The organism is Nissabacter archeti (assembly GCF_018257325.1).
Lineage (GTDB): Bacteria > Pseudomonadota > Gammaproteobacteria > Enterobacterales > Enterobacteriaceae > Chimaeribacter > Chimaeribacter arupi.
This window is the reverse complement of sequence record NZ_JAERKB010000003.1, coordinates 227,644-284,593: the sequence shown is the minus strand read 5'-3', so window position 1 is coordinate 284,593 and position 56,950 is coordinate 227,644. Positions and strand designations below refer to the sequence as shown.

56 protein-coding genes and 5 tRNA genes (1 of these 61 cut by a window edge) are annotated in these 56,950 nt (G+C 56.4%); 50 read left to right on the top strand and 11 right to left on the bottom strand.

Annotated features, from left to right (window positions below; translation table 11 throughout):
• The 9 genes from nagA to JK232_RS05730 form a co-directional block, all read left to right on the top strand.
• Positions 1-853, top strand: the 3' portion of a protein-coding gene (nagA, locus tag JK232_RS05770) for an N-acetylglucosamine-6-phosphate deacetylase (protein WP_101827860.1). 287 nt of this gene lie to the left of the window's left edge; the window shows 853 of its 1,140 coding nt (coding positions 288-1,140); its start codon lies off the left edge, out of view; its stop codon occupies positions 851-853.
• Positions 854-874: 21 nt separating this feature from the next.
• Complete coding sequence (gene nagC, locus JK232_RS05765) at positions 875-2,095, top strand: DNA-binding transcriptional regulator NagC (protein ID WP_072926300.1); 1,221 nt, start codon at positions 875-877, stop codon at positions 2,093-2,095.
• 165 nt (positions 2,096-2,260) lie between these two features.
• Positions 2,261-3,013 carry an HAD-IIA family hydrolase gene (locus JK232_RS05760; RefSeq protein WP_072926301.1) on the top strand — a complete coding sequence of 251 codons (753 nt, stop codon included), beginning with the start codon at positions 2,261-2,263 and terminating at the stop codon, positions 3,011-3,013.
• Between the two features lie 308 nt (positions 3,014-3,321).
• Positions 3,322-4,983, top strand: a complete 1,662-nt coding sequence (gene asnB / locus JK232_RS05755; RefSeq protein WP_072926303.1) for an asparagine synthase B — start codon at positions 3,322-3,324, stop codon at positions 4,981-4,983.
• Positions 4,984-5,209: 226 nt separating this feature from the next.
• A tRNA-Met gene (locus tag JK232_RS05750) sits at positions 5,210-5,286 on the top strand.
• Between the two features lie 8 nt (positions 5,287-5,294).
• Positions 5,295-5,379: transfer RNA gene (locus JK232_RS05745), tRNA-Leu, on the top strand.
• Positions 5,380-5,403: 24 nt separating this feature from the next.
• Positions 5,404-5,478: transfer RNA gene (locus tag JK232_RS05740), tRNA-Gln, on the top strand.
• A 111-nt stretch (positions 5,479-5,589) separates the two neighbouring features.
• Positions 5,590-5,666 (top strand) — tRNA-Met (locus JK232_RS05735).
• Between the two features lie 6 nt (positions 5,667-5,672).
• Positions 5,673-5,747, top strand: a tRNA-Gln gene (locus JK232_RS05730).
• Positions 5,748-5,849: 102 nt separating this feature from the next.
• On the opposite strand, the gene ubiF is transcribed toward JK232_RS05730, so the two are convergent.
• Entirely contained in the window at positions 5,850-7,031 is a 1,182-nt protein-coding gene (ubiF, locus tag JK232_RS05725) for a 3-demethoxyubiquinol 3-hydroxylase (protein ID WP_072926305.1), read from the bottom strand.
• Positions 7,032-7,212: 181 nt separating this feature from the next.
• Between ubiF and miaB the strand changes: the two genes are divergently transcribed.
• From miaB to JK232_RS05680, 9 genes are all read left to right on the top strand, one after another.
• Positions 7,213-8,637 carry a tRNA (N6-isopentenyl adenosine(37)-C2)-methylthiotransferase MiaB gene (gene miaB, locus JK232_RS05720; RefSeq protein WP_072926306.1) on the top strand — a complete coding sequence of 475 codons (1,425 nt, stop codon included), beginning with the start codon at positions 7,213-7,215 and terminating at the stop codon, positions 8,635-8,637.
• A 248-nt stretch (positions 8,638-8,885) separates the two neighbouring features.
• Positions 8,886-9,968, top strand: coding sequence for a PhoH family protein (locus tag JK232_RS05715; RefSeq protein ID WP_175558122.1), 1,083 nt, complete (start codon positions 8,886-8,888; stop codon positions 9,966-9,968).
• Positions 9,965-10,438 carry an rRNA maturation RNase YbeY gene (gene ybeY, locus JK232_RS05710; RefSeq protein WP_072926310.1) on the top strand — a complete coding sequence of 158 codons (474 nt, stop codon included), beginning with the start codon at positions 9,965-9,967 and terminating at the stop codon, positions 10,436-10,438. Before JK232_RS05715 ends, ybeY begins: the two co-directional genes overlap by 4 nt.
• Before the next feature lie 122 nt (positions 10,439-10,560).
• Positions 10,561-11,445 carry a CNNM family magnesium/cobalt transport protein CorC gene (gene corC, locus JK232_RS05705; RefSeq protein ID WP_072926312.1) on the top strand — a complete coding sequence of 295 codons (885 nt, stop codon included), beginning with the start codon at positions 10,561-10,563 and terminating at the stop codon, positions 11,443-11,445.
• Between the two features lie 7 nt (positions 11,446-11,452).
• On the top strand, positions 11,453-12,991 hold the full coding sequence (gene lnt / locus JK232_RS05700) for an apolipoprotein N-acyltransferase (RefSeq protein WP_072926313.1): 1,539 nt from the start codon (positions 11,453-11,455) through the stop codon (positions 12,989-12,991).
• A 360-nt stretch (positions 12,992-13,351) separates the two neighbouring features.
• Entirely contained in the window at positions 13,352-14,269 is a 918-nt protein-coding gene (locus JK232_RS05695; RefSeq protein WP_072926315.1) for an amino acid ABC transporter substrate-binding protein, read from the top strand.
• Between the two features lie 135 nt (positions 14,270-14,404).
• On the top strand, positions 14,405-15,145 hold the full coding sequence (locus JK232_RS05690) for an amino acid ABC transporter permease (RefSeq protein ID WP_072926317.1): 741 nt from the start codon (positions 14,405-14,407) through the stop codon (positions 15,143-15,145).
• Positions 15,145-15,822: a glutamate/aspartate ABC transporter permease GltK gene (gltK, locus tag JK232_RS05685; protein ID WP_072926318.1), complete on the top strand. Its 678-nt coding sequence runs from the start codon at positions 15,145-15,147 to the stop codon at positions 15,820-15,822. Before JK232_RS05690 ends, gltK begins: the two co-directional genes overlap by 1 nt.
• Entirely contained in the window at positions 15,819-16,544 is a 726-nt protein-coding gene (locus JK232_RS05680) for an amino acid ABC transporter ATP-binding protein (protein WP_072926320.1), read from the top strand. The genes gltK and JK232_RS05680 overlap by 4 nt, the downstream gene beginning before the upstream one ends.
• A 58-nt stretch (positions 16,545-16,602) precedes the next feature.
• Here JK232_RS05680 and JK232_RS05675 read toward each other — a convergent pair whose 3' ends face one another.
• Complete coding sequence (locus tag JK232_RS05675) at positions 16,603-17,082, bottom strand: zinc ribbon-containing protein (protein ID WP_072926321.1); 480 nt, start codon at positions 17,080-17,082, stop codon at positions 16,603-16,605.
• Positions 17,083-17,384: 302 nt separating this feature from the next.
• Between JK232_RS05675 and leuS the strand changes: the two genes are divergently transcribed.
• The 14 genes from leuS to lipA all read left to right on the top strand — a co-directional run bounded on the left by leuS (position 17,385) and on the right by lipA (position 32,429).
• Complete coding sequence (gene leuS, locus JK232_RS05670; RefSeq protein WP_072926323.1) at positions 17,385-19,967, top strand: leucine--tRNA ligase; 2,583 nt, start codon at positions 17,385-17,387, stop codon at positions 19,965-19,967.
• Positions 19,968-19,981: 14 nt separating this feature from the next.
• Entirely contained in the window at positions 19,982-20,584 is a 603-nt protein-coding gene (gene lptE, locus JK232_RS05665; protein ID WP_072926325.1) for an LPS assembly lipoprotein LptE, read from the top strand.
• Positions 20,581-21,606 (top strand): DNA polymerase III subunit delta, encoded by a 1,026-nt coding sequence (gene holA / locus JK232_RS05660; protein WP_072926326.1) that lies wholly within the window; start codon positions 20,581-20,583, stop codon positions 21,604-21,606. The genes lptE and holA overlap by 4 nt, the downstream gene beginning before the upstream one ends.
• 29 nt (positions 21,607-21,635) lie before the next feature.
• Positions 21,636-22,307, top strand: coding sequence for a nicotinate-nucleotide adenylyltransferase (gene nadD, locus JK232_RS05655; RefSeq protein WP_101827864.1), 672 nt, complete (start codon positions 21,636-21,638; stop codon positions 22,305-22,307).
• A 210-nt stretch (positions 22,308-22,517) separates the two neighbouring features.
• Positions 22,518-22,835, top strand: a complete 318-nt coding sequence (gene rsfS, locus JK232_RS05650; RefSeq protein ID WP_072926330.1) for a ribosome silencing factor — start codon at positions 22,518-22,520, stop codon at positions 22,833-22,835.
• 3 nt (positions 22,836-22,838) lie between these two features.
• A complete protein-coding gene (rlmH, locus tag JK232_RS05645; RefSeq protein WP_072926332.1) occupies positions 22,839-23,309 on the top strand; it encodes a 23S rRNA (pseudouridine(1915)-N(3))-methyltransferase RlmH in 471 nt (156 codons plus the stop codon).
• Between the two features lie 41 nt (positions 23,310-23,350).
• A complete protein-coding gene (gene mrdA / locus JK232_RS05640) occupies positions 23,351-25,255 on the top strand; it encodes a peptidoglycan DD-transpeptidase MrdA (protein WP_072926333.1) in 1,905 nt (634 codons plus the stop codon).
• Between the two features lie 8 nt (positions 25,256-25,263).
• Complete coding sequence (gene mrdB, locus JK232_RS05635) at positions 25,264-26,376, top strand: peptidoglycan glycosyltransferase MrdB (protein WP_072926335.1); 1,113 nt, start codon at positions 25,264-25,266, stop codon at positions 26,374-26,376.
• A gap of 11 nt (positions 26,377-26,387) precedes the next feature.
• The gene (rlpA, locus tag JK232_RS05630; RefSeq protein ID WP_072926336.1) at positions 26,388-27,479 is read left to right on the top strand and encodes an endolytic peptidoglycan transglycosylase RlpA; all 1,092 of its coding nucleotides are present in this window, start codon (positions 26,388-26,390) and stop codon (positions 27,477-27,479) included.
• A 174-nt stretch (positions 27,480-27,653) separates the two neighbouring features.
• Positions 27,654-28,865: a D-alanyl-D-alanine carboxypeptidase DacA gene (gene dacA / locus JK232_RS05625; RefSeq protein ID WP_072926338.1), complete on the top strand. Its 1,212-nt coding sequence runs from the start codon at positions 27,654-27,656 to the stop codon at positions 28,863-28,865.
• 104 nt (positions 28,866-28,969) lie between these two features.
• Positions 28,970-29,233 (top strand): DUF493 family protein YbeD, encoded by a 264-nt coding sequence (gene ybeD, locus JK232_RS05620; RefSeq protein ID WP_072926340.1) that lies wholly within the window; start codon positions 28,970-28,972, stop codon positions 29,231-29,233.
• Between the two features lie 84 nt (positions 29,234-29,317).
• Positions 29,318-29,986, top strand: coding sequence for a lipoyl(octanoyl) transferase LipB (gene lipB, locus JK232_RS05615; RefSeq protein WP_072926342.1), 669 nt, complete (start codon positions 29,318-29,320; stop codon positions 29,984-29,986).
• 182 nt (positions 29,987-30,168) lie between these two features.
• A complete protein-coding gene (locus JK232_RS05610; protein ID WP_212588923.1) occupies positions 30,169-31,128 on the top strand; it encodes a YbeF family transcriptional regulator in 960 nt (319 codons plus the stop codon).
• Positions 31,129-31,463: 335 nt separating this feature from the next.
• Entirely contained in the window at positions 31,464-32,429 is a 966-nt protein-coding gene (gene lipA / locus JK232_RS05605) for a lipoyl synthase (RefSeq protein ID WP_072926346.1), read from the top strand.
• A 144-nt stretch (positions 32,430-32,573) separates the two neighbouring features.
• Here lipA and tatE read toward each other — a convergent pair whose 3' ends face one another.
• Both tatE and JK232_RS05595 read right to left on the bottom strand, forming a co-directional pair.
• Entirely contained in the window at positions 32,574-32,777 is a 204-nt protein-coding gene (gene tatE / locus JK232_RS05600; protein WP_072926348.1) for a twin-arginine translocase subunit TatE, read from the bottom strand.
• 115 nt (positions 32,778-32,892) lie between these two features.
• Positions 32,893-33,696: a deaminated glutathione amidase gene (locus JK232_RS05595; protein WP_072926349.1), complete on the bottom strand. Its 804-nt coding sequence runs from the start codon at positions 33,694-33,696 to the stop codon at positions 32,893-32,895.
• Positions 33,697-33,947: 251 nt separating this feature from the next.
• Between JK232_RS05595 and crcB the strand changes: the two genes are divergently transcribed.
• Positions 33,948-34,331 carry a fluoride efflux transporter CrcB gene (gene crcB / locus JK232_RS05590; RefSeq protein ID WP_072926351.1) on the top strand — a complete coding sequence of 128 codons (384 nt, stop codon included), beginning with the start codon at positions 33,948-33,950 and terminating at the stop codon, positions 34,329-34,331.
• Here crcB and JK232_RS05585 read toward each other — a convergent pair.
• On the bottom strand, positions 34,309-34,506 hold the full coding sequence (locus tag JK232_RS05585; protein WP_072926352.1) for a hypothetical protein: 198 nt from the start codon (positions 34,504-34,506) through the stop codon (positions 34,309-34,311). The two genes, crcB and JK232_RS05585, sit on opposite strands and share 23 nt — an antisense overlap.
• Before the next feature lie 210 nt (positions 34,507-34,716).
• On the opposite strand from JK232_RS05585, the gene JK232_RS05580 reads away from it, so the two are divergent.
• Together JK232_RS05580 and JK232_RS05575 are read left to right on the top strand one after the other, a co-directional pair.
• Positions 34,717-35,319, top strand: coding sequence for a TetR/AcrR family transcriptional regulator (locus JK232_RS05580; protein WP_072926354.1), 603 nt, complete (start codon positions 34,717-34,719; stop codon positions 35,317-35,319).
• Entirely contained in the window at positions 35,316-36,506 is a 1,191-nt protein-coding gene (locus tag JK232_RS05575; RefSeq protein ID WP_072926355.1) for a multidrug effflux MFS transporter, read from the top strand. The genes JK232_RS05580 and JK232_RS05575 overlap by 4 nt, the downstream gene beginning before the upstream one ends.
• A 67-nt stretch (positions 36,507-36,573) precedes the next feature.
• Here JK232_RS05575 and cspE read toward each other — a convergent pair whose 3' ends face one another.
• The gene (cspE, locus tag JK232_RS05570) at positions 36,574-36,783 is read right to left on the bottom strand and encodes a transcription antiterminator/RNA stability regulator CspE (RefSeq protein ID WP_139300255.1); all 210 of its coding nucleotides are present in this window, start codon (positions 36,781-36,783) and stop codon (positions 36,574-36,576) included.
• A 78-nt stretch (positions 36,784-36,861) separates the two neighbouring features.
• On the opposite strand from cspE, the gene JK232_RS05565 reads away from it, so the two are divergent.
• A complete protein-coding gene (locus tag JK232_RS05565) occupies positions 36,862-37,143 on the top strand; it encodes a hypothetical protein (RefSeq protein ID WP_212588922.1) in 282 nt (93 codons plus the stop codon).
• A 553-nt stretch (positions 37,144-37,696) separates the two neighbouring features.
• Here the strand turns inward: JK232_RS05565 and JK232_RS05560 are convergent.
• Positions 37,697-37,852 carry a hypothetical protein gene (locus tag JK232_RS05560; protein ID WP_212588921.1) on the bottom strand — a complete coding sequence of 52 codons (156 nt, stop codon included), beginning with the start codon at positions 37,850-37,852 and terminating at the stop codon, positions 37,697-37,699.
• 288 nt (positions 37,853-38,140) lie between these two features.
• On the opposite strand from JK232_RS05560, the gene JK232_RS05555 reads away from it, so the two are divergent.
• The gene (locus tag JK232_RS05555; protein ID WP_072926357.1) at positions 38,141-38,464 is read left to right on the top strand and encodes a hypothetical protein; all 324 of its coding nucleotides are present in this window, start codon (positions 38,141-38,143) and stop codon (positions 38,462-38,464) included.
• A gap of 42 nt (positions 38,465-38,506) precedes the next feature.
• Here the strand turns inward: JK232_RS05555 and JK232_RS05550 are convergent, their stop codons facing one another.
• A complete protein-coding gene (locus JK232_RS05550) occupies positions 38,507-39,298 on the bottom strand; it encodes a DeoR/GlpR family DNA-binding transcription regulator (RefSeq protein WP_072926359.1) in 792 nt (263 codons plus the stop codon).
• Between the two features lie 382 nt (positions 39,299-39,680).
• Here JK232_RS05550 and gatZ point away from each other — a divergent pair, with 382 nt between their 5' ends.
• The 11 genes from gatZ (at position 39,681) to JK232_RS05495 (ending at position 51,092) form a co-directional block, all read left to right on the top strand.
• Positions 39,681-40,982 carry a tagatose-bisphosphate aldolase subunit GatZ gene (gatZ, locus tag JK232_RS05545; protein WP_212588920.1) on the top strand — a complete coding sequence of 434 codons (1,302 nt, stop codon included), beginning with the start codon at positions 39,681-39,683 and terminating at the stop codon, positions 40,980-40,982.
• Positions 40,969-41,469, top strand: a complete 501-nt coding sequence (gatA, locus tag JK232_RS05540) for a PTS galactitol transporter subunit IIA (protein WP_072926362.1) — start codon at positions 40,969-40,971, stop codon at positions 41,467-41,469. Before gatZ ends, gatA begins: the two co-directional genes overlap by 14 nt.
• Positions 41,466-41,750, top strand: coding sequence for a PTS galactitol transporter subunit IIB (gene gatB / locus JK232_RS05535; protein WP_072926364.1), 285 nt, complete (start codon positions 41,466-41,468; stop codon positions 41,748-41,750). Before gatA ends, gatB begins: the two co-directional genes overlap by 4 nt.
• A gap of 5 nt (positions 41,751-41,755) precedes the next feature.
• Positions 41,756-43,132 (top strand): PTS galactitol transporter subunit IIC, encoded by a 1,377-nt coding sequence (locus JK232_RS05530; RefSeq protein WP_072926366.1) that lies wholly within the window; start codon positions 41,756-41,758, stop codon positions 43,130-43,132.
• A gap of 47 nt (positions 43,133-43,179) precedes the next feature.
• Positions 43,180-44,229: a galactitol-1-phosphate 5-dehydrogenase gene (gene gatD / locus JK232_RS05525; RefSeq protein ID WP_212588919.1), complete on the top strand. Its 1,050-nt coding sequence runs from the start codon at positions 43,180-43,182 to the stop codon at positions 44,227-44,229.
• A gap of 60 nt (positions 44,230-44,289) precedes the next feature.
• Positions 44,290-45,144, top strand: a complete 855-nt coding sequence (locus tag JK232_RS05520) for a tagatose bisphosphate family class II aldolase (protein ID WP_101834232.1) — start codon at positions 44,290-44,292, stop codon at positions 45,142-45,144.
• 753 nt (positions 45,145-45,897) lie between these two features.
• Positions 45,898-46,776, top strand: coding sequence for a LysR family transcriptional regulator (locus tag JK232_RS05515; protein WP_072926371.1), 879 nt, complete (start codon positions 45,898-45,900; stop codon positions 46,774-46,776).
• Between the two features lie 418 nt (positions 46,777-47,194).
• Positions 47,195-48,619 (top strand): cytochrome ubiquinol oxidase subunit I, encoded by a 1,425-nt coding sequence (locus JK232_RS05510; RefSeq protein WP_072926373.1) that lies wholly within the window; start codon positions 47,195-47,197, stop codon positions 48,617-48,619.
• A gap of 1 nt (position 48,620) precedes the next feature.
• Positions 48,621-49,628 (top strand): cytochrome d ubiquinol oxidase subunit II, encoded by a 1,008-nt coding sequence (gene cydB, locus JK232_RS05505; protein ID WP_072926374.1) that lies wholly within the window; start codon positions 48,621-48,623, stop codon positions 49,626-49,628.
• A 34-nt stretch (positions 49,629-49,662) separates the two neighbouring features.
• Positions 49,663-49,815, top strand: coding sequence for a DUF2474 domain-containing protein (locus tag JK232_RS05500; RefSeq protein WP_072926376.1), 153 nt, complete (start codon positions 49,663-49,665; stop codon positions 49,813-49,815).
• Positions 49,816-49,994: 179 nt separating this feature from the next.
• Complete coding sequence (locus JK232_RS05495) at positions 49,995-51,092, top strand: NADH:flavin oxidoreductase/NADH oxidase (protein WP_072926377.1); 1,098 nt, start codon at positions 49,995-49,997, stop codon at positions 51,090-51,092.
• Positions 51,093-51,157: 65 nt separating this feature from the next.
• On the opposite strand, the gene JK232_RS05490 is transcribed toward JK232_RS05495, so the two are convergent.
• The 3 genes from JK232_RS05490 to manD form a co-directional block, all read right to left on the bottom strand.
• Positions 51,158-52,444 (bottom strand): MFS transporter, encoded by a 1,287-nt coding sequence (locus tag JK232_RS05490; protein WP_212588918.1) that lies wholly within the window; start codon positions 52,442-52,444, stop codon positions 51,158-51,160.
• Between the two features lie 128 nt (positions 52,445-52,572).
• Positions 52,573-53,592, bottom strand: coding sequence for a Zn-dependent oxidoreductase (locus tag JK232_RS05485; protein ID WP_212588917.1), 1,020 nt, complete (start codon positions 53,590-53,592; stop codon positions 52,573-52,575).
• 14 nt (positions 53,593-53,606) lie between these two features.
• A complete protein-coding gene (manD, locus tag JK232_RS05480) occupies positions 53,607-54,821 on the bottom strand; it encodes a D-mannonate dehydratase ManD (protein WP_072926381.1) in 1,215 nt (404 codons plus the stop codon).
• A gap of 292 nt (positions 54,822-55,113) precedes the next feature.
• On the opposite strand from manD, the gene JK232_RS05475 reads away from it, so the two are divergent.
• Entirely contained in the window at positions 55,114-55,677 is a 564-nt protein-coding gene (locus tag JK232_RS05475; protein ID WP_072926382.1) for a YtfJ family protein, read from the top strand.
• Positions 55,678-55,969: 292 nt separating this feature from the next.
• Positions 55,970-56,875 carry a polyprenyl synthetase family protein gene (locus JK232_RS05470; RefSeq protein ID WP_072926384.1) on the top strand — a complete coding sequence of 302 codons (906 nt, stop codon included), beginning with the start codon at positions 55,970-55,972 and terminating at the stop codon, positions 56,873-56,875.
• Positions 56,876-56,950 lie beyond the last annotated feature (75 nt).

Here is a 56,950-nt window from a genome sequence, read left to right as displayed (position 1 = left end):
GCCGACCCTCATCACCTGCAGTGATGACTATATGAAGCATGGTATCGCCGTGATGCGCGCTTACCTGCAAACCCACCAGAATCAGGCGCTGGGCCTGCATCTGGAAGGGCCGTACCTTAACCCGCTGAAAAAAGGCACCCACAACCCGGATTTCATCCGCACCCCGGATGACGCGATGATCGACTACCTGTGTGACAACGCCGATGTGATAACCAAAGTCACGCTGGCACCGGAACGGGTTGATGATGCGGTGATCCGCCGCCTCTCCGCGGCCGGTATTGTGGTGTCTGCCGGGCACTCCAATGCGACGTACGATGAGGCGCGCAAAGGCTTTGCCGCGGGGGTGACGTTCTCCACCCACCTGTATAACGCCATGCCATACCTGACCGGCCGTGAGCCGGGCCTGATGGGGGCGATTTTTGATACCCCGGACGTTTACAGCGGCATTATTGCTGATGGGTTACATGTGGCGTGGGCCAGTATCCGTAATGCCAAACGGCTGAAAGGTGACAAACTGGTGCTGGTCACAGATGCCACCGCCCCGGCGGGCGGCAATATTGATCAGTTCATTTTTGCCGGTAAAACAATATACTATCGCGACGGGCTGTGCGTGGATGACAACGGCACGCTGAGCGGTTCTGCATTGACCATGATTGAAGCCGTGCAGAACAGCGTTGAACATGCAGGCATCGCCCTGGATGAGGCCCTGCGAATGGCCACGCTGTATCCGGCGCGGGCGATTGGCATGGACTCTGCGTTAGGCACGCTGGAGGCGGGCAAGGTCGCTAACCTCACCGCATTCGATCGTGATTTCCATATCACCAAGACCTTCGTCAACGGCAACGAAGTGTAACCATGAGCGGGTAATGTGTAGATGACCACCGGCGGACAGACACAAATCGGAAATGTTGATCTGGTTAAGCAATTAAATGGCGCCGCGGTCTACCGCCTGATCGATCAGCAAGGGCCCATTTCACGCATCCAGATTGCGGAGCTGAGCCAGCTGGCCCCGGCCAGTGTCACGAAAATTACCCGCCAGCTGCTGGAGCGCGGGCTGATCCGCGAAGTGGATCAGCAAGCCTCCACCGGCGGCCGCCGCGCTATCTCCATCATCACTGAAACCCGCCATTTCCACACCCTGGCCGTCCGGCTGGGCCGCCACGACGCCACCCTGACCCTGTATGACATGAGCGGCAAGGCGCTGGGCGAAACGCACTCTGCCCTGCCCCAACGCACACAGGAAACGCTGGAAGAGGCGCTGTGTGAGGCGATTGCCGCCTTTATCGACCAGTACCAGCGCAAAATGCGTGAGCTGATTGCGATTGCGGTGATCCTGCCCGGCCTGGTGGACCCGGAAAAAGGTGTGGTGCGCTATATGCCGCACATCAGCGTCCATAACTGGCGGCTGGTGGACACCCTGCAACAGCGCTTCAACGTGACCAGCTTTGTGGGCCATGACATCCGCAGCCTGGCACTGGCCGAGCACTACTTTGGTGCAACGCGCGACTGCGAGGACTCCCTGCTGGTCCGGCTGCATCGCGGCACCGGCGCAGGCATTCTGGTCAATGGCCAGATTTTCCTCGGCAGTAACGGTAACGTAGGGGAAATCGGCCATATTCAGGTTGACCCGCTGGGTGAGCGCTGCCATTGCGGCAATTTTGGCTGCCTGGAAACCATCGCAGCCAACGCCGCGATTGAGAACCGGGTGCGCAACCTGCTGACCCAGGGCTACCCCAGCAAACTGACGCTGGACGATTACAGCATCAGCGCCATCTGCAAAGCCGCCAACCGCGGCGATCCGCTGGCTACTGAAGTGATTGAAAATGTGGGCCGTTATCTGGGCAAAGCGATCGCGATTGCCATCAACTTATTCAACCCGCAAAAAGTGGTGATTGCCGGGGAGATTACCGAGGCACAGAAGGTGTTGCTGCCGGCGATTCAGGCGTGCATCAATACCCAGGTGTTGAAAGATTTCCGCAAGAATCTCCCGATTGTCACCTCTGAGCTTAACCACCGTTCCTCTATTGGTGCCTTTGCGCTGGCAAAGCGCGCCATGCTGAATGGGGTGCTGCTGCAACGTCTGCTGGAGTCCTGATGCTCCCAGAACGCCACGCTGGCCTATACTGTTGACCTTCACGCCTGAATACGACCCGCCGTGTGCGGGCCGTTTTTTTCAGGCCGGGCACGTTTGACCGTATCGCGGTTAACCCTGGAGCTTTCAACCCGTATTGCCTTCAACTTCCTATGAGTACGCAAGCCTATGACGATAAAAAATGTGATTTGTGATATTGACGGCGTGTTGATGCACGACAATACCGCCGTACCCGGTGCAGATATTTTTCTGGCGCGCATACAGGAACAGGGAATGCCGCTGGTGATCCTGACCAACTACCCGTCACAGACAGCGCAGGATTTGTCGAACCGCTTTCTGGCTGCCGGCATTGAAGTGCCTGACACCGCCTTTTTCACCTCGGCTATGGCCACCGCTGATTTTCTGCGCCGCCAGGAGGGGAAAAAAGCCTTCGTTATTGGGGAAGGCGCCTTAATTCATGAGCTGTATAAAGCCGGTTTCACCATCACTGACATCAACCCCGATTTCGTCATCGTGGGGGAAACCCGCTCCTATAACTTCGATATGATCCATAAAGCCGCCTACTTCATTTCGAATGGGGCACGTTTTATCGCCACCAACCCGGATACCCACGGGCGCGGCTTTTTCCCGGCGTGTGGGGCGCTGTGCGCGCCGATTGAAAAAATCACCGGCCGCCAGCCTTTTTATGTGGGGAAACCCAGCCCGTGGATTATCCGCTCGGCCCTGAACCAGATGCAGGCGCACTCTGAGGAAACGGTGATTGTCGGCGATAACCTGCGTACCGATATTCTGGCCGGTTTTCAGGCCGGGCTGGAAACCATTTTGGTGCTTTCCGGCGTTTCCACCCTGAGTGATATTGATGCCATGCCCTTCCGGCCAACCTGGATCTACCCGTCTGTCGCAGAGATTGATGTGATTTAACCGCTGGGTCTGGCCCGCCGGCCAGGCCGCACTTTTTCTTTTCCCCCTTTTTTGCCGCTTCCCGCCTTGCCCTGCCGAAAATTGCATAATCGATAATTTATCTGCCTTAAAAATCATAATCCGCTAAAAATTTAGGGTGGCCGGTGAACTATTTTTCCCTCTGACGCTAAATCTCTTGCATACCCTGCGGGTTTTGGCGCATGTTCTTTATCAGACCCGCAGCCAGGGTGTCTGCCACGCAACACCCCCCTGATAACCGGCTGCCTCACAACATCATTACCGCCCGAGAAATGCGTTAGGAGAGTTATATGTGTTCTATTTTTGGTGTGCTCGATATCAAAACTGACGCGGCTGAACTGCGTAAAAAAGCGCTGGAGCTGTCCCGTCTGATGCGTCACCGTGGCCCGGATTGGTCCGGCGTCTATGCAGGTGAAAAAGCCATTCTGGCGCATGAGCGTCTCTCTATTGTGGACGTCAACACCGGCGCACAACCTCTCTATAACGCAGCACACACCCATGTTCTGGCGGTAAACGGTGAGATCTATAACCATCAGGCATTGCGTCAGGAGCTGGGCGACCGTTACGCCTTCCAGACCGGTTCTGACTGCGAAGTGATCCTGGCGCTGTATCAGGAAAAAGGGCCGGCATTCCTCGACGAATTGCAGGGGATGTTCGCCTTCATTCTGTATGACACCGAAAAAGAAGCTTATCTGGTGGGCCGTGACCACCTCGGCATCATCCCGCTCTATATGGGCCATGATGAGCACGGCAACCTGTTTGTTGCCTCTGAGATGAAATCTCTGGTGCCGGTCTGCAAAACCATCCAGGAGTTCCCGGCGGGCAGCTACCTGTGGAGCCAGGACGGGAAAGTGCAGGAGTATTACCGTCGCGACTGGTTCGAGTTCGACAACGTCAAAGACAACACCACCGATGCCGCTGCCCTGCGTAACGCACTGGAAGAATCGGTGAAAAGCCACCTGATGTCTGATGTGCCGTACGGCGTGCTGCTCTCCGGCGGGCTGGACTCGTCCATTATTTCGGCGATTACCAAGAAATTCGCCGGCCGCCGGGTAGAAGATGACAACCGCAGTGAGGCCTGGTGGCCCCAGCTCCACTCCTTCGCCGTCGGCCTGGAAGGATCGCCGGATCTGCGCGCAGCCAAAGACGTGGCCCGCCACCTCGGCACCGTGCACCATGAAATCCATTTCACCGTGCAGGAAGGGCTGGATGCGATCCGCGATGTTATCTACCACATCGAAACCTATGACGTCACCACCATCCGCGCTTCCACGCCGATGTACCTGATGTCACGTAAAATCAAGGCGATGGGCATCAAAATGGTGCTCTCCGGCGAAGGGGCTGATGAAGTCTTCGGCGGCTACCTCTACTTCCATAAAGCGCCGGACGCCAAAGAGTTCCATGAAGAGACCGTGCGCAAACTGCTGGCGCTGCATATGTATGACTGCGCGCGCGCCAACAAAGCGATGTCTGCCTGGGGCGTTGAAGCCCGCGTGCCGTTCCTGGACAAGAAATTCCTGGACGTGGCGATGCGCATCAACCCGAAAGACAAAATGTGCGGCAACGGCAAGATGGAGAAGCATATCCTGCGGGAGTGTTTCGAATCTTACCTGCCGGAAAGCGTTGCCTGGCGGCAAAAAGAGCAGTTCTCCGACGGCGTGGGTTACAGCTGGATCGACACACTGAAAGAAGTGGCGGCGCAACAGGTCACGGACCAACAGCTGGAAACCGCCCGCTTCCGCTTCCCGTACAACACGCCGGTGTCCAAAGAGGCTTACCTGTACCGTACGGTCTTTGAAGAGCTGTTCCCGGTGCCGAGCGCCGCGGAATGTGTGCCGGGCGGCCCGTCGGTGGCCTGTTCGTCTGCCAAGGCGATTGAATGGGATGAGTCCTTCAAAAAGATGGACGATCCTTCCGGCCGTGCAGTAGGTGTTCACCAGTCAGCCTATTAAGGGGTAAACCCGCCGGGAATTTCCAATAACGGGCCGCTTACGGCCCGTTTTTTATGGCACAATTGCGTGATAAATGACACTTTTTGCCGATTTTCTCCGCAGACTGTTCATAAGCCAGACAAACAGAAGCGGGATGCCGTTTTTCGTTAAAAAACTTGTTGACGCAATTCGGTCATATCCGCATAATGCGCCCCGCAACGCCGACGAAGGTAACGCGAAAAAAGATGGCTACGTAGCTCAGCTGGTTAGAGCACAGCACTCATAATGCTGGGGTCACAGGTTCGAATCCCGTCGTAGCCACCATCTTTTTTGCGGGAGTGGCGAAATTGGTAGACGCACCAGATTTAGGTTCTGGCGCCGCAAGGTGTGCGAGTTCAAGTCTCGCCTCCCGCACCATTTCTATCCAGGCGTTGTAACGGATGGGGTATCGCCAAGCGGTAAGGCACCGGTTTTTGATACCGGCATTCCCTGGTTCGAATCCAGGTACCCCAGCCATACAACACTTGCAATTATGTTGTGATTATGAAATAGTAAGTCATTGTTATAGTAGAAGTTGTTTTTATCTGAAACAGTTTCAACGCAGTAACAGAACACGCAATACAATTTGGCTACGTAGCTCAGCTGGTTAGAGCACAGCACTCATAATGCTGGGGTCACAGGTTCGATTCCCGTCGTAGCCACCAAATTTTTGGGGTATCGCCAAGCGGTAAGGCACCGGATTCTGATTCCGGCATTCCCAGGTTCGAATCCTGGTACCCCAGCCAAAAAAAGTAAAAAGCTCGCTTCGGCGGGCTTTTTGCTTTTCTGCGCTCAGCAAGGAAATGGCTCAGGCAGAAAGCCGGGACGCTTCCCGGCCTGCCCTGCTGTCAGAGTCCCAGCGCGTAACGCAAGGCGCGATTTTTCAGGCTGCCGCCACGCTGCGCCGCCATCAGCGCAGCGTTACGCAGCATCCGCACCGGGGCCAGATCGTTACTGAAGGCGGTATAGAACAGATCCATACCGCTTTGCATCATCAGGTTATCGACTTTGCGGCGGCGCTGATAGCGCATCAACACCGGCTCACCGGCCCACGCTTCGCCCCGTTCACGCGCTGCCGCCAGCACGTCAATCAATGCCTCCACATCGCGGTAACCGAGATTCACGCCCTGCCCGGCCAGCGGATTAATGGTATGCGCTGCATCCCCAATCAGGGCGACGCCGGGGCGGACATAGTGTTGGGCGTGGCGGCGGACCAGCGGGAACGCACCGGCCGCCAGCGCAGTGACATTGCCGACCCTCTCCGGGAAGGCCTGCTGGATCTCCCGGCTGAGCTGGGCCATCGGCAGCGATTGTAAATACCGGATGCGGGCCGGGCTGTCGTACCAGACCAATGACGCATAGTGGCCGGACAGCGGCAGAAAGGCGCGTGGGCCGCTGGGGAAAAACTGCTGCCAGGTGACATCCTGATCCGGCGCGGCGGTTTTCACACTGATCAACATACAGGACTGGCGATACTGCCAGCCGTTAATGCCGATACCGGCCAGTTGCCGCACCTGTGAATTCGCGCCGTCCGCGCCGATGACCAGCTGCGTCGTCAGCGTCTGGCCATCCTGTAGCGTCAGCTGCCAGCCGTGCGGGGTTTTCTCCATGCTTTTTAAGCTGGCCGGGCAATGCAACCGGATAGCCGGCTGCTGTTCCACCTGCTGCCAGAGCGCCCGCTGGAGCACCGTGTTTTCCACCATATACCCCAGCTCCGGCAAGCCCAGCGCCGCGGCATCGAAAATCACCTCTGACCCCGGCATCTCCCAGGTTTCCAGCCGGCGGTAAGGCGCACTGCGCATCTGTGCCACGTTTTGCCAGGCACCCAGCCGGGTCAGGAGCGCGACCGAGGTGCAGCCCAGCGCGGAGATGCGCAAATCAGGGGCGCTCTGCGGGTCAAACTCAGGCGGGGCTGCGTGTTCCAGCAATGCCACGCTAAACCCCTGCTCAGCCAGCCCAAGGGCCGCCGCGGCGCCGACCATGCCGCCACCGACAACGGTAATGTCGGAATGCTTATCTGAATTGTTCATAAAGGCCAAATACCCGTTTGTGATCGCGTCTGCACGAAGTGTACCGGATTTTTCTGTTAGCATCAGGCGCAAGGCGGTTTTCCTCTGCTGGTCACCACCGCAGTGAGCGATTACACTAGGCGCCCTGCACACCGAGCTTATTCGGGAAGCTTTTTCTTCTGCATTGAGTAATGGCAAGTCAATGACAAAAAAACTGCATATTAAAACCTGGGGCTGTCAGATGAATGAGTACGATTCATCCAAGATGGCTGACCTGTTGGGAAGCACTCATGGTTATGAGCTGACAGAACATGCCGAAGAGGCCGATCTTCTGTTGCTGAATACCTGTTCCATCCGTGAAAAGGCGCAGGAAAAAGTCTTCAACCTTCTCGGCCGTTGGAAATTACTGAAAGAAACCAACCCCAACCTGATTATCGGGGTGGGTGGCTGTGTGGCATCGCAGGAAGGGAAACATCTCCGCCAGCGTGCGCCCTGTGTTGATATCGTGTTCGGCCCGCAAACCCTGCACCGTTTACCGGAAATGATCAACCAGGTCAGCGGCACCCGCAGCCCGGTGGTGGACGTCAGCTTCCCGGAAATCGAGAAGTTTGACCGCCTGCCGGAACCGCGGGCCGATGGCCCCACCGCCTTTGTCTCCATCATGGAAGGGTGCAACAAATATTGCAGCTTCTGTGTGGTGCCTTACACCCGTGGTGAAGAGGTCAGCCGCCCGAGTGACGACGTCCTGTTTGAAGTGGCACAGCTGGCAGCGCAGGGCGTACGTGAAGTCAACCTGCTGGGGCAGAATGTCAATGCTTACCGCGGGCTGAATTATGACGGTTCGGTCTGTAGCTTTGCCGAGCTGCTGCGCCTGGTCGCTGCCATTGACGGCATTGACCGGCTGCGTTTCACCACCAGCCACCCGATTGAATTCACCGATGACATCATCGATGTGTACCGCGACACGCCGGAGCTGGTCAGCTTCCTGCACCTGCCGGTGCAGTGCGGCTCTGACCGCGTGCTGATGATGATGAAACGCGCGCATACGGTGCTGGAGTATAAGGCGATCATCCGTAAGCTGCGCCAGGCGCGGCCGGACATCCACCTCAGCTCCGACTTTATTGTGGGCTTCCCGGGGGAAACCGCCGCTGACTTTGAACAGACCATGAAGCTGATTGCTGAAGTCAATTTTGATGTGAGCTACAGCTTTATCTACTCTGCCCGCCCCGGCACACCGGCGGCAGACATGGTGGACGATGTCAGTGAAGACGAGAAAAAACAGCGCCTCCATATTCTGCAGGAGCGCATCAACCAGCAGGTGATGCAGTTCAGCCGCCAGATGGTCGGCACCGTGCAGCGTATTCTGGTTGAAGGCACGTCACGCAAGAGCCTGATGGAGCTGAGCGGCCGCACAGAAAATAACCGTGTGGTTAACTTCGAAGGCACCCCGGATATGATCGGCAAATTCGTGGATGTTGAGATTGTCGATGTGTATGCCAACTCACTGCGCGGCGTGGTGGTACGCACCGAAGCGCAGATGGATCTGCGCATTCACGAGTCACCGTCAGCGGTGATTGCCCGTACCCGTAAGGAAAATGCGCTGGGCGTCGGGATCTACCAGCCCTGATAAGGCGCTGGCCAGGCTGCAGGGCGCCTGAGGCGCCCTTTATTTTTTTAGCGATTTGCCGCACTTCTTCCCCGCAACTGAAACTATCTTGCAGCAGGCCATTTAATTTTTCGATTTGTGCCGCATATTCATACTTCGGGTCCGCAGCATCTCTTGCCAGAAAGAGGAAGAAGCGGACAATGGCATGTATGCTTACGGTATGCTGCCTTCCCGGCAGAACAGACCTTATCGCTATCAACAGGCCCTATGTGACCCAGAGGAACAGTTTGAACGTCGAGACACAAGAACTCCTGCTAGAACCCGCCGATAACCAGCGCTTACTGAGCCTGTGCGGGCCGTTTGATGACAATATCAAACATCTTGAACGCCGGTTAGGCATCGAGATTAACCGCCGCGACAACCACTTTAAGCTGGTCGGCAAGAGCCTGGTTGTTCAGGCTGCTGCTGACATCCTGCGCCATCTCTATGTAGAAACGGCGCCGCTGCGCGGTGAAATCGCCGATATCGATCCGGAGCAAATCCATCTCGCTATCAAAGAGAGCCATGTGCTGGAGCAGACCGCCGAAAGCGTGCCCGACTATGGCAAAGCCGTGACCATCCGCACCAAACGCGGCATGGTGAAACCCCGTACCCCTAATCAGGCCCAGTATATTGCCAATATTCTGGACAACGACATTACCTTCGGTATCGGCCCTGCCGGGACCGGGAAAACGTACCTGGCCGTGGCAACGGCCGTAGATGCCCTGGAGCGCCAGGAAGTCCGCCGCATCATGCTCACCCGCCCTGCGGTAGAGGCGGGTGAAAAACTGGGCTTCCTACCGGGTGACCTCAGCCAGAAAGTCGACCCGTACCTGCGCCCGCTGTATGACGCCCTGTTTGAAATGCTGGGCTTTGAGCGGGTGGAAAAACTGATTGAGCGCAATGTGATTGAGGTGGCCCCGCTGGCCTATATGCGTGGCCGTACCCTGAATGACGCGTTCATCATTCTGGATGAGAGCCAGAACACCACCATCGAACAGATGAAGATGTTCCTGACCCGTATCGGCTTTAACTCCAAGGCGGTGATTACCGGCGACGTCACGCAGATTGACCTGCCGCGTAACCAGAAATCGGGCCTGCGGCACGCCATTGAGGTGCTGTCAGATGTGGAAGAGATAAGCTTTAACTTCTTCCACAGCGAAGACGTGGTGCGCCACCCGGTGGTCGCCCGTATCGTGGTGGCCTATGAGGCCTGGGAAGCCGAAGAGCAGAAACGCAAAGATGCCGCCGCGGAACAGCGTAAGCGTGACGCGCTGCAACATGCCGCCTCTGCCCCGCAGGAGGCGCCGTGAGCAACGTGATCCTTGATTTGCAGATCGCCTGTGAAGCGCCGTCCGGCCTGCCGGCTGAGGCGGACTTCCAGCGCTGGCTCGACCATGTGTTGCCGCAGTTTCAGGAAGAGTCGGAAGTGACCATCCGACTGGTGGATGAAGCCGAAAGCCATGACCTGAACCTGACCTACCGGGGCATGGACAAACCGACCAACGTGCTCTCTTTCCCGTTTGAGGCACCGCCGGGTATGGAGATGCCGCTGCTGGGTGATTTGATCATCTGCCGCCAGGTCGTGGAGCGCGAAGCCGGCGAGCAAGGCAAACCGTTGATGGCGCACTGGGCACATATGGTTGTTCACGGCAGCCTCCATCTGCTAGGGTACGATCATATTGTTGACGAAGAAGCCGAAGAGATGGAATCTTTGGAAACAGACATCATGCAGGGTATGGGTTATCCTGACCCCTATCTTTCTGAAAAAGATGACCTCTGATATTAGTTGATGATCTGCGGTGTTTTTTTGTGGCCGGACTGAAAAAGAAGGCCGCGACAAATGCCGCAGCATCACTAATAATAACCTTTCCTCCCAATACGAGTAATATTAACCAGACCGCCATGAGCGACGACCATTCACAGAGCAATGACAGCCCCAGTCCCAAGAAGGGCTTTTTCTCCCTTATCCTCAGCCAGTTATTCCACGGCGAGCCTAAAAACCGTGGCGACCTGGTCGAGCTGATCCGCGACTCCGAACAGAACGACCTGATTGACCCTGATACCCGTGACATGCTGGAAGGCGTGATGGATATCGCCGATCAGCGCGTGCGTGACATCATGATCCCGCGTTCGCAGATGGTGACCCTGAAACGGAACCAGCCGCTGGAAGAGTGCCTGGATGTGATCATTGAATCCGCCCACTCCCGCTTCCCGGTGATCAGCGAAGACAAGGATCATATTGAAGGCATCCTGATGGCCAAAGACCTGCTGCCGTTTATGCGCACCACGTCCGAGCCGTTCAGCATCGACAAAGTGCTGCGCCCTGCGGTGGTGGTGCCGGAAAGCAAACGGGTTGACCGGATGCTGAAGGAGTTCCGCTCCCAGCGGTACCACATGGCGATTGTCATTGATGAGTTTGGCGGTGTCTCCGGCCTGGTCACCATTGAGGATATTCTGGAGCTGATTGTGGGTGAAATTGAGGACGAATATGACGATGAAGAAGATCGTGACGTCCGTCAGCTCAGCCGCCATACCTACACTGTCCGGGCGCTGACACCGATTGAAGATTTCAATGAGGTGTTCCAGACGCACTACAGTGATGAAGAGGTGGATACCATTGGCGGCCTGGTGATGCAGGCATTTGGTCACCTCCCGGCCAGGGGTGAAACCATCGAAATTGACGGTTACGTATTTAAAGTTGCGATGGCCGACAGCCGACGTATTATCCAGGTTCATGTCAAAATTCCGGACGACGCACCGCAACCCAAACTGGAACTGGAAGAATAAAACATCCATGACCCTTGCCTTACTTTTGCAACGCCAGCGGCTACGCCTGCCGCTGGCGCTCTTGTTTGGTGCCTGCGGCACCCTGGCGTTTTCCCCGTATGATATCTGGCCCGCAGCCATTGTCTCGCTGTGTGGCCTGCAGGCGCTGACGCTCAACCGCACCGCCAGCCAGTCCGCCTGGGTAGGGTTCTTCTGGGGGCTGGGTTTGTTCGGCAGCGGGGTCAACTGGGTGTACGTCAGTATTGCCCAGTTCGGCGGGATGCCGGAGCCTGTTAACCTGTTTTTAGTGGTACTGCTGGCCGCCTATCTCTCGCTCTATACCTCATTGTTCGCCGGTGTACTGACGCGCCTGTGGCCGCGCCTGACGGTGTGGCGGGTGGCGCTGGCTGCGCCTGCGCTGTGGCAGGTCACGGAGTTCCTGCGCGGCTGGGTGCTGACCGGCTTCCCCTGGCTGCAATTTGGCTATAGCCAGATTGACGGCCCGTTGAAAGGCATCGCGCCGCTGCTGGGCGTTGAAACCATCACCTTTATGTTGATGTCGCTGAGCGGGCTGCTGGTGTATGCGCTGTTCCAGCGCAAGCCCCTGCCGGCCGTGGTGGCGCTGGCGATGCTGCTGCTGCCGTGGCCGTTGCGCCAGTTGACCTGGTTCACCCCGGAGCCGCAAAAAACAGCCAATGTGGCGATGGTACAGGGCAATATTCCGCAGTCCATGAAGTGGGACCCGAAAGTCCTTGAGCAGACACTGCAAATTTATCTGGATGCGAGCCGCCCTTATGCCGGCAAGGCTTCGCTGATCATCTGGCCGGAATCCGCGATTCCGGATATCGAGCGCGATCAGCAGCCTTTCCTCGGTATGATGGATGACCTGATGCGTTCGCACCACAGCAGCCTGATCACCGGCATCGTGGACGCGCGCCAGACTCAGCAGGGTTATGACTACTACAACAGCATGATTGTGCTGGGTGAACAAACGCCCTACCACTACCTGAATCAGGACCGCTTTAATAAGCACCATCTGGTGCCGTTTGGCGAGTTTGTGCCGCTGGAAAGTTTGCTGCGCCCGCTGGCCCCCTTCTTTGATTTGCCGATGTCCTCCTTTAGCCGCGGCGGCTATGTGCAGCCACCGTTACAGGCGGCGGGCTTTAACCTCACGGCAGCCATCTGCTATGAGATTGTGCTCGGTGAACAGGTGCGGGCCAATTTGCGGCCGGATACGGACTTTTTGCTGACCATCTCTAACGATGCCTGGTTCGGCCACTCAATTGGGCCGTGGCAGCATTTCCAAATGGCCCGTATGCGCGCGCTGGAATTAGGGCGCCCCTTGTTGCGCAGCACCAATAATGGCGTGACGGCCGCGGTAGACGCGAAAGGCAACGTGATTAAGCAGATCCCGCAATTTACCCGTCAGGTGCTGGAGGTACAGGTGACCCCGACCACCGGGCTGACCCCTTATGCCCGTCTCGGCGCCCTGCCGGTTTGGCTCCTCACCCTGCTGGCCGGCGGTGCCGCCCTTATCGCCACGTTGCGCCGCTCACGCGCAGTGTAAACAGCCGCATCATGGCCTGAAGCCGGGAGATTTCTCCCGGCTTTTTTATTTCCTCTTCCCCGTTTTGGCACAGCGTTTGCTTGATATTGCTGGGATTTAGCTGAAAACGTCACCCATCCGGACATTTCGCATTAACCTGCACCGCCTTTGCGCGCCTGCTGCACAACAAACGTGCAGGGCAGATTTTTTGCCTCTATTTGGTGCGGCGTTGGTCGCAAAAAAGAAACGTTCTGGTATCAATATATTTACATTCAGCTATGTTCAGACAGGCCTCCCGGCCTCTTGCCGCGTTCCGATGCGGTCTCTTTTTTGATTTCGACGTCACACGTCAGAATCATAACAACAGCAAGGAGTAGGACCATGCAAATGCGCAAACTGGCGTTATCGCTGCTGCTCGCCGGCATTGCCACAGGCGCCGCCCATGCGGCCCAGCCCACCGCCGCTGCCGGTAATCAGGCTGCCCCCGACACGTTGCAAAAAATCAAACAAAACGGCGTGATTGTCGTGGGCCACCGTGAATCTTCGGTGCCGTTCTCCTATTACGATAATACTCAGAAAGTCGTGGGTTACTCCCAGGACTATTCCAACCTGATTGTTGAGGCGATTAAAAAACAACTGAATGCGCCGGACCTGAAGGTAAAACTGCTGCCGATCACCTCACAGAACCGCATCCCGCTGCTGCAAAACGGCACCTTTGATTTCGAATGTGGTTCCACCACCAATAACCTTGAGCGCCAGCAACAGGCTGCCTTCTCCAACAGTATTTTTGTGGTAGGTACCCGCCTGCTGGTGAAAAAAGGCTCGCCGATAAAAGATTTCCCGGACCTGAAAGGCAAGACGGTGGTCGTCACCTCCGGCACCACCTCTGAAGTGCTGCTTAATAAGCTCAATGAAGAGAAAAAGATGGAGATGCGCATCATCAGCGCCAAAGACCACGGGGACTCTTTCCGTACGCTGGAAAGCGGCCGCGCCGTGGCCTTTATGATGGATGACGCCCTGCTGGCCGGCGAACGCGCCAAAGCGAAAAAACCGGATCAATGGGACATCGTCGGCACGCCGCAATCCCATGAAGCTTACGGCTGTATGCTGCCGCGAGGCGACGCCAGCTTTAAGAAACTGATGGATGACACCATCGCCCAGGCCCAGACGTCAGGCGAAGCGGCGAAATGGTATGAGACCTGGTTCCAGAAGCCAATTCCGCCAAAAAACCTCAACATGAACTTTGCCCTGTCAGACGACATGAAAGCCCTGTTTAAAGCACCAAACGATAAGCCGTAACCTGCCCGGATAACGGCAACATGCAGGACAGACAGGAAGCGGGGTGGCCGTTCCCCACCCCGCTTTTTTCATGGTGTGCCGCGCCTGTCAGGCGTTCTCTCCCGGATCACTGCGATCCGTTGTATGGAGTTGTTTATGTCAACCAACTGGAACTGGGGCATTTTCCTGCAAGAAGCCCCGTTTGGTAATACCACCTATCTTGGCTGGATCTGGTCTGGTTTTCAGGTCACGATTGCACTTTCATTCTGTGCCTGGATTATCGCGTTTTTTGTCGGCTCGCTGTTTGGCATTCTGCGTACGGTACCTAACCGGTTACTCGCCGGGCTCGGTACCTGCTACGTGGAATTGTTCCGGAACGTGCCGCTGATTGTTCAGTTTTTCATCTGGTATCTGGTGGTGCCGGAATTGTTACCGCCGGATCTCGGCATGTGGTTCAAATCCGAGCTGGACCCGAACATTCAGTTTTTCCTCTCCTCCATGATCTGCCTGGGGCTGTTTACCGCGGCCCGCGTGTGTGAGCAGGTACGGGCGGCCATTCAGTCCCTGCCGCGCGGCCAGAAAGCCGCCGGGCTGGCGATGGGGCTGACCCTGCCGCAAACCTACCGCTATGTGCTGCTGCCGAATGCCTACCGGGTGATTGTGCCGCCGATGACATCAGAGATGCTGAACCTGGTGAAAAACTCGGCTATCGCCTCCACCATCGGCCTGGTGGATATGGCTGCGCAGGCCGGCAAACTGCTCGACTATTCGGCCCATGCGTATGAGTCATTCACCGCCATCACGCTGGCCTACATCCTGATTAACGCAGTGATTATGGTGTTTATGCGGCTGGTCGAATCCAAAGTCAGGCTGCCGGGCCATACGGGGGGTAAATAATGTACGAATTTGACTGGAGTTCAATCCCGCCCAGTTTCCCTTACCTGCTGGACGGCATGGTGATCACGCTCAAAATCACCCTGACGGCGATTGTGTTCGGCATCCTGTGGGGCACGCTGCTGGCGGTGATGCGTTTGTCGAGCATCAAGGTGATCAGCTGGTTTGCCACGCTGTATGTCAACCTGTTCCGCTCGGTGCCGCTGGTGATGGTGTTGCTGTGGTTCTATCTGGTGGTGCCGGGCCTGCTGCAAAAAGGGCTGGGCCTCTCCCCACATGCTGATATCCGCCTGATTTCGGCGATGGTGGCGTTTGCGCTGTTTGAAGCGGCCTATTACTCCGAGATTATCCGCGCCGGTATTCTCAGCGTCGCCCGCGGCCAGGGTGCCGCTGCACTGGCGCTGGGCATGACGCCGTGGCAATCCATGAAGCTGGTGATCCTGCCGCAGGCGTTCCGGGCGATGATCCCACTGCTGCTGACCCAGGGCATTGTGTTGTTCCAGGATACGTCCCTGGTGTATGTGCTGAGCCTGGCGGACTTTTTCCGCACCGCCACCACGATTGGCGAGCGCGACGGCACCCAGGTGGAAATGGTGCTGTTTGCCGGGCTGGTTTACTTTGTTATTAGCATCGCGGCCTCGTTGGTGGTCAGCGTATTGAAGAAAAGGACCGTTTCATGATCTCCCTGAAGAGTATTTCCAAGTGGTATGGGCATTTCCAGGTATTAACGGAGTGCAGCACTGAAGTGAAAAAAGGGGAAGTTGTGGTGGTATGCGGCCCCTCAGGCTCCGGCAAATCCACCCTGATTAAAACCGTTAACGGCCTGGAGCCGGTTCAGAAAGGCCAGATCGTGGTGAACGGTATTCCGGTGAATGACCGGAAAACCAATCTGGCGCAACTGCGCGCCAAGGTAGGGATGGTGTTCCAGCATTTTGAGCTGTTCCCGCATCTCTCCATCATCGATAACCTGACGCTGGCCCAGATCAAGGTGCTGAAACGGGACAAAGCCGCCGCGCGGGACAAGGGGCTGAAATTGCTGGATCGGGTCGGCCTTGCGGCCCACGCCAATAAATTCCCCGGCCAGCTCTCCGGCGGCCAGCAGCAGCGCGTCGCCATCGCCCGTGCGCTTTGCATGGACCCGGTCGCCATGTTGTTTGATGAACCGACCTCCGCGCTGGACCCGGAAATGATCAATGAAGTGCTGGACGTGATGGTAGAGCTGGCGCAGGAAGGCATGACAATGATGGTCGTCACCCATGAGATGGGCTTTGCCCGCAAAGTGGCCAACCGCGTGATCTTTATGGACGAGGGCAAAATAGTGGAAGACCGCGAGAAGAACGCGTTTTTCGACAATCCACAATCCGATCGCGCACGCGATTTTTTGGCAAAAATCCTGCACTGACCGGCAAAAGGAAATGCGCCGCCCCACAGGCGGCGCGTTTGCCTTTCCTGCCTGTGCGTTAAGGCTGGAAAGGCTGGCGGTTAAACTGGTCATGCCCGCATTTCGGGCAGAGCGGCAGGATTTCCGGCGTATACACCGGCATCGGGGCATGGCATTTTTCGCAGATCAGGTTGCCGAGCCCCACCACTTCCCCACTGTGGTAAACCCCGTGATGGGTGACATCCTTAAACACTTCCCGCCACTCCAGCTGGGTTTTATCCGTGATGTCTGCCAGCTCCTGCCACAGGCTCTCTTTAATCACCCGCATAAACACGCTGTCCGTGATGTCGTCCTGCTCCTGATAGCTGCGGGCGAACTCTTCCAGGTCACGCCGTACCGCCAGCGTCACCTGCCGGATTTCAGCATCTGTCAGGTCCCCGGCCGTTTTCAGCCGGGCCTCGGCGCTGCGCACCAGCGCGTCAATGTCGTGATCGCCGGCCCGGATGCGTTCCGTCAGGGAGGCAACCAGCTCACGGTAATAGTCTGCAACGTTACTCATACAATCCTCGCAATGCGCTGATGAGATCACACGGCCTGCCGCCCGGCACTGCCGCTACGGCGCTCCATTTTTTTGAGCTTACCCCTCCAGTTTAGCCCTAAATCACTGATGTGATTTAAGGAATAGTCCGGCTTTGCGTAACCTTACGCAAAATTCGCCGCTTCCTCCGGAGAAATACGCCTGCCGCGGGCGCTGAGTGTTGTTGCCTCAGGCGCTTATCAGCTATGCTATGCGGATCTCTTTATATGAATCAGAAAAGGCTACAGGCGTAGCTGTTTTTCACTATAGGACCATCGGCCGCCATGCAAGAGCAATACCGCCCAGAAGATATAGAGTCAAACGTCCAGCTTCACTGGCAAGAGAAGCAAACTTTTAAGGTGACTGAAGAGGCCGGCAAGGAGAAGTACTACTGCCTTTCAATGCTGCCTTACCCGTCAGGCCGCCTGCATATGGGCCACGTGCGCAACTACACCATCGGCGATGTCATCTCCCGCTACCAGCGTATGCTGGGCAAAAACGTGCTTCAGCCTATCGGCTGGGATGCGTTCGGCCTGCCGGCTGAAGGCGCCGCGGTAAAAAACAACACCGCGCCGGCCCCCTGGACCTACGAAAATATCGATTACATGAAGAACCAGCTGAAACTGCTGGGCTTCGGCTATGACTGGGATCGTGAAATCGCGACCTGTGATCCTGACTACTACCGTTGGGAGCAGTGGTTCTTCACCAAGCTGTATGAAAAAGGCCTGGTCTATAAGAAGACCTCTGCGGTGAACTGGTGCCCGCATGACCAGACCGTCCTCGCCAACGAACAGGTGATTGAAGGCTGCTGCTGGCGCTGCGACACCAAAGTTGAGCGTAAAGAGATCCCGCAGTGGTTTATCAAAATCACCGCCTATGCGGATCAGCTGCTGAACGACCTGGACACGCTGGAGAGCTGGCCTGAGCAGGTCAAAACCATGCAGCGCAACTGGATTGGCCGTTCTGAAGGCGTGGAAATCACCTTTGACGTCGAAGAGAGTGAAGAAACGCTGACGGTTTACACCACCCGCCCGGACACCTTTATGGGCGTGACCTACGTGGCCGTTGCCGCTGGTCACCCGCTCTCCCTGCAGGCGGCGGCCGGTAACCCGGCCCTGGCTGATTTCATCGCCGAATGCCGCAACACCAAAGTGGCCGAAGCAGAAATGGCGACGATGGAGAAGAAAGGCATGGACACCGGTCTGGTGGCCATTCACCCGCTGACCGGCGATAAAGTCCCGGTCTGGGTGGCTAACTTTGTCCTGATGGAGTACGGCACCGGCGCAGTCATGGCAGTGCCGGGGCACGACCAGCGCGACTGGGAGTTCGCCACCAAATACAGCCTGCCGATCCAACCGGTGATTCTGAACGCAGACGGCACCGAGCCGGACCTCAGCGCACAGGCGATGACGGAAAAAGGCGTCCTGTTCAACTCCGGTGAATTCGACGGCCTGGATTTCCAGGCGGGCTTCAACGGCATCGCTGACAAGCTGGTGGCTATCGGCCGTGGCCAGCGCAAAGTGAACTACCGCCTGCGTGACTGGGGCGTCTCGCGCCAGCGCTACTGGGGCGCCCCTATCCCGATGGTCACGCTGGAAGACGGCACGGTTATCCCGACGCCGGAAGACCAGCTGCCGGTGGTGCTGCCGGAAGATGTGGTGATGGACGGCATCACCAGCCCGATCAAGGCTGACCCGGAGTGGGCCAAAACCACCGTGAACGGCCAGCCGGCACTGCGTGAAACCGACACCTTCGACACCTTTATGGAGTCCTCCTGGTACTACGCGCGCTACACCTGCCCGCAGTATGACCAGGGGATGCTGGACCCGGCCGCGGCCAACTACTGGCTGCCGGTTGACCAGTATGTCGGCGGCATTGAACACGCGATCATGCACCTGATGTATTTCCGCTTCTTCCACAAGCTGATGCGCGACGCGGGCCTGGTCAACTCTGACGAGCCGGCCAAACGCCTGCTGTGCCAGGGTATGGTGCTGGCTGACGCCTTCTACTACAGCGGTGCCAATGGTGAGCGTAACTGGGTTTCCCCGGTTGACGTGACCGTTGAGCGTGATGAGAAAGGCCGTATCACCAAAGCCACTGACCCGCAGGGCCGTGAGCTGGTTTACGCCGGCATGAGCAAAATGTCGAAGTCGAAAAACAACGGCATCGACCCGCAGGTCATGGTAGAGAAATATGGCGCGGATACCGTACGTCTGTTCATGATGTTTGCTTCACCGGCAGAGATGACGCTGGAGTGGCAGGAATCTGGGGTGGAAGGGGCGAACCGCTTCCTGAAACGCGTCTGGAAACTGGCCTTTGAACACCGTGAGAAAGGGGCTGTACAGCCGCTGGATGTGGCCGCCCTCAACGATGCACAGAAAGAACTGCGTCGTGATCTGCACAAAACCATCGCGAAAGTCACCGATGATATCGGCCGCCGCCAGACCTTTAACACCGCGATTGCCGCCGTGATGGAGCTGATGAACAAGCTGGCCCGTGCGCCGCAGGAGACAGAGCAGGATCGCGCGCTGCTGCAGGAAGCCCTGCTGGCCGTGGTACGGATGCTTTATCCGTTCACCCCGCACGTCTGCTTTGCCCTGTGGCAGGCACTGGGCGGCGAAGGTGACATCGATACCGCGCCGTGGCCGGTGGCGGATGAAGCCGCGATGGTGGAAGAGTCCAAGCTGGTCGTGGTGCAGGTTAACGGCAAAGTCCGCGGTAAAGTCACCGTGCCGGCAGATGCTACCGAAGAACAGGTGCGCGAGCGCGCCGGTCAGGAATATCTGGTCGCAAAATACTTAGATGGCGTGACCATCCGTAAAGTGATCTATGTGCCCGGAAAACTGCTTAACCTGGTAGTAGGTTGAGCCAAGGAGGCGTTGTGCGACATCGTTTGATGATGCTGCTGCTGGGGGTCGCCGTGATGGTGACCTCGGGATGCGGCTTTCACCTTCGCGGCACCACCCAGGTGCCGGAAGAACTGAAAACCATGATGCTGGACAGCTACGATCCTTACGGCCCGCTGACGCGGGCAGTTCGGCAGCAGTTACGCCTGAACAACGTGAGCGTTGTGGAGAAGTCAGCCCGTAAGGATCTGCCGTCGCTGCGCATTGTCAGCGCGACCCAGGGGCAGGACACTGTCTCGATCTTCCAGGACGGCAAAACCGCGGAATATCAGCTGGTGATGGTGGTAAATGCCCAGGTGTTGCTGCCGGGGCATGATCTCTACCCGGTGCAGGCAAAAGTGTTCCGTTCCTTCTTTGACAACCCGCTGACGGCGTTGGCCAAAGATGCCGAGCAGGACATTATTTTGCAGGAGATGCGCGAGCAGGCTGCACAACAGCTGGTACGCAAGCTGCTGGCGGTTCACGCGTCAGAAGAAAGCAAGAAGCCGCAGGTCAGCCTGAGTGATGACGGCGCGGAAAGTACCCCGCCGCCGGCCACCACCGGCACTGCCCTGCCGGCCAGCGTCAGCGCACAATGATCCGGCTCTATCCTGAACAACTTGCCGCGCAGCTCCGTGAGGGGCTGCGCGCTTGTTATTTATTATGCGGGAATGATCCCTTGCTGCTTCAGGAGAGCCAGGATCATATCCGTGCAGCTGCCCAGCAGGCGGGCTTCAGCGAGCATTACAGCTTTACGCTGGACAACCACACCGAATGGGATGCCATCTTCAGTGTATGCCAGGCGCTGAGTCTGTTTGCCAGCCGCCAGACGCTGATGCTGGTTCTGCCGGATAATGGCCCGAATGCCGCCATCAGTGAGCAATTGCTGAAACTGACCGGCTTGCTGCACCCGGATATTTTGTTGATCCTGCGCGCCCAGCGTCTGACCAAGGGGCAAGAGAACGCCGCCTGGTTCAAGGCACTGAGCCGGGAAGGCGTCTGGGTGACCTGCCAGACCCCGGAGCAGGCGCAATTGCCGCGTTGGGTGGCGCAACGTGCGGCATCGTTGAAACTGACGCTGGATGAACCGGCCAATCAGCTGCTCTGTTACTGCTATGAAGGCAATTTGCTGGCGCTGGCCCAGGCCCTCGAACGGCTGTCACTGCTGTTTCCAGACGGTAAACTGACGCTGCCGCGGGTAGAGCAGGCCGTCAATGATGCCGCCCACTTTACGCCCTACCACTGGCTGGATGCGCTGCTGGCAGGCAAAAGCAAACGTGCGCTGCATATTTTGCACCAATTGCGGCTGGAAGAGAGCGAACCGGTGATCCTGTTGCGGACGGTGCAACGGGAATTGTTATTGCTGCTGACCCTGAAACGGGCCGGCACCTCACAACCGCTGCGTGCGCTGTTTGACCAGCACAAAGTCTGGCAAAACCGCCGGCCTTTGCTGACGCAGGCGTTGCAACGCCTCTCCCTGCCCCAGCTTCACCAGGCGGTTCAATTGCTGACGCGGGCTGAACTGACGCTGAAGCAGGATTATGGTCAGTCTGTCTGGCCGGAACTGGAAAGCCTGTCATTGCTGCTGTGCGGTAAAGCCCTGCCTGCTATCTTTTATTGATTACCCTTTCGCCTGGAGACGGGTTTCTCATGCCTGATACATTCACTGCGCGTCACCTTGCTACCGTCGATGCCTTTTTCGGCGGCACCTTTGATCCTGTGCATTATGGGCACCTGAAACCGGTCGAGGCGCTGGCGCAACAGGTTGGGCTAAGCAGTGTGACGTTACTGCCCAATAATGTGCCGCCCCACCGTCCCCAGCCGGAGGCCACGGCGCAACAGCGGCTGGAGATGGTCAAGCTGGCGATTGCAGACCACCCGCTTTTCCGGGTCGATGACCGCGAACTCCAGCGGGAAACGCCCTCCTACACGATTGAGACACTTGAAACGTTGCGTAAAGAACGTGGCGCAAAGGCATCATTGGCGTTTATCATTGGCCAGGATTCATTACTCAACCTTTATAAGTGGCATCGCTGGGAATCGTTGCTGGCGGTGTGTCACCTGCTGGTTTGTGCCCGGCCCGGTTATCGGCAGCAACTGGATACCCCGCAACTTCAGGCCTGGTTTGAAGAACATGCGGTCTCCTGCGCCGGGCGGTTGAGCGAAAAACCGGCAGGGTTTATTTATCTGGCGGATACACCGCTGGTGAATGTCTCCGCGACGGAAATCCGTAAACGGCGGCACGCCGGGCAGGATTGTGACCACCTGCTGCCGCCGGCCGTACAACACTATATCGATTCACAGGGTTTATATCGCGAGTAGAACACCCATGTTATACTGCGCCGCTTAATTTCGGGTGTCCGCTCAGCCAGCATGTCTTTTTAACCAAGCTGTTGATTCCAGAAATATTTTTCGCTAACTGACACCCGGCCAGAAAACCTGTTACGGCATGGGGTAACACTGTCGATCGCGGCCTTCAGGTTGCCACGATGTGAACCCTGTCCCAAACCAACCATACCCGAGGGGGAACCTTTGCAAGGTAAAGCGCTCCAAGAATTTGTTATTGATAAAATTGATGATTTGAAAGGTCAGGACATTATCGCCCTGGATGTCACCGGCAAATCCAGCATCACTGACTGCATGATCATCTGCACCGGTACCTCAAGCCGCCATGTGATGTCGATTGCCGGCCACGTGGTTGAAGAAGTTAAGGCGATCGGCCTGCATACGCTGGGCGTGAAAGGCATCACCGATGCTGACTGGGTCGTGGTTGACCTGGGCGAAATCATTGTCCATGTCATGCAGGAAGAGAGCCGCACGCTCTACGAACTCGAAAAGCTCTGGAGTTAAGCGGTGAAGCTGCAACTGGTGGCGGTCGGCACAAAAATGCCGGACTGGGTGCAGACCGGATTCATGGATTACCTGCGCCGTTTTCCAAAAGATATGCCGTTTGAACTGGTAGAGATCCCGGCGGGAAAGCGCGGGAAAAATGCGGATATCAAACGCATTCTGGAAAAAGAAGGCGAGCTGATGCTGGCCGCGGTCGGCAAAGGTAACCGCGTGGTGACGCTGGATATTCCCGGCACCCCGTGGGAAACGCCGCACCTGGCGCAACAGCTGGAGCGCTGGAAGCAGGATGGCCGTGATGTCAGCCTGCTGATTGGTGGCCCGGAGGGGCTGGCACCCGCCTGCAAGGCGGCAGCGGAGCAGAGCTGGTCGCTCTCGCCGTTGACGTTGCCGCACCCGCTGGTCAGGGTACTGGTTGCTGAAAGCCTCTATCGTGCCTGGAGTATCACCACCAATCATCCTTACCACCGCGAATAAACGGTCGGTGAATGTCAGCAGAATGAACCATAAGTAGTGGGATGAAAATAGACCGTAACCCTTTTCGCGACTATTCGGCTGAATCAGCCCTGTTTGTCCGCCGCGCATTGGTGGCATTCGCAGGCATTCTGCTCCTCAGCGGCATTCTGGTCGCCAACCTCTATAATCTGCAAATCATGCGGTTTGAAGATTACCGTACCCGATCCAATGAAAACCGTATCAAGCTGGTGCCGATTGCGCCCAGCCGCGGCATTATCTATGACCGGAACGGCACACCGCTGGCGCTTAACCGCACCATTTATCAGCTGGAGCTGGTGCCGGAAAAAGTAGATAACCTGACGGCGGTGCTGGAACAGTTGCGCCCAGTGGTTGACCTGACGGATGAGGACATTGCGAACTTCCAGAAAGAGCGCAAGCGCTCACGCCGCTTTACCTCCATTGCCGTTAAACCTGCCCTGACCGAAGTGCAGGTGGCGCGCTTTGCGGTTAACCAGTTCCGTTTTCCCGGTGTGGAAGTCAAAGGTTACCAGCGCCGTTACTATCCCTACAGTTCTGCCCTGACCCATGTCATCGGCTACGTGTCGAAAATCAACGATCGTGACGTCGAACGGCTGGATAAGGCCGGGATATTGCCCAACTATGCGGCCACGCATGACATCGGCAAACTCGGCATTGAACGCTATTACGAAGATGTGCTGCACGGCAAAACCGGCTATGAAGAGGTTGAGGTCAATAACCGTGGGCGTGTAATCCGTCAGTTACATGAGCAGGCGCCCCAGGCCGGTAAAGATATTTACCTGACGCTGGACCTGAGCCTGCAGATGTACATCGAGAAACTGTTGACCGGCAGCCGCGCCGCCGTGGTGGTGACTGACCCGCGTGACGGCGGCATCCTGGCGCTGGTGTCTAACCCCAGTTACGATCCCAACCTGTTTGTGGACGGCATTTCCAGCAAGGATTACAAAAATTTGCTGGAAGATCCGAACAAACCGCTGATTAACCGCGCGACCCAGGGTGTTTACCCGCCGGCCTCCACGGTTAAACCCTATATTGCGGTATCGGCCCTGACGGCCGGGGTGATTACCCGTAATACCAGCCTGTTTGACCCCGGCTGGTGGCAACTCCCCGGCTCAGAAAAGCGCTTCCGTGACTGGAAAAAATGGGGCCACGGCCGCCTGAACGTGACCCGTTCACTGGAAGAGTCCGCGGATACCTTCTTCTACCAGGTCGCTTATGACATGGGCATTGACCGCCTGTCAGAATGGATGACCAAATTTGGTTACGGCCACTACAGCGGGATTGACCTTTCCGAGGAGCGGGCAGGCAACATGCCGAACCGCGAATGGAAGTTCAAGCGCTTCAAAAAACCCTGGTATCAGGGTGACACCATTCCGGTCGGCATCGGCCAGGGTTACTGGACGGCCACCCCCGTTCAGATGATCAAGGCGATGATGATCCTGATTAACGACGGCGCAATCAAAACCCCGCACCTGCTGCACAGCACCCAGGTAGAGGGCAAGCAGGTGCCGTATGTGCAGGAAGAGAACGGCCATATCGGCGATATTCACTCCGGCTATTGGGAAATCGCCAAAGACGGGATGTACGGCGTAGCCAACCGGGCAAACGGCACCGCGCGCAAAAGCTTTGCTGATGCCCCGTACAAGGCGGCCGCCAAATCCGGTACGGCCCAGGTCTTTGGCCTGCGCGAAAACGAAACCTATAACGCCCATAAAATCGCCGAACGGCTGCGCGACCACAAACTGATGACCGCGTTTGCCCCGTATGACAAACCCACGGTGGCGGTGATCGTCATCCTGGAGAACGGCGGCGCAGGCCCGGCAGTGGGTACGATTACCCGCCAGATCCTCGACCACATCCTGCTGGGTGACAACAATACAGAGTTGCCGGTGGCTGCCCCCCTGCCGCCCGGCACTGAAGGTGAATAAGGTAAACCATGACTGAAAGCCAACAAAAAGGCTCCTGGTGGGCGAAGCTCCACATCGATATGCCGCTGCTGCTGGTGATCATGGCGCTGCTGGCCTACAGCGCGTTCGTGATCTGGAGCGCCAGCGGCCAGGACATGGGCATGATGGAGCGCAAAATCGGCCAGATCGCGATGGGCCTGATCATCATGCTGGTGATGGCGCAGATCCCGCCGCGGGTGTATGAAAGCTGGGCGCCCTACCTCTACGTTGTCTGTGTGATCCTGCTGGTGATGGTGGATGCCTTCGGCCAGATCAGTAAAGGCGCGCAGCGCTGGCTGGATCTGGGGGTGGTACGCTTCCAGCCCTCTGAAATCGCTAAAATTGCCGTGCCGCTGATGGTGGCGCGCTTTATCAACCGTGACGTCTGCCCGCCTTCGCTGAAAAATACCGGCATTGCGCTGGTACTGATTTTCCTGCCGACGCTGCTGGTGGCCGCCCAGCCGGATCTCGGTACGTCTATCCTGATTGCTGCGTCCGGGCTGTTTGTGCTGTTCCTGTCCGGTATGAGCTGGAAACTGATTGGCGTGGCAGCCCTGCTGCTGGCGGCCTTTATCCCGGTGCTCTGGTTCTTCCTGATGCATGACTACCAGCGCGACCGCGTCATGATGCTGCTTGACCCGGAATCCGATCCGCTTGGGGCCGGGTATCACATTATCCAGTCAAAAATCGCCATTGGTTCCGGCGGGTTGTCAGGGAAAGGCTGGCTGCACGGCACCCAGTCACAGCTGGAATTCCTGCCGGAGCGCCATACCGACTTTATTTTTGCCGTATTGGCAGAAGAGCTGGGGTTAGTGGGCGTGCTGATCCTGCTTGCGCTCTACCTCTGCCTGATCATGCGCGGGCTGGTGATCGCCGCGAAAGCGCAAACCACCTTTGGCCGGGTCATGGCCGGCGGGCTGATGCTGATCCTGTTTGTGTATGTGTTCGTCAACATCGGCATGGTGAGTGGTATCCTGCCGGTGGTGGGCGTGCCGCTGCCGCTGGTCAGCTATGGTGGATCGGCATTAATCGTTCTGATGGCCGGGTTTGGTATCGTGATGTCGATACATACTCATCGCAAAATGTTGTCTAAAAATTTATAAGAGGGTGAGCAATGCGTAAACAGTGGCTGTGGGTTGGCATCATGGGGGCGTTGTTGAGCGCCTGTACACTGGAAACACCACAACAACAGGCACCGCAACCGCAGCCGGCCTACTCCGGCCCGGTCGAAGAGATTGGCGGCGTGGAGCCGCAGTATGAACCTTACAGCGCCACGGCGAATCAGGATTACAGCGTTAACGGCAAAACCTACACCATTGAGCGCAATCCGGAAAACTTCAGCCAGACCGGGCTGGCCAGCACCTATGGGGCCGAAACAAACACCAATACCACGGCCATGGGCGAGACGTTTGATCCCAATGCACTGAGCGCGGCCCACCCTACCCTGCCGATCCCCAGCTATGTGCGGGTGACCAACCTCAGCAACGGGCGGCGTATTGTGGTCCGCATCAACGATCGCGGCCCCTTCCAGCCGGGGCGGATTATCGACCTCTCCACGGCCGCCGCTGAACGCCTGAACATTTCCAACAATACCAAAGTAAAAGTAGACTTCATCAACGTCGCGCAGGACGGCACCCTTTCCGGGCCGGGTACCCTCGGGACCACCATCGCCAAGCAGAGCTATGCGCTGCCGACGCGCCCTGACCTCGGTACCAGCGGCCTCGGCACTCCGGTGCAAGGCGAAAGTGCCCCGGTCAGTGCGCCGGTCCGTGCGATTGATAACAGCGCACTCAGTGACGGCAGCATGGCTGAACCGGGCAATGCCCGCGGCGGGTTCCTGAATGCCCCGACGCCGGTGCCGCAAGGTGTCCTGGAGAGTGATGAACCGGCTGTCCCGGTAGTGGCGGCGGTCAGTGCACCGGCCGCCGTGGTGGCGGCACCTCCGGTTTCCTCTGCCCCTGCGGCCCAGGGTGGCGGCTATATGGTGCAGGTGGGTGCCCTGAGTGATGCCGCCAGGGCGCAGAGCTTCCAGCAAACACTGAGCCGGCGCTTTGGCGTGCCGGGGAAAGTGAGCGCCGGCAGCGGGGTTTACCGCGTTCAGCTCGGGCCCTTCAGCAGCCGCCAGCAGGCGGGTGAGATCCAGCAACGCCTGATGAGCGAAGCGCAGCAACAATCCTTTATTACCGCCTTGCCCGCAGGGGAGTAACGCCTTTTCAGGCTGCCAACCCGGTGTTTGTTATAGAGACAGCATGCCTTATCTATAAGGTAAATCTATGTAAACGCCGGTTACCCTCTTGATTGGCTGATGCCGGGCGATCTTGCATCTGCTATAGTGTGGCACGTTTTTTAACTTACTTTCACGGATGTTGTAGTCCCGATCATGAAACCTGTAACTACCTCGCGCTTACTGAAGAGCTTTACTCTCGGCACCGTCCTGGCATTTGGCCTCTCTTCTGTCGCCAACGCCGATGACGTTAATCTCAAAACAATGATCCCTGGCGTGCCGCAGATTGATGCGGAAGCGTATGTCCTGATCGACTACAACTCCGGGAAAGTGCTGGCAGAGATGAATGCTGATGCCCGCCGCAACCCGGCCAGCCTGACCAAAATGATGACCAGTTACGTCATCGGGCAGGCGATCAAGGCAGGCAAAATCACGCCGACTGATGTGGTCACCATCGGGAAAGATGCCTGGGCAACCGGAAACCCGGAATTCAAAGGCTCGTCCCTGATGTTCCTGAAACCGGGCGATCGCGTACCGGTTTCCGAACTGAACCGCGGCATTATTCTGCAGTCCGGCAATGACGCCTGTGTGGCAATGGCGGATTACGTCGCCGGCAGCCAGGACGCCTTCGTCGGCCTGATGAACAACTACGTGAAAGCCCTCGGCCTGCAAAATACCCAGTTCAAGACCGTCCACGGCCTGGATGCTGACGGCCAGTTCAGCTCCGCACGTGACATGGCATTGATTGGCCAGGCGCTGATCCGTGACGTGCCGGACGAGTACGCGACCTATCACGAAAAAGAGTTCACCTTTAACAAGATCCGCCAGGTTAACCGTAACGGCCTGCTGTGGGATACCAGCCTGAATGTGGACGGCATCAAAACCGGCCATACCGAAGCCGCGGGTTACAACCTGGTGGCCTCGGCGACCGAAGGCCAGATGCGCCTGATTTCTGCCGTGCTCGGGGGCCACACGTATAAAGGCCGCGAAACCGAAAGCAAGAAATTACTGACCTGGGGCTTCCGCTTCTTTGAAACCGTTTCGCCATTGAAAGCCGGCAAAGAGTTTGCTTCTGAACCGGTCTGGTTCGGTGATGCCGATCGCGTTGAACTGGGCGTGGATAAAGATGTGTTCCTGACCATCCCGCGTGGCCGCATGAAAGATCTGAAAGCCAGCTATGTGCTGACGACCCCGGAAATCCATGCGCCGCTGACGAAAAACCAGGTTGTCGGCAGCATCAATTTCCAGCTTGATGGCAAAACCATTGACCAGCGCCCGCTGGTGGTTCTGAATGAAGTGAAAGAAGGCGGGTTTGTCGGCCGCCTGATCGATTACATCAAACTGATGTTCCATCACTGGTTCGGCTAAGGCCTTGCAAGCGGGCATTCTGCCCCCATATCATAATCACTCGTTAACTCCCGCCGCGGCGGGAGTTATACTTTCTACTCCCTTCCGTTTTTTCTGGAGCACACATGAAAACCAAACTGAACGAACTGCTCGAATTCCCCTGCTCATTCACCTATAAAGTGATGGGCCTGGCGCAGCCCGAGCTGGTTGACCAGGTGATTGAAGTGGTGCAACGCCATGCTCCGGGCGACTATTCACCGCAGGTGAAACCGAGCAGCAAAGGCAACTACCACTCCGTGTCTATCACCATTACCGCCACCCACATTGACCAGGTGGAAACGCTGTATGAAGAGCTGGGCAATATTGAGATTGTCCGGATGGTGTTGTAACACCCTGCCATCGAAGGGAATCAGCATGGCTGGCAGGTGTGCAGGCCGCTGGTTATACTACTGCAATAATTTCTTTACTTTGTGATGACTGATTTGCAACACAATAACCTGATCGTACGGCAGCTTGGCCTGCAACCCTACCTGTTGGTCTCCGAGGCCATGCACACGTTTACTGACCGCCGTACCGGCGAAAGCGCGGATGAGATCTGGCTGGTGGAGCATCACCCGGTCTTTACACAAGGTCAGGCCGGTAAAGCAGAACATGTGCTGATGCCGGGCGATATCCCGGTTATCCAAAGCGATCGTGGGGGCCAGGTCACCTACCACGGGCCGGGCCAGCAGGTGATGTATGTGCTGCTGGACATCAAGCGCAATAAAATGGGCGTGCGCCAGCTGGTGACCGCTATTGAAGAAACCGTGGTTCAGACCCTGGCGCATTTCGATGTTCCGGCCCATGCCCGCCCGGATGCGCCTGGTGTGTATGTGGGTGAACAAAAAATCTGTTCGCTGGGCCTGCGTATCCGTAAAGGGTGCTCTTTTCATGGGCTGGCATTAAATATTGCGATGGATCTTGCGCCATTCCTGCGTATTAATCCGTGTGGCTATGCCGGGATGCAAATGACTCAGCTTAGCGCCTTACGCCCCGGCGTTACCGTTGCGGATGTGCAACCGGTATTGCTGGAAACCTTTGCCCGGCTCACCGGCTATGACGCCCTTGAACACCAGGCGTGGGATGCAATAAATTATCTTTAAATATCAATATAAAGACTCTTTATATAATTCCCATCAATATAAAAGTCAGATTACGAATTAAATCGCTACTTTATACTAAATTAAGTTATAGTTAACCCCCGTGAGCGTGCTTACGGGGCGCCTGCAAGGAATGCCGCCGGTTATGCCAAACAGCACTTAACAACCAATAGCGAGATAATTTTATGGATGAAAATAATATATCGGCAAGTTTAAATAAATTAAGAAACATCGACCTCAACTTGTTAACAGTATTTGAGGCGGTTTACTTGCATAAAGGAATTGTTAATGCCGCCAAAGCGTTAAATCTCACGCCTTCGTCTATCAGCCAGTCGATCCAGAAACTGCGGAATACCTTCCCTGACCCGCTGTTTATTCGCTCCGGCAAAGGGATCACCCCTACGGCCTACGCCAGGAACCTGCATAACCACATCAGTGAGGGCCTGGGTGCCATCATCACCGGGCTGGACTTCAGCCAGGACATCCACAAAACGCGCTTTATCACGGTCAGTTGCCGGCCGCATATCGGCTGTGAAGTGCTGCCGCGTATTTATCAGGAACTTATCAGGGTCAACCCCAACTATGTGTTAAAACACCAGGACATTCCTGATAATTATGATGCGTTAAATCAATTTAATGCGGATATCGTGATTGATGCCAAAGCGATATATAGTAAATCTATCGTTGGCGTTAAAGTCTTTGCAGAAAAAATTGTCTGCGTTTGTCACCGCCATCACCCCCGCATTACGGACTATTTATCATTAGAAAATGCCGTTGATGAGAAATTTACCTTTATAGAGATTAATGACCTTTTACTCAGGCAAAAAAAACAATCTCTGGATATGAATGAATTCAACCGGAACTTTGCTTTTACTACCTATAGCGCCCTGAATATTCTGAATATCGTGGCCGGCAGTGAGCTGATTGGCTTTGTTCCTGAAAGCCTGTACGAAATCTATAAACGCGCTTATCCGATCAAAAAAATCCAAAGTGATTTTTCCTTTGGTGACCTGGATATTTACCTTTACTACAACCGGGCCTCAAAAAAAGACAAGACCCTGATGCAGCTGATCAACACCATTATCACAACCTTCAGTGGGGACAACATCACCTACCTCGAACCTCCATCAGAAGCCACACTTTAAGCGGGTTTTCACGCTGCCGATGCTGTGGGCATCATTAACAAAGCACGAATAAATAACATTTTTACAACACAATTCCGCACTCTGCCCACAGCGCTATCCCATTGTTTATTCTTCATAATTTATGTTTTACGCTGACCTTTCTTGCTTGAACCCCTTCTGAAATGCTCAAAAATCACTCACCGCCGCGCATCAAAATCGATTCAAGGGCTGAATGCGTACCGGTAAAGATGATATAATTTTGAGATAATTTTCAAATTTATTTGAATAATCATGTAGTTCGTTGAATTCACTGGCCTTCCTGCCCGGAAAGCGTCAAAACTGGAACCTGCACGACTATGAGTAAACCAATTCAGATGGAACGCGGTGTGAAATACCGCGATGCGGACAAGATGGCCCTGATTCCGGTGAAAACAGTGGTCACCGAACGCCAGGAGCTGTTGCGCAAACCCGAGTGGATGAAAATCAAACTTCCTGCGGATTCCAGCCGGATACAGGGTATCAAGGCGGCCATGCGTAAAAATGGCCTGCATTCGGTGTGTGAGGAAGCCTCCTGCCCGAACCTGTCCGAGTGCTTTAACCACGGCACAGCGACGTTTATGATCCTGGGTGCCATCTGTACCCGCCGCTGCCCGTTCTGTGACGTGGCCCACGGCCGCCCACTGACGCCGGATGCCAACGAACCGGCCAAACTGGCGCAAACCATTGCCGATATGGGCTTGCGTTATGTGGTGATTACCTCGGTTGACCGCGATGACCTGCGTGATGGCGGTGCCCAGCACTTTGCAGACTGCATCAGCGCCATCCGTGAGAAAAACCCCACCATTAAAATTGAGACACTGGTGCCGGATTTCCGCGGCCGGATGGATCGCGCACTTGAGATCCTGAATGCTACCCCACCGGATGTGTTCAACCATAACCTGGAAAACGTGCCGCGTGTTTACCGCCAGGTTCGTCCGGGCGCCAACTATGAGTGGTCGCTTAAGCTGCTGGAGCAGTTTAAAGCGCTTCATCCTGAGATCCCGACCAAATCGGGGCTGATGGTTGGCCTGGGTGAAACCAATGCAGAGATTATTGAAGTGATGCGCGATTTACGCCGTCATGGCGTCACCATGTTGACGCTTGGTCAGTACCTGCAACCCAGCCGCCACCATTTACCGGTTCAGCGTTATGTCAGCCCGGCAGAATTTGATGAGATGAAAGAAGAAGCACTGGCAATGGGCTTTACCCATGCTGCGTGCGGGCCGTTTGTTCGCTCGTCTTACCATGCTGACCTGCAGGCAAAAGGCCTGGAAGTGAAGTAACGCGCCTGCCCGCTGAAAAGTGACACATTTTGTTACTTAATCCTGGCTGGACACACTAAAAACGGATGTTCTCACGAGCATCCGTTTTTTATTCGTTACCTTTTGCCACCGGGTGGCTGCCGTTAAACGCCCGGCGCGGAAACGTCAGTCTTTGTTTTCTACACGCGGTGCGGTGGCACTCTCTTCAGCCGTGGCTTTCGCCGGCGCAGTATCATCGCTCATGGCTTTTTTGAAGCCTTTCAGCGCGGCACCTAAATCGCCACCCAAAGTACGCAGTTTACTGGTGCCGAACAGCAGCACAATAAGAACGCCCACCACCAACAATTTCGTAATACTGATACCTTCCATACACACCTTCTCGTTTATCTAACATGCTGCATGAATCAGCAGAAAACAGCGATGGCTCATTTACTGTTATTCCGGGCGGCAACTCAATGACAATATGTAACAGAGTGAGATTTTTTCAGGCGTCCTGTTCATCACGCAGTACCGGCCTGACGAAACGTTGGTTTGCCAGCACCGGCAAGGCCTGGCGAACCTGCGCTAACCGCGCTTTGTCCAGTTCGGCAAAAATCAGCGCGGGTTCCTCCGCGGCGCGGGCAATGGCCATTCCCATCGGGTCAATTACCAGGCTATTGCCGATATTGCGCCCGCCACAGGCACTGACCCCAATCAGGTAACTGGTATTTTCCAGCGCCCTTGCCGTATTCAGCACTTCCCAGTGTTTCTCTTTCAGCGGGCCTTTCACCCAGGCAGAAGGCACCACCAGCACGTCGGCCCCGTCCATCACCAGGCGGCGCGCCATATCCGGGAATCGCACGTCGTAGCAAGTCATCAGCCCTATGTTAAAGCCGGCGATTTCCAGCAAAGGCGGCAGCGTATTGCCTGGCTTAACGTTTTTCGACTCTTTCATTTCCCAGGCATCATACAGGTGCAGCTTATTGTAATGGGCGATAAGCCGGCCATCACGTATCACCACCAGCACGTTATAGACCAGCCCGTCGCCACTGGGGGTGTGCATACCGGCAATGGTTGTTAACGAACTGCCGCGGCTGGCCGACAACAACTGGCTGACAAACGGCCCGTCCAGCGGTTGGGCCAGGCGCAACACGCCATCGGCATCGCTGCCGTCCTGCGCCATACAGGCTTCCGGCAAGACCAGTAAATCGGCCCCGTCATGCGCTGCCCGCGCCATCAGAATCTGGCACGTTTCCGCGTTATTCTGCCATTGGGAGGAGATGACAAACTGACCCAGGGCAACCTTCATAATTCACTCCTTGCTGGTGTGCACAGCTGCGCGCGGCGTTGAGGGATAAAACAAATCATGGTTATTACGTACAATACACGCTTTTTTAACACACGTTTTATTGAGGAAGATGACGGGCCACATAAAAATACGTTACGCTTGCCGCGCTACGGGGATGCTACTCCCCTAACCGCCTCAGGGCTGATGATGCCTGCGTCGCCGGGTGCGTAGGTTCGCCTCCGTGCCTCTCCCTTTCTACAGACAGGTTTTTTATGTTCGCTACACTTCTTGCCGTATTTATTGGTGGTGGTCTGGGCAGCGTCACCCGCTGGTACGTCAGCCTGAAAATGAATCCCCTCTCTGCGGTGCTGCCGCTCGGTACCCTGACGGTTAATCTGGTCGGGGCATTTATTATCGGGCTGGGGATCGCCACGCTGGCCCGGCTGACGCAAATTGATCCGGTATGGAAAATGTTAATCACCACCGGCTTTTGTGGCGGATTGACGACCTTTTCCACTTTCTCACTGGAAGTGGTTTATCAGCTGCAAGAGGGACGGCTGGCAGCCGCGGGCCTGAATATCGTGCTGAACCTTGCCGGTTCACTGCTGATGACCAGCCTGGCCTTCCTGATTGTCAGTGCGTACAGCGGGCGTTGAGTGCAGTAAAGAGACGCCCCTTCATGTTTCCTTCATCTTGGTGGGTAATAATCAATTTCTCGTAGGCCTGCCAGAGATACTGATGATGTTCACCCTGCCAAAAACCTCTGTTGAATGCCTGACCCTTCTTTTTTGTCTGGCGGTTGTGGTCAGTTTTTTCTATCAATATTTTCATCTTTAACACCTCCGGCAGCGCGCTTCCGGCGCGCCGGTAACATGCCCTTCTCTGCTGCCCTCCCCCCGGCCTGGCCTGTCTGCGGCCGGTAATTTGTTATTTCCCTGTGTAGGCTAATGTCATACAATTCACTGTGAACGTTCGTTCTCATTTGCCTGCAACCTTTGCTCCGGCATGAGAGTGCTTGCCCATACTGACCCGGAACATGCGATGAATCAGCCGCTCAATAAAGAGGAGCGTGCCCGTCTGCGGCGCGATCAAATCATCACTGCTGCACGCATTTGCTTTCGGAATCATGGATTTCATGGTGCCGGCATGGCAGAAATTGCCCAGATGTCAGCCTTGAGCGTGGGCCAGATCTACCGTTATTTCACCAATAAAGATGCCATTATCGAAGAGATCGTCCGCCGTATTGTGGAAACGAAAGTAAACCACATGCAGTTCAAAAAAGGCGATGTGCAGGAGACAGCCGCCATGCTGTCTCACCGGTTATTGGCAGGTGACCCACAAGAACGGGAAATTGATCACGCATTGATGCTGGAGGTGGCCGCAGAAGCCACCCGCAATCCTACGGTCGCCCGTATCCTGCGCGAGGCGGACGACAGGCTGTTCGGTCAGGCAATGGATATGTTGACCGGGCTGCGGCCCGAACTGAACCAGGAACAGCTCGCCGTGTGGGTTGAATTTATGGCAGTGATGTGTGAAGGCACGGCGTTTCGCCGGTTAAACCATCAGAAAGCCAATCCTTCGTTACTGAACACGTTTTATTTGTCGCTATTCACAACAATTCTCCCTGCTTCGGAAGACCCATGAGTAAACACATCGCCCGTCAGCGTTTAGGTTATGCGCTGGCTTTAGGATCCCTGGCCGCCCTCGGCCCTCTTTGTACCGATCTTTACCTGCCGGCCCTGCCGCAACTCTCCGTTGAATTACACAGCGCCACTGCCCTGACCCAACTTAGCCTGACAGCCGGTCTATTTGGCCTCGGGCTTGGGCAGCTGATCTTCGGCCCGCTGAGTGACAACCTCGGCCGGATGCGGCCACTGCTGTTTTCATTATTGCTGTTGTTGGCCGCTTCGGTCTGGTGTGCTGTCGCGCCGGACATCCACCAGTTGATTGCTGCCAGGTTGTTGCAGGGGCTGGCCGGTGCCGGCGGGGCGGTGCTGTCGCGCGCTATTGCCCGCGATCTCTATGCCGGCCATGAGCTGACCCGTTTCTTTGCGCTTTTGATGCTGGTCAATGGGCTGGCCCCGATTCTGGCACCGGTGCTGGGCGGTGGGCTGATGAGCATCATGAACTGGCGCGGAATTTTTGTGGTACTGGCGGCCATCGCGGCGGTGCTGATCATCATCTCCCGCTGGCGGCTGCATGAAACCCTGCCGGTGGAACGCCGCGCACAAGGGGGAGTAGGTTCCCTGCTGGGTAACCTTGGCCGGTTACTGCGTCAACGGCAGTTCATGGGACTGTGCCTGACGCAAGGCTGTATCACCGCCGGGATGTTTGCTTATATTGGTGCTTCTCCTTTTGTATTGCAGGAGATTTATCATCTCACGCCCCAGATGTTCAGCTTTTGCTTTGCGCTTAACGGCATTGGGCTGGTCATAGCAGCCCAGCTTTCAACCCGCCTGAGCCTGGTATGGGGTGAGCTGAAAGTGGTGAAACTGGGCCTGGTTATCGCGGCGACCTCTTCCTTCCTGCTGATGATTGCCGGTTATCTTCATGCCCCGCTGTTTATGCTGTTGATTCCGTTATTCTTCTCGGTATTTACCATTGGGGTGGTCGGGCCAAACGCCTCTTCCTTGGCGATGCAGTCACAAGGTAAAAGCGCAGGCAGTGCCTCTGCCCTGATAGGTATGACGATGTTTACGCTGGGTGCGATCAGTGTGCCGCTGACTGGGCTGCATGGTACGTCGGCGTTCTCTATGGCGTACACGATCTTTGGCTGTTACCTGCTGGCGATTCTTTGCTTTACGTTGTTAGTGCGCAAGCAGCGCCTCTGACAGGCAATTTCGCCATCAGCAGACATAAAAAAACCCGCCGAGGCGGGTTTTTTCAGAATTGGGGCGATTAGATCGCAACAACGTTAGCAGCTGACGGGCCTTTGGCACCGTTAGTGATTTCAAACTCTACACGCTGACCTTCAGCGAGGGTTTTGAAACCATTGCTGGAGATAGCGGAGAAGTGTACGAATACATCTTTGCTGCCATCTTCAGGAGTAATGAAACCAAAGCCTTTGGACTCATTGAACCACTTAACGTTACCTTTAATCTTAGACATCAAACTTACCTTTACGTGAATGAACGACACAAAATGTGTGTCGGGTAACAGTACAGCAATTAGCCGGAGGTTTGTCCAGTGGCAGAAGACGATAAAGCGATAAATGTCGCAAATTTCTTCTTTACCTCGCAATTACTGCAAAAAAAGCTGGACGCCCGCTTTTCTCTCTTGCCGGAATTTATAAACGCCCGATATTTTCCTTTATGCCCCTATGCGCTTACCGCCCTCCGCTACCTCTTCATAACTTTTTGTTTTTTATCATTTATCATAAGAAAAGCACGCGCCGGATATATGTCATGGTTTTTTAAAAAGCCGGCAGGGTATGGCAATCAAAGAGGCGGCAAATATATAACAAGCTAATCATTTAAGTTCTATATAATTTTCTTTTTGAAAAACTCTTTTTTTACAATTTCTTTAATTGGCTCTATGTATCATTTTTATTGACCTATTTTTACTAACCTACCTCATCGCAAACAGGGCATTTTTTTGTAAAAAAGGCCTCTGGACAGGCAGAACGCGATATGTGATCGCCATCACTTCTCTCTTACTTTTTGTTTACAACTTAATAAAGACATTAAAAATCAATAAGTTAATAAAAATATTCTTACGGAAACTCAAAACTACTGGTTGCTAAACCACTATTATTCATGGATAGGACTATTCTTAGAAGAAATTACATTCTTTAATCTCATTTTTTAGAATGCATTATCAGTTTGTATAGTTTATATTCACGCTCCGTTACGCCATCGTGTACGATTAATCCTAAATTTCACTGCGAGATCGAGCATCATGAACAGCCATCAGCACGTTATCAAGCAACAGCAGCAGCAACCGGTTTTCAACATCGATTCTGTCAGCAGCCCTGTAGCCTGGAAATTGATCCTGGGCGGGTGTGCACTGTTCTGGGTCGCGGTTATTGCCCTGATTTCCCAGATTTTTTAAGCCTTAGCGTCATTTTTTGACCAGGCCGCTCCTCCTTCTTTAGCCTGTCCCAAAAAGGTGTCATCACCTTTGCCTGGGAAAAATAAAAAACAGCCTGCTGCGCTGACCGGATGGCGATGTAAGCCATACCCCCCTCCAGCTATAGCAGTGACAGGAGCATTACTGGGTTTCATGTTTTCCCCAGTAGGATTTCCCCCCGCTTTTCTGCCGCCGCCAGGCATGAAAACAGTGTTAAGCCGTAAACCTCTTAATTATCAAAAAGTCACGTTATATAAATCCTGCGGGGAACTAAAATGTTTCTCAATATTCAGGTTTGCGTTAGCAGAGAAAAGGTTGCGTAAAGCACCTTGAGCGCCTCTGTGGGAAAGCGTTTGATAAGGGGCCGGGCGATGTTGCCCGGTTACTGGAGGTTTTTATGAAGAAGATCGGTTTAACGGCGGCAGGCCTGCTGGCACTGGCCCTGACTGCATCCAGCGTTTCAGCGACAGCCGCCCCGGCAGAGAAAGCGCATGACGCGCCACCTTCAATAAATGAAGGCAGGGGGCCGCATGATGGCTTCCCAGGCAAAATGCCCCCACCGCTGATCCCGCTCTATCAGGCATCGCTGCAAACAGACAACCCAACGGAAGGGCTGAACAAGTTGCTTTCTGTTATGCCGCAAAAAAGCGGCGGCCATTATGAAGTCCGGGTGTCAGTGGTTGAACTGCCTCCGATGCCGCCCGCGCCATCAGCGAAATAGCCTCTTCTGAAGCCCTTCGGGGCTTCTTGTTTTCTATTGCCCTTATACGATAACAACCTGTATCCCGCTCTGGGTCAGTGCCTGTTGTTCATCGTCGCCGATGCCGTTATCCGTAATCACCGTATCGATTTGCGTCAGGGGAAGAACCTGGTTAAAACCGCGCCGGCCAAATTTCGAGGCATCCGTCACGGCAATAACCCGTTTGGCAGCCTTTGCCATCACGCCACTGATTGAATAACCCTCATTAAACGTCGTGATGCCGTTAACCGCATCCAGCCCATCTGCACCAACAAACATCAGATTGGCAGAAATCCCTTGTAATGCTGACTCCGCAACTGTGCCGTGCATAGACCGGGTTTTATGGCGCAGGGTGCCGCCGCAGATCACCAGCGTGATATCTTTATTTTCCGAAAGCACAAAAGCCGCGGGTAGATTGTTGGTAATAATCGTGATGTCTGACCGGCTTACCAACTCTTCAGCAATCAGCATCGTGGTGCTGCCGCTGTCGAGAATCACTGTATCCCCGACGTTAATCATCGCTGCAGCCGCCTGAGCAATCCGCTTTTTCGGATCCTTGGCCAAACGGTAACGATCCTCCAGAACCACCTCAACGGCTTCTTTACTGCTCTCCGCCAGCCAGGTGTCTGCTGCTTCCCCCGGCCTGGCTGCGCCGCCGTGAAAGCGCAGCACCATGCCCCGCTCCTCCAGCAGGCGAAGATCTGCCCGGATCGTCACTTCCGAAACATCGAAAGCGTCTGAAAGCTCGGTGACTAATACACTGCCCTGAAGATTCACCAAATCTACTATTTTATGGCGTCGCTCATAAGAGTTCATAATGTCCAGCCCGCTTTTCCCTATTTCTCCCAGTGTAAACAAACACCATACGAAAGGGGAGAAAAATTTTTATCCGCGCTTTGCTCTCTGCCCCGCCGTCTGAATGCCGCACCAGCGCTTATGAAAATCAATAGAAACAACGCTAATTATTTTCTTAAAAATCAATATATAACCTCAAATTATACAAATAACGCATTCATTCACCAGCGTTTTGATTCACGTTCTGCCTTACCCCTGCATCATGCGAAGTCGTTCGAAAAGAAAAAGCAAAAAGAAAGAAAACGTAAAAATAAACTCGATCTATATCACGAATCAAACAGGGCAGGATTGCAGTGATTTCGAAATAAACCGATTGTTATTCGAAAACAAACGGAGATTGAAAATGAAAGAAATTATCCAGCAACACAAGCAGGGCGACGCTGTCGGCATCTGTTCTGTCTGCTCTGCACACCCCTGGGTTATTGAAGCCACGCTGCGTTTTGATCTCACCAGCCAGCGCAAAGTGCTGATTGAGGCCACCTCCAATCAGGTCAATCAGTTTGGCGGCTATACCGGCCTGACCCCGGCAGCGTTTCGTGAGGCGGTACTGACACTGGCCCAGCGTACCGGCTTTCCGGCGGAGCGCCTGATCCTGGGTGGTGACCACCTTGGGCCGAACTGCTGGCAACATGAGCCTGCAGAAAGTGCAATGCAAAAAGCGGAAGTGATGATAGCGGACTATGTCCGTGCCGGGTTCAGCAAGATCCATCTGGATGCCTCCATGTCCTGTGCAGATGATCCGGTTCCGCTGCCGCCGGCCGTGGTGGCAGCGCGTGCGGCGCGCCTCTGCCGCGTGGCGGAAACCGCGGCCACCCTGGCCCAGCGGGAAACCCTGACGTATGTCATCGGCACTGAAGTGCCGGTGCCGGGGGGCGAAGCCACCGCCATCGAACAGGTGCATATCACCACTCCGGAAGCGGCCGCCGACACCCTTCAGCTGCACTATCAGGCTTTTCAGCAAGCCGGGCTCGATGACGCAATCTCCCGTATTATTGCGCTGGTCGTGCAACCGGGCGTCGAGTTTGACCACTCCCGCGTCGTGCACTATCAGCCTGAGGCCGCCCAGGCACTGACCCATTTCATTACTACCACCCCACTGGTGTACGAGGCGCACTCCACCGATTACCAGACACCGCAGGCTTACCAACAACTGGTGCGGGATCATTACGCCATTCTCAAAGTGGGCCCGGCGCTGACGTTTGCCTTGCGCGAGGCAATCTTTGCCCTGGCCGCAATGGAACATACGCTGACTGCGCCGGAATCACGCAGCCAGATTCTGGATGTGATCGACCGCGTCATGCTGGATGAACCCCATTATTGGAAAAAATATTACCACCCGACGTTCAGCCAGGCGCTGGTCGACCTGCATTTCAGCCTGTCTGACCGCATCCGCTACTACTGGTCTCATCCCCGTATTCAGGCCGCGCTGGATACCCTGCTTGCCAACCTTCAGCACACTGACCTGCCGCTTGGCCTGCTCAGCCAGCATCTGCCGGTGCAATTCCAGCGTGTGCTGGCCGGGCAGCTGGCCGCCACGCCCCATGCCCTGATCATCGACAAAATCCAGGATGTGCTGCGCGCGTATCGCGTAGGGTGCGCGCCCGGTTATTCCCCGTCTGAGGAGCCTGCCCATGCAGCCATGTGAAATTTTTGCCACGTCCGGCCTTCACTTTGCTGATGCGGAACAGGCGCTGGTGCATATCGGCCAGGAGATGCTGGCCCAGGGCGTGGTTCACCCCGGTTATCCTGCCGCCCTGCTGGCGCGGGAAGCAGAGTTCCCGACCGGCATTGCCCTGGATAAGCACGCGGTCGCCATTCCCCATTGCAGCGCGGAACATGCCCGCCGCCCCGCGCTTTATCTGATTCGCCCGGCTCAGCCGGTGCCGTTTCAGCAGGCTGATGACGAGAGCACTCTCACTGTCTCTTTGATCATTGCGCTGATTGTGACGGATCCCCAGCAGCAGCTGGTATTGCTGCGCACCCTGTTTGGCCAGTTACAGGAGCCTGATTTTCTGGATGCGTTATTAGCCGCACCGGATGAGGCGCTGGGCGAACTGTTCCGCCGGCGTCTGTTTTCACTGCCCTCCTCCCCTACGTCTCAACACCAACAACAGCAAGGAGTTCTCCCATGAAAAGAAAAATTATTGTGGCCTGTGGCGGCGCGGTCGCCACATCCACTTTGGCCGCAGAAGAGATCAAGGAGTTGTGCGCGGAACACCATATCCAGCTTGATCTGGTGCAGTGCCGGGTCACTGAAATTGAAACCTATATGGACGGAGCTGACCTGATCTGCACCACGGCCAGGGTGGATCGTCAATTCGGTACGATTCCGCTGGTGCATGGAATGCCGTTTGTGTCAGGCGTCGGCATTGATGCCCTTAAACAGAAGATACTGATGCTGCTGCAGGAGTGATTGCCATGTTTACCGACATCATGCGCTACATCCTCGATCTCGGCCCCACTGTGATGCTGCCTATTGTGATCATCCTGTTCTCCCTGCTGCTGGGCATGAAACTGGGCGATGCGTTTAAGTCCGGCATCCATATCGGCATCGGGTTTGTCGGCATAGGGCTGGTCATCGGGTTGATGCTTGATTCCATCGGCCCGGCGGCCAAAGCCATGGCCGAACATTTTGAAATTAACCTGCACGTGGTGGATGTCGGCTGGCCCGGCTCTTCCCCCATGACCTGGGCCTCGCAGATTGCGCTGGTGGCAATCCCGATTGCCATTGCGGTCAATATTGTGATGCTGGTCACCCGGATGACCCGGGTAGTCAATGTCGATATCTGGAATATCTGGCACATGACCTTTACCGGCGCACTGGTGCATATCGCGACAGGCTCTTACTGGCTGGCGATCCTGGGCGTAGTGGTACATGCCGCGTTCATCTACAAACTGGGCGACTGGTTTGCTAAAGATACCCGCGACTATTTCGCCCTGGAAGGGATCGCCATTCCTCACGGCTCCTCCGCCTATCTCGGGCCGATTGCCGTGCTGGTTGATACCGTTATCGACAAGATCCCCGGCCTGAACAAAATCCATTTCAGTGCGGATGATGTTCAGCGGCGTTTCGGCCCCTTCGGTGAGCCGGTCACCGTGGGCTTTGTGATGGGGCTGCTGATTGGTTTCCTGGCCGGGTACGATGTCAAAAACGTGCTGCAACTGGCCGTAAAAACCGCTGCCGTCATGCTGCTGATGCCACGGGTCATCAAGCCGATCATGGATGGCCTGACGCCGATTGCACGCCATGCCCGCACAAAGCTCCAGGCGAAGTTTGGCGGGCAGGAGTTCCTGATTGGTCTCGACCCTGCCCTGCTGCTGGGGCATACCTCGGTAGTCTCTGCCAGCCTGATCTTTATTCCGCTGACTATCCTGATCGCCGTCCTGGTGCCGGGGAACCAGGTGCTGCCGTTCGGCGATCTGGCGACCATCGGCTTCTTCGTGGCCATTGCGGTAGCCGTGCATCAGGGCAACCTGTTCCGCACGCTGATCTCAGGCACCCTCATCATGAGCATGACCCTGTGGATAGCGACCCAGACCATTGGCCTGCATACCCAACTGGCGACGAATGCCGGCACCCTGAAACAGGCAGGCGGGTTAGTCGCCTCAATGGATCAGGGCGGCTCCCCGATCACCTACCTGCTGGTTGAACTGCTGACCTGGAAAAACCTGACAGGCCTGCTGGTCATCGGTGTGATCTATGCACTGGGGGTCTTCCTGACATGGCGGCGCGCCCGCGGGTTTATGCGAGCCGATGCCCAGGCGGCGGCCCTGCAAAAAGCGGCAAAAGTCTGATGCCCTCTCATTCAACGGGGGCGGACGCCCCCTTTCAGGAGCTGGTTATGAAATCTGTTGTGATTCACGCAAACGGCGAGGTATCGGTAGAAGAACGGCCGCAGCCCTCTGTTACCCAGCCGGATGACGTACTGGTCCGCATCGCCTATTCCGGATTATGTGGCTCTGACATCCCCCGTATTTTTGCCTCCGGCGCGCATTACTACCCGATCACGCTGGGCCACGAGTTCAGTGGCGAAGTGGTGCGATGCGGCGACGGCATCACCGATCTGGCGGCCGGTGATCGCGTGGCCTGCGTGCCGCTGCAACCCTGCTTTACTTGTGAAGAGTGCCGCCGGCACCTCTATTCACAGTGTAAACACTATCAGTTTATCGGCTCACGGTCAGAAGGCGGCCACGCCGAATACATCGTGGTCAAGCGCCCGGCGTTGTTCAAACTCCCGGCGGATGCCTCATTGTTACAGGGCGCGTTCTTTGAGCCGGTCACAGTCGGCTTGCATGCGCTGCATCTTGCCGGTGGTTGTGAAAACAAACATGTAGTGGTAATTGGCGCAGGCACCATCGGACAGTTGGTGATTCAATGTGCCCGCGCGCTGGGGGCGGCGTCCGTCACGGCGCTGGACATCAACGACGGGCGCCTGACGCAGGCACAAACCAGCGGAGCCACCCTGACAGTGAACAGTGCAACGCTGAACGCGCAGGAGATTGCCGCGCAACTGCATAAACAGCGCTTTGATCAGTTAATCCTCGAAACGGCAGGCACCCCGCAAACCATCGCCCTGGCGATTGAGATTGCCGGGCCGCGCGCCCAACTGGCATTAATCGGTACGCTACATAAAGACCTGACGCTGACTGCGCCGGTATTCGGCCAGATCCTGCGCAAAGAACTTACGCTGTTGGGCAGTTGGATGAACTACTCCACCGGCTGGCCGGGCGTGGAGTGGCAACAGGCACAAGCCCTGTTCAGCAAAGGTGCCCTGACACTGGCCCCTTTAATTGCCCACATCGGTGATGCTGCGCAATTTGCCCAGGACGTCAGCGCCCTGCAGGGTCGGCCGATGCAGGGAAAACTCCTGTTGAATTTTACTGCCCACTAACCTTTCCGGCAGCCTCCGGTGGGGTGTACCGGGCGGCTGCGGTTTTGCCGAGAAAAAAGTATGTATCTGATATCAACACGGGAAATGCTCCGCAAAGCACAACGCGAAGGCTACGCGGTGCCTGCCTTTAATATCCATAATCTGGAAACCATTCAGGTGGTGGCCGACACCGCAGCGCGCATGGGATCGCCGGTGATTCTGGCGGGCACGCCCGGCACATTTAACTATGCCGGGGTAGACTATCTGGTCGCCATTTGCCGCGAGGCGGCACGCACCACGCAACGCCCACTGGCATTACATCTGGATCACCATGACGACCCTGCTGACATTGCGCATAAAGTCTGCGCCGGTGTCCGCTCAGTGATGATTGACGCCTCCCACGCCCCGTTTGAGCAAAACATTGCTCAGGTGGCGGCCGTGGTGCAGTTTTGTCACGGTTATGATGCCAGCGTCGAGGCAGAGCTGGGCCGGCTGGGCGGCCAGGAAGATGATCTGACCGTGTCAGAAAAAGAGAGCTTTTTTACCGACCCGCTCAGTGTCGCAGGCTTTATCAGCAGAACCGGTATTGATTCGCTGGCGGTTGCGATTGGCTCAGCGCATGGGTTGTACGACGGCGAACCGCAACTGGATTTTGCCCGCCTGGTGCAGATCCGCTCTCACACCGATACCCCACTGGTGCTGCACGGAGCCTCCGGGTTACCTGACCTCATGGTGAAACGCGCCATCGCCTCCGGCATTTGCAAAGTGAATGTGGCGACAGAACTCAAGATGGCGTTTGCTGATGCAGTGAAAACCTATTTCAGCCACCATCCTGAGGCCAATGACCCGCGCCATTACATTCAGCCCGGTAAAGACGCCATGCGTAAAGTGGTCGAAGAGAAGATCCTGATGTGCGGCAGCGCAGACAAACTCTGACTTTTGGGGCACGTGTACCGGGGCCGGGATGCCCGGTACCCTCATCACACACTCATGCACTTGCCCTGCCCGACTGAACGCGCTGTTTCCGTTCTGATAGCCGTTCTTTCAGCAAAACGGGTGCTGCTGAGGTACTGTATGTGGAAGCCACCAGGACATCTCGTCATAAGTACGTTGTAACTAATAGCGGGCGAATGAATGAATCGTGTATCTGGCTGTCTGTATACCTGGCTATTCAGGTAACCCGCACCCTATGTCACTGACATTTTCAATTACCGGCAGCCTGTGCCGCCGGCAATAGCAGGGCGCTGGCCATATAGGAATGGAGAGACGCAGTGGGTCATAAATCAGGCGGGGAATAAATAACAGGCCATCCAACAGAAAATAGATAATAACCATGAGGGCGAAAACGCTGTGATATTTGTTGCCCTGCTTAAATGAGAATTATTTACATTAACAGGTTCGCGATACTGTGACAAATACGCCAGCCTGAAACGTCAGGGGAAAAGGTTATAAAGAGCTATCAGACAATACCGCTCAATAATAACGCGGCCCGGCACGCCTTTGTTTTCGCGCCTTCGTGTTAACACATTTTTAATGGCGTGATTTATCCGCTTTATCGCAGCTATTTTTTTGAGAGGCGATATTTTACGCACCTATGTAACAAGATTTTTCATGCTGTGAAAACTTTTAGTTACTGCTCATGCAAATTTTTTTAGCTACTATTAGGTATAAACTAATTATAGGTAACACATGGAACTCAGGCATCTTCATTACTTCGTGGTTCTGGCAGAAAAGCTGCATTTTGGCGCGGCAGCTGAGAAATTAGGCATCGCGGCCCCTACCCTTTCAGTACAGATCAAGCAACTGGAAGAGTCGATTGGCGTCGAACTCTTTACCCGCACCAAACGCAGTGTGAGCCTGACCCAGGCCGGTGCCCTGTTTCTGGTGGAAGCCAACGCGACCCTGGCCCAGGCGGAGCGGGCGCGCGAGATCGGCCGTTTAGCCAGCCGGGGGGAAGTCGGGCATCTGGGGTTGGGCTACGTCAGTTCGGCGCTCTGGTCAGGAATTTTAAGTAAGTTATTGTCCCAATTCAGAAAGCAGAACCTGAATGTCACCATTACGCCGCGCGAATATCCTATGAACGAATTGCCGGTGATGGTCAGCGAAGGCAAGCTGGATATTGCCTTTATCCGCAGCCCGATACGCCTGCCGGATGACATAAAAAGCCTGCATATTCAGCAAGATATTTTTTGCGTCGCGCTGCCTGCCGCGCACCCGCTGGCGGCCCGCCAGCAACCGGTAGAGCCCTTCGAGCTGCGCAATGAGAAATTCATTATTCCTGAGCAGCCCCACGGCACCATTGAGGTCGCGCGCCGGGGTGGCTTCAAAGTTAAAAAAAGTGAAAGCCCCGGCAGCCTGGTGGATGTCCTGTCGCGCGTCTCCTTTAACGAGGGGGTCGCCATAGTGCCGGATGTGTTATCGAATACGGTGTTTCTGCCGGAAGTGGTGTACCGGCCGCTGGCCGCGCCGGCTATTCCTTCTGAAATCAATATTATTTACCGCAAGTGGGAACGGTCACCCACGGTGATAAGCTTTATCGATTTTACCCGCAACCTGTTCACCTCCTGATGCAACGCCCCCGGTTTTCCAGTGGCAAAGCGCCTCGCCCTAAGGAATTAGGGCAACATTTCCCTTTGCGTTAAACTAAATGCACAGGCAATTATGCTGATAACTATTTTTGGATTTTATTCCAATATAGCCACATAAAATACACCAATTTCACATCCCATTATCATTACCCGATAAAAACGTAACATTGAAACAAAGTCTAAATAACCTCCATCAGAAACAATTCATATCAATAATCGTAACCGCCATGATGCAGATCAATATTATTGTGCTTGCCCTTTCACCGGCTTTGATTTTGTGATCAAAGAAGGAAAGAAATCCGCAGTTAATTATCTGAACCGCACAAAAATGTAGCTCACTTGTTAATTGCTGGTAAATAAAAAATAAACGAGGATGCTATGCTAGATCGAGGTAAGCAATGTTTGGATTAGACGCCTTTCATCTCGCCAGGATACAGTTCGCCTTTACTGTCTCCTTCCATATTATTTTCCCGGCTATCACTATCGGGCTGGCCAGTTTCCTGGCTGTGCTGGAAGGGCTGTGGCTGAAGTCAAAGAACGAGGTTTACCGCGATCTTTACCACTTCTGGTCGAAAATTTTTGCCGTAAACTTTGGCATGGGCGTGGTGTCCGGCCTGGTGATGGCGTATCAGTTCGGCACCAACTGGAGCGGTTTTTCCCAGTTTGCCGGCAGCATCACCGGCCCGCTGCTGACTTATGAAGTGCTGACCGCCTTCTTCCTCGAAGCCGGCTTCCTCGGCGTCATGCTGTTTGGCTGGAACCGCGTAGGCCGTGGCCTGCACTTCTTTGCCACCTGCATGGTGGCACTCGGTACCATCATTTCTACCTTCTGGATCCTGGCGTCCAACAGCTGGATGCAAACCCCGCAGGGCTTCGAGCTGAAAGACGGGATGGTGATCCCGGTTGACTGGATGGCGATCGTCTTTAACCCGTCGTTCCCGTTCCGCCTGATGCACATGGCCACCGCCGCCTTCCTGGCGAGCGCCTTCTTTGTGGGCGCGTCCGCGGCCTGGCATCTGCTGCGTAAGCATGACACCCCGGCAATCCGTAAGATGTTCTCTATGGCATTGTGGATGGCGCTGATTGTTTCGCCGATCCAGGCGATGCTGGGCGACATGCACGGCCTGAACACCCTGCACCATCAACCGGCAAAAATTGCTGCGATTGAAGGCCACTGGGAAAACCCGCCGAATGAACCGACGCCGCTTATCCTGTTCGGCATCCCGGACATGGAGCAGGAAAAGACCAAATATGCGCTGGAGATCCCGTATCTCGGCAGCCTGATCCTGACGCACAGCCTGCATGACCAGGTACCGGCGCTGAAGTCCTTCCCGAAAGAAGACCGCCCGAACTCCACCATTGTGTTCTGGTCGTTCCGCATCATGGCAGGCCTCGGCATGTTGATGGTGCTGATGGGCGTGATCAGCCTGTGGCTGCGCTTTAAAGACCGTCTCTACACCTCGCGCGCCTTCCTGTGGTTCACCCTGCTGATGGGGCCGTCTGGCCTGATCGCGATTCTGGCAGGCTGGTTCACGACGGAGATCGGCCGCCAGCCGTGGGTCGTGTATGGCCTGCTGCGTACCAAAGACGCGGTGTCGGCACACGGTGACCTGCAGATGAGCATCAGCCTGATCGCCTTTATCGTGGTCTACTCCTCGGTATTCGGCGTGGGTTACACCTACCTGTTCCACCTGATCAAGAAAGGCCCGGAGATGGGTGAAGGCAGCCATACGCCGGAAGGTGGCCCAGGGACCAAACACACCCCTGCCCGTCCGCTCTCCGCGGTGAAAGAACCGTTAAACCAACCGGAAGAAGGTAAATAACGTGGGTATCGATCTTTCTATTATCTGGTTCACCATCATCGTCTTCTCCACACTGATGTATATCGTGATGGACGGCTTTGACCTGGGGATCGGCCTCCTGTTCCCGTTCAACAAAGATGCGGTTGAGCGTGACATGATGGTTAACACCGTCGCCCCGGTCTGGGACGGCAACGAAACCTGGCTGGTGCTGGGCGGCGCGGCGCTGTATGGCGCCTTCCCGCTGGCCTATGCCGTCATCACTGACGCGCTGGCTATTCCGCTGACCATCATGCTGATTGGCCTGATCTTCCGCGGCGTGGCGTTTGAGTTCCGTTTCAAGGCAACCGAAGGGCACCGCGCCTTCTGGGACAAGTCCTTCATCGCCGGCTCGGTCATCGCGACCTTCAGCCAGGGCATCGTGGTCGGTGCGTTCATCAACGGCTTCCCGGTCGAGGGCCGTACCTTTGCCGGCGGCGCGATGGACTGGCTGACGCCGTTCACCGTGTTCTGTGGCTTCGGTCTGGTGATCGCGTATGCGCTGCTGGGCTGTACCTGGCTCATCATGAAAACCGACCATGCGCTGCACCGTAAAATGTCTGCGCTGGTGAAACCGCTGGTTATCCTGCTGCTGCTGGCGATTGCGGTACTGAGTGCCTGGACCCCGCTGCAACACAGCGCCATCGCGACCCGCTGGTTCACCCTGCCGAACCTGTTCTACTTCCTGCCGGTGCCGGTACTGGTGGTGGCGGCGGCCTGGGGCCTGCTGCGCAGCGTGAAACGCCACGCGCACTACTCGCCGTTCCTGCTGACGCTGGCGCTGGTGTTCCTGGGCTTCACCGGTCTCGGTATCAGCATCTGGCCGAACATTATTCCGCCGGGCATCAGCATCTGGCAGGCAGCGTCACCGCCGCAGAGCCAGGGCTTCATGCTGGTTGGCGGCCTGCTGATTATCCCGGTCATTCTGGTCTACACCTTCTGGAGCTACTACGTGTTCCGCGGGAAGATCAGCCCGGATGAAGGCTACCACTGATAATCCCCCTGTTGGCATAACTGAGGAAGAACAGATGATTGAGAATACCCATACTCAGGCACCTTCCCCGCTGTGGAAACGTGTGCTGTGGCTGGTCGCGATTTACGCGGGCAGCGTGCTGGCCCTGGGCTGCGTGGCAACGGTGTTCCGGTTGATGATGACCGCCGCCGGGATGCGCTCCCACTAAACGTCCCCCCACGGCGGATACGTTTACGCTGACACCCCAAGCCATCTCCCCGGAGATGGCTTTTTTATTGCCCCCTTCCCTTACGCAAAGCCTGCCGTTAGCCATTACACTGATCTCTCTGCCCGCCGGGCGCGTTTTCCTCACCGCAACCGATTTTCTTACTGCAACCAGGAGACACCATGAGTTCACTCTTTTCCCCCTTCCAACTGAAAGGGTTGACGCTGCGCAACCGCATTGCCGTCTCGCCGATGTGCCAGTACATGGCTGAAGATGGGCTGGTCACCGACTGGCATGGGCCGCATTACGCCTCGCTGGCGCGCGGCGGTGCCGGGCTGGTGGTGGTGGAGGCCACGGCAGTCGCGCCGGAAGGGCGCATCACCCCGGCTGACCTCGGCATCTGGAATGATGAGCAGGCGAACCGGCTGGTGCCGATTGTGCGTGACATCAAAGCTGCCGGGGCCGTGGCCGGTATTCAGATCGCCCATGCTGGCCGCAAGGCCAGCGCCAACCGCCCGTGGGAGGGGGATGATCACATCGCGGAAGATGACCCGCGCGGCTGGGAAACGCTGGCGCCTTCTGCGCTGGCGTTTGGTGCCAACCTGCAAAAAGTGCCGCGTGAGATGACGCCGGAGGACATCGGCCGGGTGAAAGCGGATTTCGTCAGTGCCGCTGCCCGCGCCCGTGATGCCGGTTTTGAGTGGCTGGTGCTGCACTTTGCCCACGGTTATTTAGGCCAGAGCTTTTTCTCGGCACACTCCAACCAGCGCAATGATGAGTATGGCGGCAGTGCGGAAAACCGTGGGCGTTTCCTGTTAGAGACGCTGGAAGCGGTGCGCCAGGTCTGGCCGGCCCATCTGCCGCTCACCGCCCGTTTTGGGGTGATCGAGTTTGACGGGCGTGACGAAGAAACCACCGCCGACGCCATCGCCCTGATCAAGAAATTCAAAGAGGCCGGCCTGGATTTCATTGACGTCAGCATGGGCTTTTCCACGCCGGAGGCAAACATCCCGTGGGGGGCAAATATGCTGGCGGATCTCACCGCCAGGGTACGCACGGAAACCGGCCTGCCCTGCGCCACCAGCTGGAACATCAGCAAGCCGGAAGAAGCCGATGCCATGATCCGTGACGGCCAGTTGGATATGGTGATGCTGGCGCGGCCGATGCTGGCCGATCCGCACTGGCCTTATATGGCCGCGCGTCGCCTCGGCGTCGACAACCCCTCGTGGGTGATGCCGCCGCCTTACGCCCACTGGCTGGAACGTTATCGCGGCGAATAATATGTTGTTTCGCCAAAAAAACAGCGTGCCGCAAAAGGGCACGCTGTTTTTTTATGCGCACAGCGTCAGTGGCTGGCGGCGGGTGTGGTGGCCGGGCGCTGCGGGCGCACCACAAACAGCACCAGTATCGCCCCCAGCGCTGCCACAGCCCCGGCCAGAATAAAGGCGCTGTCGAACTTGCCGGTGTTCTGGACGATGTAGCCGGTCACGATCGGGCCGATAATGCCGGAGACACTGCCGATCAGGTGAATAAAGCCGCTGGCCCCGCCGATACGGGAGGTGTGCACCACATCCTGAATAATCGCCCAGTAGATAGACCCGGTGACATACAGGAAGAAGATCGACACCGACATCAGCAGCACCGCCGGCACCACCTGGCTGACTGTGCCCGCCAGCGCCACGCAGGCCGCCGCCGCCAGCAGGCAGACCACCAGCACGATTTTGCGCGACAACAGCAGTTTGCCGGTCAGGCGGAAAATCGCATCGGAAATAATGCCGCCCAGCGCCAGCCCGACGAAGCCGACAATCCACGGGATCATGGTGGTGATGCTCATCTCTTTGATATTCAGCCCGTGCGCCTGCACCAGGTAGGACGGGAACCAGCTCAGGAAGAAGAACAGGATGTAGTTGTAGCAGAAGAAGGCGAACGCGGTGACCAGGATAATCGGCTGGCGCAGGTAGAACATCAGCGAATGGCCCGGCTGCTGATTCGCCTCTTCACTGCTCTGGTCAGCGGCTTTCAGCTCGCGGATCAGCGCGCGCTCCTGCTCACCGGTGCGGCGGCTTTTCTCCGGCGAGTCCGCCACCACAAAGAACCAGACCAGCATCCAGACGATGCCCACCGCACAGATGATCATAAAGGCCGGCCGCCAGCCAAACGCCAGGGCCAGGTAGCCCACAATCGGCCCGGCCACGGCGCCGCCCAGCGGGGAACCGGCGCTCAGCAGGCCCATCGCGGTTGCCGCCTGTTTCCGTGGGAACCAGCCGTTGATCATCTTATTGGCCGAGGAGCAGATCGGCCCCTCCGCCATACCGAACAGCACGCGCAGGATCAGCATGGAATAGAAGCCGGAAGCCAGCGCCGTCATGCCGCAGAAGATTGACCACAACCCCACCGCCACGCCGAGCACCAGCATCGGGCCGAATTTGTCTACGGCCAGTCCGCCGACAAAATTAAACAACGCGTAGCCAAAGAAGAAGCTGCCGAAAATAATGCCGAACTGCTCGGCATTCAGGGTGAGGTCCTGCTCAATCATCGGCAGGGTTATCGAGAGCGCCACCCGGTCGAGGTAGTTGATCATGTAGACCAGGAACAGCAAGAACACGATGGTCCAACGTAAGTTCTTAAACATAAGTACTCCACGTAGTCTTTGCAGGGTAAGGGGTGCACCGGCGGCCGGGTGCGTGGCCGCCTCTGTGTCAGTCAGGTACCCGTTTTATGCAGGCACCTGTTTTCTGTTGTGTATGACCATGTCCGGCGCTAGTCGCTGAAGGTCAGCAACACCTTGCAGCAGGTTTTTTGGTTTTGTTCAAACAGCGTCAGGGCATCGGTGACGTGGTGGAGCACAAACGCGTGGGTAATCAGTTTCTCCGGCCGGATGCGCTGCTCCGTCATCCAGCTGATCACCTGTGGGAAGCGCACGCTGTTCAGGCGTGAACTGAAAATAGACAGCTCTTTGCCGGTGATCGCCTGCTGGTTGATGGTGCACGGCTCAGCAGAAAACCCCATGATGCCGATGCGCGCCGCCGGGGAAGCGATCGCAATCGCCTCCGGCAGAATCGATGGGTGGCAGGCGGCATCCACAATCAGCGTCGGGCGGATCGCCTGGGCCTGAAGCGCGGCGGCCAGATCGGTTTCCCCGTTATGAATCGTCCGGTCTGCGCCGTTCTCCTGCGCCATCGCCAGCCGCTCCGGGATGCGATCGGTCACGATAATCTGTTTCACCCCGTACACGCCGCGCAGCACCTGAATCACCGTCAGCCCCATCGGCCCGGCCCCGTAAACCAGCGCCACATCCTGCTCCGTGGGGCGCAGTTGCGCGCAGATATTGGCCGCGATGCTGAAGGGTTCGATCATCGTCGCCTCACGATCGGGAATGCTGTCCGGCACCTGGTAGGCATTCCCGGCCGGGGCGCAGGCATACTCACTGAAGCCGCCGTCCCGGTGTACGCCAATCACCTGCAACGAGGTACAGACGTTGGGGCGGCCCACCGAACAGGGGTAGCAGTGGCCGCAGCTCACTACCGGGTCAATAACCACCCGCTCGCCGAGGCGGGCCGGGTCAACGCCCTCGCCTGCCGCATCAATCAGGCCGAAAAACTCATGGCCGATCACACGCGGGTATTTCGCAAACGGGTTATGGCCGCGAAAGATGTGCACATCTGAGCCGCAGATACCGGCGCTGACCACCCGTACCCGTACCTCGCCCGCCTGTGGCTTCGGCAGCGGCCGTTCTTCAATCACCAGCTGTTCCGGCTGTTGGATGACAACACTTTTCATCGTTTTATCCTCGGTTACCAGTTCCACAGGGTGCCGTCTTCCAGGCGCGCCACCGGCAGGTTGGCGGGTTCAAACGGGTATTTGGCCGCCAGCTTCTCATCAAATTCAATGCCGATACCCGGTTTATCACCGGGGTGCATCATGCCGCGGTCAAAGGTCCAGTGGTGCGGGAAGACCTCCAGCATCTGTTCGGAGTAGCCCATGTACTCCTGCACGCCGAAGTTCGGCACCCAGAGGTCAAAATGCAGTGCCGCTGCCATGCAGACAGGCGACAGGTCAGACGGGCCATGTGAGCCGGTGCGCACCTGATAAAGCGCGGCGAAATCGGCGATGCGGCGCATCCCGGTGATGCCGCCCGCATGGGTCAGCGTGGTGCGGATATAGTCAATCAGCTGCTCCTCAATCAGCTGTTTGCAATCCCAGATGCTGTTAAACACCTCGCCCACGGCAATCGGCGTCACGGTATGCTGGCGGATCAGGCGGAAGCAGGCCTGGTTCTCCGCCGGGGTCGGGTCTTCCATCCAGAACAGGCGATGCTGCTCCACGCTTTTGCCGAAGCGTGCGGCTTCAATCGGCGTCAGGCGGTGGTGCATGTCATGCAGCAGGTGCTCCTCAAAACCGAATTTACTGCGCACGGCGTCGAACAGTTTCGGGGTGAAGTCGAGGTATTTTTCCGTGGACCAGAGCTGTTCCTCGGGCCAGTTGCCCTTGGTCGCCGGTTCATACGCCAGCCCTTTGCCTTTCGCCATCCCATAGGTGGTTTTCATGCCCGGCACGCCGCACTGCACGCGGATCGCCTTGAACCCCATCTCTTTATGTTTCGCGTAATCATCCAGCACTTCATCAATGGAGTGGCCGGTGGTATGGCAATAGACCATCACCGCGTCCCGCGAGGCCCCACCCAGCAGCTGGTAAAGCGGCATATTGGCCGCCTTGGCTTTGATGTCCCACAGCGCCATATCGATGGCTGAAATCGCGGACATGGTGACCGGCCCACGCCGCCAGTACGCGCCTTTGTAGAAAAATTGCCAGATGTCTTCAATGCGGTGCGCATCGCGCCCCACCAGTTGCGGGCAAAGATGATCCTGAAGATAGGAGGCCACTGACAATTCCCGCCCGTTCAGCGTGGCGTCACCCAGCCCGGTCACCCCCTCATCGGTGGTAATTTTCAACGTGACGAAATTCCGCCCTGGGCACGTTACAAAGACCTCTGCCTTCACAATTTTCATCGTCTGTTCCTTATCAGCCAGCGCCGTATCAGCGCACATCAGGCAGTGACTCTAGATCTGACATAACTACCATACAAGTATAACGTGTAAAAAATGGACGATTGATCACGGAATAGGCCCCGCTCATCGCACGGTAACATGAAGGGGATAACCTGGCCGTTTACGCCCTTTTCATCACTATTCAGCAACCTATGCTATACAAAAGAGTTACGCCCGCACTCAGGCTTTTTACCCCGTTGCCTTGCACCGGGCCTTCCTGCCGCCCGTCCGGCGGCAACACGTGGAGAACCTCATGAGAGTACGTTCAGGGATTGCAGGGTTGGTGGGTCTGTTGCTGCCTTTATTCGCGGCGGGGCACGATTTTGTTAAGGGGCAGCGGGTGCCGCCGGTGGGCATTGCTGACCGGGGCGAGGTGATTCAGCAGCAGGATGAGAGCCGTTACCAGCCGTGGAACAGCGCCCGGCTGACCGGCAAAGTGCGGGTGATGCTGCATATCGCCGGCCGCCTCTCGGCAAAAGACAAAAATGCAGCGCTGACAGAGGCGATAAGCCGCGCCGGTTTACCGCCCGACCGCTACCAGACCACCACCATTATCAATACCGACGATGCGATTACCGGCAGCGCCCTGTTCGTCCGCCGCAGCATTGAGGCCAGCAAAAAAGCGTTCCCGTGGTCGCAATTTATCATCGACAGCCGGGGCGCGGCGAAACGCGCCTGGCAACTGGAGGATGGCGGCTCCGCCGTGGTGGTGCTGGACCCCGCCGGCACCGTGCAGTTTGTCCGGGACGGCGCCCTGACACCGGCAGAAGTTCAGCAGGTGATGGCGCTGCTCCGGCACCTGCTGAAAACGTCCTGATTTTATTTACGTTTACCGGTTAAGCCCCCAGCTTTTTTCACCCCGGCATCACGGGAAAAACGCGATTGTTCGCCACGCCCGCGGGCTTTTTTTAAATAATAAACTATCCTGATCTACAGGGACTTTTAGCCAGATTTAATAGAACAATCAATCGTATGATTAATCAAAGACGTCATCGCCGGCCCGGTATGGCAGACCTCAACCGCTGCCTGCCGGCTGCTCGCAGCAACCGTTGCCGTTTTTGGTTACCGTTACTCACGCCGGCCATCGCGGGCAACCAGGGACAGCTATCATGACAGCCTACGCCGATAAACCCTCAAGCCTGGACAGTGAACTCCCGGCACTGCTCACCGCGCTTGAAACCCGCCTGGATCAACTGCTGCCCGAAAGTGGTGAGCGTGACCGGGTGAATGTGGCGATGCGTGAAGGCACGCTGGCACCCGGAAAGCGCATCCGCCCGCTGCTGCTGATGCTGGCCGCCCAGGATCTGGGGTGTGATGCCGGGCAGCCTGGGCTGCTCGACCTGGCCTGCGCCGTTGAGATGATCCACGCCGCCTCGCTGATGCTCGACGATATCCCCTGCATGGACAACGCGTTACTGCGGCGCGGCCGCCCTACCATCCACCGCCAGTTTGGTGAGAACGTGGCGATCCTGGCCGCTGTCGCCCTGCTCAGCAAAGCCTTTGGCGTGGTGGCTGCTGCCAGCGACCTGCCGAGCCAGGCCCGCACCCAGGCGGTGGCCGAGTTGTCTGCCGCAGTCGGCCTCCAGGGGCTGGTGCAGGGCCAGTATCAGGATCTCACTGAAGGCAATGACGTGCGCAGCGCGGATGCCATCTTTACCACCAACGAACTCAAAACCAGCATGTTGTTTGGTGCCACCCTGCAAATGGCGGCTATCGCCGCCGGGGCCGCGCCGGACGTCCGGCAAAAGCTGCGCTGTTTTGCCCTCGATCTGGGGCAGGCTTTTCAGTTACTCGACGATCTGGTCGATGGCCTGGCAGGCACCGGCAAAGACATGAATAAGGACGCCGGGAAATCCACCCTGGTGTCCATGCTCGGCAGCGAAGCGGTGCAACAACGCCTGCACCACCACCTTCGCCGGGCCGATGAGCACCTGGCCTGCGCCTGCGATCAGGGCATGGCTACCCGGCGTTTTATGCACGCCTGGTTCGGCCAGAAACTGGCCCTGATTGGCTGAGAACAGGCCGGTCACGGGCTTGCGCACGGCATTGTTGCCGCGTGCCCCACTGTACATCGGACGTTTCAACAGGAT

What these genes read in the sequence shown, in the direction of transcription:
- tatE (WP_072926348.1), bottom strand. Translation starts at nt 32,777, where the DNA reads ATGGAAGGTATCAGTATTACGAAATTGTTGGTGGTGGGCGTTCTTATT.
- JK232_RS05510 (WP_072926373.1), top strand. Translation starts at nt 47,195, where the DNA reads ATGTTTGGATTAGACGCCTTTCATCTCGCCAGGATACAGTTCGCCTTT.
- JK232_RS05560 (WP_212588921.1), bottom strand. Translation starts at nt 37,852, where the DNA reads ATGGCTTACATCGCCATCCGGTCAGCGCAGCAGGCTGTTTTTTATTTT.
- JK232_RS05610 (WP_212588923.1), top strand. Translation starts at nt 30,169, where the DNA reads ATGGATGAAAATAATATATCGGCAAGTTTAAATAAATTAAGAAACATC.
- rlpA (WP_072926336.1), top strand. Translation starts at nt 26,388, where the DNA reads ATGCGTAAACAGTGGCTGTGGGTTGGCATCATGGGGGCGTTGTTGAGC.
- JK232_RS05530 (WP_072926366.1), top strand. Translation starts at nt 41,756, where the DNA reads ATGTTTACCGACATCATGCGCTACATCCTCGATCTCGGCCCCACTGTG.
- cspE (WP_139300255.1), bottom strand. Translation starts at nt 36,783, where the DNA reads ATGTCTAAGATTAAAGGTAACGTTAAGTGGTTCAATGAGTCCAAAGGC.
- lnt (WP_072926313.1), top strand. Translation starts at nt 11,453, where the DNA reads ATGACCCTTGCCTTACTTTTGCAACGCCAGCGGCTACGCCTGCCGCTG.
- gatA (WP_072926362.1), top strand. Translation starts at nt 40,969, where the DNA reads ATGCAGCCATGTGAAATTTTTGCCACGTCCGGCCTTCACTTTGCTGAT.
- JK232_RS05695 (WP_072926315.1), top strand. Translation starts at nt 13,352, where the DNA reads ATGCAAATGCGCAAACTGGCGTTATCGCTGCTGCTCGCCGGCATTGCC.
- lipB (WP_072926342.1), top strand. Translation starts at nt 29,318, where the DNA reads ATGACTGATTTGCAACACAATAACCTGATCGTACGGCAGCTTGGCCTG.
- lipA (WP_072926346.1), top strand. Translation starts at nt 31,464, where the DNA reads ATGAGTAAACCAATTCAGATGGAACGCGGTGTGAAATACCGCGATGCG.
- gatZ (WP_212588920.1), top strand. Translation starts at nt 39,681, where the DNA reads ATGAAAGAAATTATCCAGCAACACAAGCAGGGCGACGCTGTCGGCATC.
- corC (WP_072926312.1), top strand. Translation starts at nt 10,561, where the DNA reads ATGAGCGACGACCATTCACAGAGCAATGACAGCCCCAGTCCCAAGAAG.
- JK232_RS05575 (WP_072926355.1), top strand. Translation starts at nt 35,316, where the DNA reads ATGAGTAAACACATCGCCCGTCAGCGTTTAGGTTATGCGCTGGCTTTA.
- gatD (WP_212588919.1), top strand. Translation starts at nt 43,180, where the DNA reads ATGAAATCTGTTGTGATTCACGCAAACGGCGAGGTATCGGTAGAAGAA.
- JK232_RS05595 (WP_072926349.1), bottom strand. Translation starts at nt 33,696, where the DNA reads ATGAAGGTTGCCCTGGGTCAGTTTGTCATCTCCTCCCAATGGCAGAAT.
- crcB (WP_072926351.1), top strand. Translation starts at nt 33,948, where the DNA reads ATGTTCGCTACACTTCTTGCCGTATTTATTGGTGGTGGTCTGGGCAGC.
- mrdA (WP_072926333.1), top strand. Translation starts at nt 23,351, where the DNA reads ATGAAAATAGACCGTAACCCTTTTCGCGACTATTCGGCTGAATCAGCC.
- JK232_RS05485 (WP_212588917.1), bottom strand. Translation starts at nt 53,592, where the DNA reads ATGAAAAGTGTTGTCATCCAACAGCCGGAACAGCTGGTGATTGAAGAA.
- JK232_RS05550 (WP_072926359.1), bottom strand. Translation starts at nt 39,298, where the DNA reads ATGAACTCTTATGAGCGACGCCATAAAATAGTAGATTTGGTGAATCTT.
- JK232_RS05680 (WP_072926320.1), top strand. Translation starts at nt 15,819, where the DNA reads ATGATCTCCCTGAAGAGTATTTCCAAGTGGTATGGGCATTTCCAGGTA.
- nagC (WP_072926300.1), top strand. Translation starts at nt 875, where the DNA reads ATGACCACCGGCGGACAGACACAAATCGGAAATGTTGATCTGGTTAAG.
- mrdB (WP_072926335.1), top strand. Translation starts at nt 25,264, where the DNA reads ATGACTGAAAGCCAACAAAAAGGCTCCTGGTGGGCGAAGCTCCACATC.
- JK232_RS05520 (WP_101834232.1), top strand. Translation starts at nt 44,290, where the DNA reads ATGTATCTGATATCAACACGGGAAATGCTCCGCAAAGCACAACGCGAA.
- holA (WP_072926326.1), top strand. Translation starts at nt 20,581, where the DNA reads ATGATCCGGCTCTATCCTGAACAACTTGCCGCGCAGCTCCGTGAGGGG.
- nadD (WP_101827864.1), top strand. Translation starts at nt 21,636, where the DNA reads ATGCCTGATACATTCACTGCGCGTCACCTTGCTACCGTCGATGCCTTT.
- JK232_RS05500 (WP_072926376.1), top strand. Translation starts at nt 49,663, where the DNA reads ATGATTGAGAATACCCATACTCAGGCACCTTCCCCGCTGTGGAAACGT.
- asnB (WP_072926303.1), top strand. Translation starts at nt 3,322, where the DNA reads ATGTGTTCTATTTTTGGTGTGCTCGATATCAAAACTGACGCGGCTGAA.
- JK232_RS05555 (WP_072926357.1), top strand. Translation starts at nt 38,141, where the DNA reads ATGAAGAAGATCGGTTTAACGGCGGCAGGCCTGCTGGCACTGGCCCTG.
- ubiF (WP_072926305.1), bottom strand. Translation starts at nt 7,031, where the DNA reads ATGAACAATTCAGATAAGCATTCCGACATTACCGTTGTCGGTGGCGGC.
- JK232_RS05760 (WP_072926301.1), top strand. Translation starts at nt 2,261, where the DNA reads ATGACGATAAAAAATGTGATTTGTGATATTGACGGCGTGTTGATGCAC.
- leuS (WP_072926323.1), top strand. Translation starts at nt 17,385, where the DNA reads ATGCAAGAGCAATACCGCCCAGAAGATATAGAGTCAAACGTCCAGCTT.
- JK232_RS05490 (WP_212588918.1), bottom strand. Translation starts at nt 52,444, where the DNA reads ATGTTTAAGAACTTACGTTGGACCATCGTGTTCTTGCTGTTCCTGGTC.
- manD (WP_072926381.1), bottom strand. Translation starts at nt 54,821, where the DNA reads ATGAAAATTGTGAAGGCAGAGGTCTTTGTAACGTGCCCAGGGCGGAAT.
- JK232_RS05585 (WP_072926352.1), bottom strand. Translation starts at nt 34,506, where the DNA reads ATGAAAATATTGATAGAAAAAACTGACCACAACCGCCAGACAAAAAAG.
- gatB (WP_072926364.1), top strand. Translation starts at nt 41,466, where the DNA reads ATGAAAAGAAAAATTATTGTGGCCTGTGGCGGCGCGGTCGCCACATCC.
- JK232_RS05690 (WP_072926317.1), top strand. Translation starts at nt 14,405, where the DNA reads ATGTCAACCAACTGGAACTGGGGCATTTTCCTGCAAGAAGCCCCGTTT.
- JK232_RS05515 (WP_072926371.1), top strand. Translation starts at nt 45,898, where the DNA reads ATGGAACTCAGGCATCTTCATTACTTCGTGGTTCTGGCAGAAAAGCTG.
- ybeD (WP_072926340.1), top strand. Translation starts at nt 28,970, where the DNA reads ATGAAAACCAAACTGAACGAACTGCTCGAATTCCCCTGCTCATTCACC.
- miaB (WP_072926306.1), top strand. Translation starts at nt 7,213, where the DNA reads ATGACAAAAAAACTGCATATTAAAACCTGGGGCTGTCAGATGAATGAG.
- JK232_RS05475 (WP_072926382.1), top strand. Translation starts at nt 55,114, where the DNA reads ATGAGAGTACGTTCAGGGATTGCAGGGTTGGTGGGTCTGTTGCTGCCT.
- JK232_RS05470 (WP_072926384.1), top strand. Translation starts at nt 55,970, where the DNA reads ATGACAGCCTACGCCGATAAACCCTCAAGCCTGGACAGTGAACTCCCG.
- JK232_RS05675 (WP_072926321.1), bottom strand. Translation starts at nt 17,082, where the DNA reads ATGAGTAACGTTGCAGACTATTACCGTGAGCTGGTTGCCTCCCTGACG.
- JK232_RS05580 (WP_072926354.1), top strand. Translation starts at nt 34,717, where the DNA reads ATGAATCAGCCGCTCAATAAAGAGGAGCGTGCCCGTCTGCGGCGCGAT.
- JK232_RS05495 (WP_072926377.1), top strand. Translation starts at nt 49,995, where the DNA reads ATGAGTTCACTCTTTTCCCCCTTCCAACTGAAAGGGTTGACGCTGCGC.
- gltK (WP_072926318.1), top strand. Translation starts at nt 15,145, where the DNA reads ATGTACGAATTTGACTGGAGTTCAATCCCGCCCAGTTTCCCTTACCTG.
- dacA (WP_072926338.1), top strand. Translation starts at nt 27,654, where the DNA reads ATGAAACCTGTAACTACCTCGCGCTTACTGAAGAGCTTTACTCTCGGC.